The sequence below is a fragment of the Sphingobacterium sp. UBA5639 genome (genome assembly GCF_002421245.1).
GTDB lineage: Bacteria > Bacteroidota > Bacteroidia > Sphingobacteriales > Sphingobacteriaceae > Sphingobacterium > Sphingobacterium multivorum.
Window position 1 is genome coordinate 1 of sequence record NZ_DIJR01000032.1, and the last position, 57,671, is coordinate 57,671.

General features: G+C 39.4%; 48 protein-coding genes and 3 tRNA genes (1 of these 51 running past the window's edge). 20 read left to right on the forward strand and 31 right to left on the reverse strand.

Annotated features, from left to right (window positions below):
* Window positions 1-100: 100 nt before the first annotated feature.
* Window positions 101-173, reverse strand: a tRNA-Lys gene (locus B4Z90_RS20700).
* A 269-nt stretch (window positions 174-442) separates the two neighbouring features.
* Window positions 443-1,396 carry an acetyl-CoA carboxylase carboxyltransferase subunit alpha gene (locus tag B4Z90_RS20705; RefSeq protein WP_046671762.1) on the reverse strand — a complete coding sequence of 318 codons (954 nt, stop codon included), beginning with the start codon at window positions 1,394-1,396 and terminating at the stop codon, window positions 443-445.
* 160 nt (window positions 1,397-1,556) lie between these two features.
* Between B4Z90_RS20705 and B4Z90_RS20710 the strand changes: the two genes are divergently transcribed.
* The 3 genes from B4Z90_RS20710 (at window position 1,557) to chrA (ending at window position 5,890) form a co-directional block, all read left to right on the forward strand.
* Entirely contained in the window at window positions 1,557-3,743 is a 2,187-nt protein-coding gene (locus B4Z90_RS20710) for a glucoamylase family protein (RefSeq protein WP_286803224.1), read from the forward strand.
* Window positions 3,744-3,839: 96 nt separating this feature from the next.
* Entirely contained in the window at window positions 3,840-4,361 is a 522-nt protein-coding gene (locus B4Z90_RS20715) for an OmpA family protein (protein WP_046671760.1), read from the forward strand.
* A gap of 200 nt (window positions 4,362-4,561) precedes the next feature.
* Entirely contained in the window at window positions 4,562-5,890 is a 1,329-nt protein-coding gene (gene chrA, locus B4Z90_RS20720) for a chromate efflux transporter (protein WP_286770969.1), read from the forward strand.
* A gap of 137 nt (window positions 5,891-6,027) precedes the next feature.
* On the opposite strand, the gene B4Z90_RS20725 is transcribed toward chrA, so the two are convergent.
* The 3 genes from B4Z90_RS20725 to B4Z90_RS20735 form a co-directional block, all read right to left on the reverse strand.
* Window positions 6,028-6,112: transfer RNA gene (locus B4Z90_RS20725), tRNA-Leu, on the reverse strand.
* A 5-nt stretch (window positions 6,113-6,117) separates the two neighbouring features.
* Window positions 6,118-6,190: transfer RNA gene (locus B4Z90_RS20730), tRNA-Gly, on the reverse strand.
* A 112-nt stretch (window positions 6,191-6,302) separates the two neighbouring features.
* Window positions 6,303-6,791, reverse strand: a complete 489-nt coding sequence (locus B4Z90_RS20735) for a regulatory protein RecX (RefSeq protein ID WP_286753194.1) — start codon at window positions 6,789-6,791, stop codon at window positions 6,303-6,305.
* Between the two features lie 76 nt (window positions 6,792-6,867).
* On the opposite strand from B4Z90_RS20735, the gene B4Z90_RS20740 reads away from it, so the two are divergent.
* Both B4Z90_RS20740 and B4Z90_RS20745 read left to right on the forward strand, forming a co-directional pair.
* Window positions 6,868-9,309: a bifunctional UDP-N-acetylmuramoyl-tripeptide:D-alanyl-D-alanine ligase/alanine racemase gene (locus B4Z90_RS20740; protein WP_201638682.1), complete on the forward strand. Its 2,442-nt coding sequence runs from the start codon at window positions 6,868-6,870 to the stop codon at window positions 9,307-9,309.
* A 44-nt stretch (window positions 9,310-9,353) separates the two neighbouring features.
* Window positions 9,354-9,953 (forward strand): DUF502 domain-containing protein, encoded by a 600-nt coding sequence (locus B4Z90_RS20745; RefSeq protein ID WP_046671757.1) that lies wholly within the window; start codon window positions 9,354-9,356, stop codon window positions 9,951-9,953.
* A 162-nt stretch (window positions 9,954-10,115) separates the two neighbouring features.
* Here B4Z90_RS20745 and B4Z90_RS20750 read toward each other — a convergent pair whose 3' ends face one another.
* Window positions 10,116-11,015 (reverse strand): pirin family protein, encoded by a 900-nt coding sequence (locus tag B4Z90_RS20750; RefSeq protein WP_286803226.1) that lies wholly within the window; start codon window positions 11,013-11,015, stop codon window positions 10,116-10,118.
* Window positions 11,016-11,060: 45 nt separating this feature from the next.
* On the opposite strand from B4Z90_RS20750, the gene B4Z90_RS20755 reads away from it, so the two are divergent.
* Entirely contained in the window at window positions 11,061-11,660 is a 600-nt protein-coding gene (locus B4Z90_RS20755) for a hypothetical protein (RefSeq protein ID WP_201638684.1), read from the forward strand.
* Here the strand turns inward: B4Z90_RS20755 and B4Z90_RS20760 are convergent.
* On the reverse strand, window positions 11,657-12,439 hold the full coding sequence (locus B4Z90_RS20760) for a Cof-type HAD-IIB family hydrolase (protein WP_046671754.1): 783 nt from the start codon (window positions 12,437-12,439) through the stop codon (window positions 11,657-11,659). The two genes, B4Z90_RS20755 and B4Z90_RS20760, sit on opposite strands and share 4 nt — an antisense overlap.
* A 560-nt stretch (window positions 12,440-12,999) precedes the next feature.
* Here B4Z90_RS20760 and dnaE point away from each other — a divergent pair.
* Both dnaE and trxA read left to right on the forward strand, forming a co-directional pair.
* Window positions 13,000-17,418 (forward strand): DNA polymerase III subunit alpha, encoded by a 4,419-nt coding sequence (dnaE, locus tag B4Z90_RS20765; RefSeq protein WP_204990829.1) that lies wholly within the window; start codon window positions 13,000-13,002, stop codon window positions 17,416-17,418.
* Window positions 17,419-17,542: 124 nt separating this feature from the next.
* Window positions 17,543-17,863 (forward strand): thioredoxin, encoded by a 321-nt coding sequence (trxA, locus tag B4Z90_RS20770; protein WP_046671752.1) that lies wholly within the window; start codon window positions 17,543-17,545, stop codon window positions 17,861-17,863.
* 577 nt (window positions 17,864-18,440) lie between these two features.
* Here the strand turns inward: trxA and rplI are convergent.
* The 7 genes from rplI to B4Z90_RS20805 all read right to left on the reverse strand — a co-directional run bounded on the left by rplI (window position 18,441) and on the right by B4Z90_RS20805 (window position 24,634).
* Window positions 18,441-18,884 (reverse strand): 50S ribosomal protein L9, encoded by a 444-nt coding sequence (rplI, locus tag B4Z90_RS20775; protein ID WP_046671751.1) that lies wholly within the window; start codon window positions 18,882-18,884, stop codon window positions 18,441-18,443.
* Between the two features lie 15 nt (window positions 18,885-18,899).
* Entirely contained in the window at window positions 18,900-19,163 is a 264-nt protein-coding gene (gene rpsR / locus B4Z90_RS20780) for a 30S ribosomal protein S18 (protein WP_028071347.1), read from the reverse strand.
* On the reverse strand, window positions 19,163-19,531 hold the full coding sequence (rpsF, locus tag B4Z90_RS20785; RefSeq protein ID WP_046671750.1) for a 30S ribosomal protein S6: 369 nt from the start codon (window positions 19,529-19,531) through the stop codon (window positions 19,163-19,165). The genes rpsR and rpsF overlap by 1 nt, the downstream gene beginning before the upstream one ends.
* A gap of 148 nt (window positions 19,532-19,679) precedes the next feature.
* Window positions 19,680-20,558: a 4-hydroxy-tetrahydrodipicolinate synthase gene (gene dapA, locus B4Z90_RS20790; RefSeq protein WP_046671749.1), complete on the reverse strand. Its 879-nt coding sequence runs from the start codon at window positions 20,556-20,558 to the stop codon at window positions 19,680-19,682.
* 37 nt (window positions 20,559-20,595) lie between these two features.
* A complete protein-coding gene (ligA, locus tag B4Z90_RS20795) occupies window positions 20,596-22,620 on the reverse strand; it encodes an NAD-dependent DNA ligase LigA (protein WP_070566058.1) in 2,025 nt (674 codons plus the stop codon).
* A gap of 119 nt (window positions 22,621-22,739) precedes the next feature.
* Window positions 22,740-23,771 carry a glycosyltransferase family 2 protein gene (locus tag B4Z90_RS20800; RefSeq protein ID WP_070566056.1) on the reverse strand — a complete coding sequence of 344 codons (1,032 nt, stop codon included), beginning with the start codon at window positions 23,769-23,771 and terminating at the stop codon, window positions 22,740-22,742.
* The gene (locus tag B4Z90_RS20805; RefSeq protein ID WP_046671746.1) at window positions 23,768-24,634 is read right to left on the reverse strand and encodes a lysophospholipid acyltransferase family protein; all 867 of its coding nucleotides are present in this window, start codon (window positions 24,632-24,634) and stop codon (window positions 23,768-23,770) included. The genes B4Z90_RS20800 and B4Z90_RS20805 overlap by 4 nt, the downstream gene beginning before the upstream one ends.
* A gap of 87 nt (window positions 24,635-24,721) precedes the next feature.
* On the opposite strand from B4Z90_RS20805, the gene B4Z90_RS20810 reads away from it, so the two are divergent.
* Together B4Z90_RS20810 and B4Z90_RS20815 are read left to right on the forward strand one after the other, a co-directional pair.
* The gene (locus B4Z90_RS20810) at window positions 24,722-25,333 is read left to right on the forward strand and encodes a WbqC family protein (RefSeq protein WP_070566052.1); all 612 of its coding nucleotides are present in this window, start codon (window positions 24,722-24,724) and stop codon (window positions 25,331-25,333) included.
* A 63-nt stretch (window positions 25,334-25,396) separates the two neighbouring features.
* Window positions 25,397-26,083: a hypothetical protein gene (locus B4Z90_RS20815; RefSeq protein ID WP_070566050.1), complete on the forward strand. Its 687-nt coding sequence runs from the start codon at window positions 25,397-25,399 to the stop codon at window positions 26,081-26,083.
* Between the two features lie 2 nt (window positions 26,084-26,085).
* Here the strand turns inward: B4Z90_RS20815 and B4Z90_RS20820 are convergent, their stop codons facing one another.
* Both B4Z90_RS20820 and B4Z90_RS20825 read right to left on the reverse strand, forming a co-directional pair.
* Window positions 26,086-27,090, reverse strand: a complete 1,005-nt coding sequence (locus tag B4Z90_RS20820) for a YihY/virulence factor BrkB family protein (protein ID WP_070566046.1) — start codon at window positions 27,088-27,090, stop codon at window positions 26,086-26,088.
* A 35-nt stretch (window positions 27,091-27,125) separates the two neighbouring features.
* On the reverse strand, window positions 27,126-28,892 hold the full coding sequence (locus B4Z90_RS20825) for an AMP-dependent synthetase/ligase (protein WP_286803228.1): 1,767 nt from the start codon (window positions 28,890-28,892) through the stop codon (window positions 27,126-27,128).
* Between the two features lie 261 nt (window positions 28,893-29,153).
* Here B4Z90_RS20825 and B4Z90_RS20830 point away from each other — a divergent pair, with 261 nt between their 5' ends.
* Complete coding sequence (locus tag B4Z90_RS20830; RefSeq protein ID WP_070566042.1) at window positions 29,154-29,654, forward strand: hypothetical protein; 501 nt, start codon at window positions 29,154-29,156, stop codon at window positions 29,652-29,654.
* A 58-nt stretch (window positions 29,655-29,712) separates the two neighbouring features.
* Here the strand turns inward: B4Z90_RS20830 and B4Z90_RS20835 are convergent, their stop codons facing one another.
* On the reverse strand, window positions 29,713-31,458 hold the full coding sequence (locus B4Z90_RS20835; RefSeq protein ID WP_115046822.1) for a M61 family metallopeptidase: 1,746 nt from the start codon (window positions 31,456-31,458) through the stop codon (window positions 29,713-29,715).
* A 335-nt stretch (window positions 31,459-31,793) separates the two neighbouring features.
* Here B4Z90_RS20835 and B4Z90_RS20840 point away from each other — a divergent pair, with 335 nt between their 5' ends.
* Both B4Z90_RS20840 and B4Z90_RS20845 read left to right on the forward strand, forming a co-directional pair.
* On the forward strand, window positions 31,794-32,660 hold the full coding sequence (locus tag B4Z90_RS20840; RefSeq protein ID WP_070566035.1) for an N-acetylglucosamine kinase: 867 nt from the start codon (window positions 31,794-31,796) through the stop codon (window positions 32,658-32,660).
* A gap of 11 nt (window positions 32,661-32,671) precedes the next feature.
* Window positions 32,672-33,196, forward strand: a complete 525-nt coding sequence (locus B4Z90_RS20845; protein ID WP_286753198.1) for a glutathione peroxidase — start codon at window positions 32,672-32,674, stop codon at window positions 33,194-33,196.
* 164 nt (window positions 33,197-33,360) lie between these two features.
* On the opposite strand, the gene B4Z90_RS20850 is transcribed toward B4Z90_RS20845, so the two are convergent.
* Window positions 33,361-34,497 (reverse strand): serine hydrolase domain-containing protein, encoded by a 1,137-nt coding sequence (locus B4Z90_RS20850; RefSeq protein ID WP_286803229.1) that lies wholly within the window; start codon window positions 34,495-34,497, stop codon window positions 33,361-33,363.
* A gap of 224 nt (window positions 34,498-34,721) precedes the next feature.
* Here B4Z90_RS20850 and B4Z90_RS20855 point away from each other — a divergent pair, with 224 nt between their 5' ends.
* On the forward strand, window positions 34,722-37,238 hold the full coding sequence (locus B4Z90_RS20855) for a TonB-dependent receptor (RefSeq protein WP_070566029.1): 2,517 nt from the start codon (window positions 34,722-34,724) through the stop codon (window positions 37,236-37,238).
* A gap of 80 nt (window positions 37,239-37,318) precedes the next feature.
* Here the strand turns inward: B4Z90_RS20855 and B4Z90_RS20860 are convergent, their stop codons facing one another.
* Entirely contained in the window at window positions 37,319-38,230 is a 912-nt protein-coding gene (locus B4Z90_RS20860) for a LysR family transcriptional regulator (RefSeq protein ID WP_236560271.1), read from the reverse strand.
* A 135-nt stretch (window positions 38,231-38,365) separates the two neighbouring features.
* On the opposite strand from B4Z90_RS20860, the gene B4Z90_RS20865 reads away from it, so the two are divergent.
* Window positions 38,366-39,079 (forward strand): class I SAM-dependent methyltransferase, encoded by a 714-nt coding sequence (locus B4Z90_RS20865; protein ID WP_046671831.1) that lies wholly within the window; start codon window positions 38,366-38,368, stop codon window positions 39,077-39,079.
* 296 nt (window positions 39,080-39,375) lie between these two features.
* Here B4Z90_RS20865 and B4Z90_RS20870 read toward each other — a convergent pair whose 3' ends face one another.
* Genes B4Z90_RS20870 through B4Z90_RS20880 form a run of 3 tightly spaced genes read right to left on the reverse strand, consistent with a single transcriptional unit; the run spans window position 39,376 to window position 41,859 of the window.
* On the reverse strand, window positions 39,376-39,831 hold the full coding sequence (locus B4Z90_RS20870; protein WP_046671830.1) for an NUDIX domain-containing protein: 456 nt from the start codon (window positions 39,829-39,831) through the stop codon (window positions 39,376-39,378).
* A gap of 38 nt (window positions 39,832-39,869) precedes the next feature.
* Window positions 39,870-40,616 carry a hypothetical protein gene (locus tag B4Z90_RS20875; protein ID WP_070566025.1) on the reverse strand — a complete coding sequence of 249 codons (747 nt, stop codon included), beginning with the start codon at window positions 40,614-40,616 and terminating at the stop codon, window positions 39,870-39,872.
* Window positions 40,617-40,668: 52 nt separating this feature from the next.
* Window positions 40,669-41,859, reverse strand: a complete 1,191-nt coding sequence (locus tag B4Z90_RS20880; RefSeq protein ID WP_070566185.1) for a DEAD/DEAH box helicase — start codon at window positions 41,857-41,859, stop codon at window positions 40,669-40,671.
* 227 nt (window positions 41,860-42,086) lie between these two features.
* Between B4Z90_RS20880 and B4Z90_RS20885 the strand changes: the two genes are divergently transcribed.
* The gene (locus B4Z90_RS20885) at window positions 42,087-44,501 is read left to right on the forward strand and encodes an alpha-ketoacid dehydrogenase subunit alpha/beta (protein ID WP_070566023.1); all 2,415 of its coding nucleotides are present in this window, start codon (window positions 42,087-42,089) and stop codon (window positions 44,499-44,501) included.
* A gap of 57 nt (window positions 44,502-44,558) precedes the next feature.
* Here B4Z90_RS20885 and B4Z90_RS20890 read toward each other — a convergent pair whose 3' ends face one another.
* The 5 genes from B4Z90_RS20890 to B4Z90_RS20910 all read right to left on the reverse strand — a co-directional run bounded on the left by B4Z90_RS20890 (window position 44,559) and on the right by B4Z90_RS20910 (window position 49,943).
* Complete coding sequence (locus B4Z90_RS20890; RefSeq protein WP_070566021.1) at window positions 44,559-45,413, reverse strand: ROK family protein; 855 nt, start codon at window positions 45,411-45,413, stop codon at window positions 44,559-44,561.
* A complete protein-coding gene (gene aroC, locus B4Z90_RS20895; protein ID WP_070566019.1) occupies window positions 45,400-46,506 on the reverse strand; it encodes a chorismate synthase in 1,107 nt (368 codons plus the stop codon). Before aroC ends, B4Z90_RS20890 begins: the two co-directional genes overlap by 14 nt.
* Before the next feature lie 203 nt (window positions 46,507-46,709).
* Window positions 46,710-47,960 carry a 3-phosphoshikimate 1-carboxyvinyltransferase gene (gene aroA / locus B4Z90_RS20900; RefSeq protein ID WP_070566017.1) on the reverse strand — a complete coding sequence of 417 codons (1,251 nt, stop codon included), beginning with the start codon at window positions 47,958-47,960 and terminating at the stop codon, window positions 46,710-46,712.
* Window positions 47,960-49,072: a chorismate mutase gene (locus B4Z90_RS20905; RefSeq protein WP_046671824.1), complete on the reverse strand. Its 1,113-nt coding sequence runs from the start codon at window positions 49,070-49,072 to the stop codon at window positions 47,960-47,962. The genes aroA and B4Z90_RS20905 overlap by 1 nt, the downstream gene beginning before the upstream one ends.
* Window positions 49,073-49,118: 46 nt before the next feature.
* Entirely contained in the window at window positions 49,119-49,943 is an 825-nt protein-coding gene (locus B4Z90_RS20910; protein ID WP_046671823.1) for a prephenate dehydratase, read from the reverse strand.
* Window positions 49,944-50,502: 559 nt separating this feature from the next.
* Between B4Z90_RS20910 and B4Z90_RS20915 the strand changes: the two genes are divergently transcribed.
* From B4Z90_RS20915 to B4Z90_RS20930, 4 genes are read left to right on the forward strand one after another with little or no spacing between them, the layout of a single operon-like run.
* A complete protein-coding gene (locus B4Z90_RS20915; RefSeq protein ID WP_070566015.1) occupies window positions 50,503-50,979 on the forward strand; it encodes a thermonuclease family protein in 477 nt (158 codons plus the stop codon).
* Between the two features lie 14 nt (window positions 50,980-50,993).
* Window positions 50,994-51,860, forward strand: coding sequence for a transporter (locus B4Z90_RS20920; protein WP_070566013.1), 867 nt, complete (start codon window positions 50,994-50,996; stop codon window positions 51,858-51,860).
* Complete coding sequence (locus B4Z90_RS20925; protein ID WP_070566011.1) at window positions 51,857-52,474, forward strand: IMPACT family protein; 618 nt, start codon at window positions 51,857-51,859, stop codon at window positions 52,472-52,474. The genes B4Z90_RS20920 and B4Z90_RS20925 overlap by 4 nt, the downstream gene beginning before the upstream one ends.
* Window positions 52,471-53,325, forward strand: coding sequence for a nucleoside phosphorylase (locus B4Z90_RS20930; protein ID WP_070566009.1), 855 nt, complete (start codon window positions 52,471-52,473; stop codon window positions 53,323-53,325). The genes B4Z90_RS20925 and B4Z90_RS20930 overlap by 4 nt, the downstream gene beginning before the upstream one ends.
* Before the next feature lie 81 nt (window positions 53,326-53,406).
* Here the strand turns inward: B4Z90_RS20930 and rodA are convergent, their stop codons facing one another.
* The 4 genes in view from rodA to mreC are tightly spaced (at most 27 nt apart) and all read right to left on the reverse strand, a layout consistent with a single transcriptional unit that may run on beyond the window.
* Window positions 53,407-54,684 (reverse strand): rod shape-determining protein RodA, encoded by a 1,278-nt coding sequence (gene rodA / locus B4Z90_RS20935; protein ID WP_286767644.1) that lies wholly within the window; start codon window positions 54,682-54,684, stop codon window positions 53,407-53,409.
* On the reverse strand, window positions 54,677-56,659 hold the full coding sequence (gene mrdA / locus B4Z90_RS20940; protein WP_286803231.1) for a penicillin-binding protein 2: 1,983 nt from the start codon (window positions 56,657-56,659) through the stop codon (window positions 54,677-54,679). The genes rodA and mrdA overlap by 8 nt, the downstream gene beginning before the upstream one ends.
* Window positions 56,660-56,686: 27 nt before the next feature.
* On the reverse strand, window positions 56,687-57,205 hold the full coding sequence (locus B4Z90_RS20945; protein ID WP_046671817.1) for a hypothetical protein: 519 nt from the start codon (window positions 57,203-57,205) through the stop codon (window positions 56,687-56,689).
* Window positions 57,198-57,671, reverse strand: the 3' portion of a protein-coding gene (gene mreC, locus B4Z90_RS20950) for a rod shape-determining protein MreC (protein WP_070566004.1). 369 nt of this gene lie beyond the right edge of the window; 474 of the gene's 843 nt are visible here — the last part of the coding sequence; the start codon falls outside the window, past its right edge — the gene reads right to left on this strand; the stop codon is at window positions 57,198-57,200. Before mreC ends, B4Z90_RS20945 begins: the two co-directional genes overlap by 8 nt.

The following is a 57,671-nucleotide window of genomic DNA, read 5'->3' on the forward strand; positions in this document are numbered from 1 at the left end:
CCCAAGAAGTCTGCTTGGTCCCAAACCCTACCGACACTTCCTTCAAATCCTGATATTCCTAAACAAAAAAAGCTAATCTTACGATTAGCTTTTCTTTCTGTGATCCCGCTGGGATTCGAACCCAGGACCCATACATTAAAAGTGTATTGCTCTACCAGCTGAGCTACGGAATCCTTTCTGTTTTTGAAAGTGATGCAAAGGTAGAAAAATAAGTTATTTGTGCAAAATGTTTTTATCTTTTTTGTTGATAAAAATTGTAACTATTTAAAAATTACTGAATTATTTTTTGTTTAAAAGGCCTTTTAAAACACTTGGGGATAGGAAGGATTAGTATAGCGGAGGTTTTTTGGAGGAAGGAAGCGTATTTTTAAGCTAGAATGGTCATAAAAAAAGTCAGCTAATTGCTGACTTTTTTTATGCTGTAGGGGTTGTATGGATAACATTATTCAGTTACCACACCCATTTTGCTAAACTTATCAATTCTTTCAGTAACTAATGTATCGCTATCTTTAGCCGTCAGTTCGGCAAGATCTTTCAACAACTGGCTTTTTAGATTAGCCGCTGCTGCCGCAGGATCCTGGTGAGCACCACCTAGCGGTTCAGGGATAATACCATCAATCAATCCGTTGCCCAACATGTCTTCTGAAGTCAATTTTAATGCCTCAGCGGCTTTTTCTTTGTGATCCCAGCTTCTCCATAGGATGGAAGAACAAGATTCAGGTGATATGACCGAATACCAGGTATGTTCCATCATGTAAACTCTATTTCCAACACCAATACCCAAAGCTCCACCTGAAGCTCCTTCACCAATAACAACGCAGATGATCGGAACTTTCAAGACAGCCATTTCCATGAGGTTGCGCGCAATCGCTTCACCCTGTCCGCGTTCCTCAGCTTCAAGTCCTGGATAAGCACCCATCGTATCAATTAGAGTGATCACAGGTTTATTGAACTTTTCCGCCATTTTCATTAAACGTAATGCCTTTCGGTAGCCTTCAGGATTGGCCATTCCAAAATTGTGATATTGACGCTCTTTGGTGTTTTTACCTTTTTGATGACCGATGATCATAACGGCATTACCATCAATAGAAGCCATACCACCGACGATCGCTTTATCATCCTTAACGGTTCTATCACCATGCAACTCGATAAATTCGTCGCAGATAGCTTCTATATAATCATAAGTCTGAGGGCGATCCGGATGGCGCGACATTTGAACGTTCTGCCAGCCTGTTAAATTGCCGTATATTTCTTTTTCAGTAGAAGCAAGCTTTTCTTCAAGCTCACGAACGGTTGCGCTCATGTCAACTTGAGTTTTTTCGGCAACTTGAGTTACCTTTTCAATTTGCAATTGCAAGTCTGCAATTGGCTTTTCAAAATCAAACGTGGTTTTCATATATCTATTTTATGAAAATATTCAGAGGGCTAATTTAGCGCATTTTTTCTGAAATTAAAATTAGGGAGGATAATATCATTGGAATTCCTTTGTTACATTTGCGTTATAATCGTACTGGTGGCTTAGTTTTTGATTGTAGGCCTGTGAAAAATGTTGACTTATGCTGAAAAAATATTTTTACTTTCTTTTATTACTGATCTTACCTACACTTGTTCGGTCAGAAAGTTATCCTGAGGTTTTATTTGACAATAGTGTAATCAACGGGAGTTATGCGAAGAGTATCGCTCATTATACCGGTGAATCATGGATCCAAAATGTGAGCTATAGCCTTCCGGTTTCCGATAGTTTGTTTTTTACGCCAGGCAATTCGCTTTCTTTGCGGTACGTTTCTTCTCCTAATGGTAAGTGGGAGGCAAGTATTTTAAACGACAAACAGAAATTTCCCTATTTAATTGCCAAGGATGATCATCTAACTTTTAAGCTTTTTATTCAAAGCAATACTGAAAAGGGACAATTGCCAAAAGTTACCTTACAACAAAACGACACGAAGACAAATGCTGTGGATATCGCAAATTATATCGATGATTTTGCTTATGATACCTGGCTTAATGTGTCCATTCCAGTCAATAAATTTGGAGGAATTTCACTAGGGAAGTCTGTTTCGGCTTTAATTCTGGAACAAAACGGAACTGCCCTGCAGACAAATCAATTATTTATCGATCAAATTGAGTTTTTGCCCAAAAACTATCCAAAGGTAAGACTTTCATCAGCAGCTATCTTATCGAAGATCAGTTCCGTAGATAAACAAGTTGAGCTGGTTTGGCAATTGCCGCTGACACCAAGTATCCGCTATGTGAAAATCTACCGTTCGGAAGATAAACTCAATTTTCAGCCGATAGCAATTTTACCCATCTATGTACAGAAGTCGCTGGATAGGGTTAATGAATATAATAAATCTTATTATTACAAAATCGCTTGGGTAGATTATAATTATGTTGAATCTCCATTTTCTGAGGTTAGGGAGGTACAAACAAAAAAGGGGACGGATAAAGAGATGTTGAATTTTATCCGAAATGCTCATGTGAATTATTTTATAGACAACTATGATGTGAATAGTGGTATGTTTCTACCTGACCGAGGTAATAGACAAGCTATTGTATCAACAAATGAAACCGGCTATGCGATCTTGGGTTTGCTTGTGGCAGGAGAGAACAATTTGATCTCGCGACAAGCTCTTTTGGTCAGGTTAACACGGATTGTGAAATTTTTGAGCAGTGCACAACAACATCAAGGGGTCTTTACAGCGCTTTACGATGGCCGCTCAGGGGTACCTTATTATCGCGATTCAGTTCCAACGTACGATTTGCGCGGTACCTCCCATATTATGGAATCGCTTTTGATCGCCCGACAATATTTTTCTAAAGAGGATCCTGAGGAACAGGCCTTGAGGAATACTATTACGGAGCTCTGGGAGCGCATAAACTGGAACTATTTTACGGATGCACAGCATCCTGATGTACTTTGGAATAAGTGGTCTCCAGTAGACAGTACAGCTAGATCGAGGCCTTTGGGGGGATTTAACGAGAGTCTGGGGACCTACTTGCTGGCGATGTCTTCACCTACCCATCCTTTAGCGATTTCAGCTTATATCAATGGATTTGCAACCAAACATAAAGGTCACGAATTGTATTTTGGGGATGACACCAATGATTTGGCTCCTGAACTCAAAATGAAATTAGATGATTCTTTAGCGCGTTCAATAAGTGCAAACCCTTTAATTGGCGACGACGGAAATACCGGAGTTTCGATCTACTCCGACGACAAAGTTATTTTTGCCAAGAATATTGCCGGCGGCAGTTTAAATGAATCATTGATGTCTGTTTATCGTCCCTTTTTGATTATGGATCCAAAAGGAAAAGTGGATGATTTTGTCGATTACAAGAAATATTTGTCGAATTATATTCTGGCCTATAAACGGAGAGATAATGAGATGAGCATAGGGACACGATTTACAGATATTTGGGGAGTGGAAAATGTGGAGGATACCTATCAGGGGTATTTGGTGAATCCTGCGATATCTATTGCAGCTTACCCCTTTGAAAAGGAGATCGGTCTAAAAGCATTACGTAAGTTTTACGAAGAATACGCCGATGTGTTGTTTACCCAATATGGTTTCAGAAGCTGGATTGATATTAAAAACAACGATGTTTCTGAAAGCTATCGTGCGAGGAATCAGGCAACGATTGCCGTAATGATTGAGAATGCAAATTCAGGCATGATTTGGAAATTGTATGAGAATATTCCTGAGGTAAAAAAGACTTTAGAAAAAGTATATACCAAGAAATAGATTTGTTACGTTAGATATGGCGAAGAAGGGATGTCATATTGGACTTTTTTCGCTATATTTACTTGCTTAAATCGATATTAAATACGTTAGAACGACATGCTTAGAAAAATTAATTTGGGGATTTTAACCTTATGTGCAAGTTTATCGTTATTTTCCTGTAAACAACAAGCTATTGTAGTCAATCCAGGTGCTGTTGTAACAAAAGATGGAACTGATGATGGTTTGAAAAATGTGAAGAAGGATTTTAATGATGCGAAAAGAACTGATGAGGGGATTAAGTTTAGTATATCGTCTGATTTATTGTTTCCAACAAACTCTTCTTACCTATCTGAGAAGGCAAAAACTGAAGTTAGTAAATTGGCGTTGATCTTGAAAGAAAGTAATAATAAGATCAAAGTTGATGGGTATACGGATGCTACGGGTACTGTTGAGTATAATCAGTGGCTTTCCGATAAAAGAGCGGCTTCTGTTAAGAAGTTCTTAGTAGATTCAGGTGTTGCTGAATCACGCATCACAGCAAAAGGTTTCGGTCAGTCAAATCCAGTTGGTGATAATAAAACTCCGGAAGGACGTCAAAAAAATAGAAGAGTGGAAGTTACTATTTTAGATAAAAAATAGTTTATCAGACCAATTCTTAATATAAAAAAAGCGTGATATTTAAGATATCCCGCTTTTTTTATGTGGTTATATCGCGGTTTTAAACCGCGGTGTCTTTTCTCCCGAAACAAGGTATTTTAAATAGGAGACATCGAATGAGGACTGTTTTGTGGGATTGTCTTCGATAAAATCTGAGCTTAGGGGAAGTAGCGTTGAAAAAGATGAATGTAGAAGAAGAAGATCATAGACAGAAGCCAATTTTTCGGGAAGCCATGTGGTTTTGGTTTGTGTTAGGTTGGATAAGTTTTGGTGGAACAACTGGTCATGTGACCATCATGCACGATTTTTTGGTCGAAAAGAAAAGATGGGTAAGCAACAGGAAGTTTTTTCAGGCACTCAATGCCTGTATGTTGTTGCCAGGACCTGAGGCGCACCAATTGACCATCTATTTAGGATGGAAGCTGCATGGCTTAAAAGGAGGTGTGTTGGCCGGACTATTTTTTATTGTTCCTTCACTTCTCATTATATTTGGACTCAGTGCACTATATGCACACTATGGTAACTCCGCATTGCTTATTGCTTTATTTTCGGGTTTAAAACCTGCCGTTCTAGCGATCATTATATTTGCAACCTTTCGAGTGGGGCAGAAATCTCTTGTCAGCATATGGCATTATTTGGTCGCATTGGCTGCCTTTCTGCTATCGTATTTTGCTGGGGTTCCAATGCCCTGGATTATTGTGGGCGTGATCGCTTTCGGTGTACTATGCTATGCAATCTTGTCAAAAACTTCCAAAATAAATGCCCATCATGAAAAAGAAGATAAGCAGCTCGAATCAGTTTATTATATCAATACGCTCGAAAAACTACCCCCTATATCTTACCGTCGTATTTCTCTTCAGGTTCTGCTGTTTTTCTTACTATGGTTGATTCCGCTGTCCATTTTACTGTTTTTTACTATCGATACGGAATTTTGGAAGACACTTTCCTTTTTGTTTACAAAGTCTGCTTATTTGACGATTGGAGGTTCTTATACAGTCATTCCCTATGTTGCGGCCCTAGTGACAGAGAAATTGTTTTGGCTTTCCAAGAGCCAGATGATAGATGGATTTGCGCTTGCAGAGACAACCCCGGGGCCTTTAGTGGTCGTTTTGGCCTATGTTGGTTTCATGGCCGGCTTCAATCATTTCCATCAGTCCCATTCTATGGCAGCACTAGGTTTGATCGCTACAGCATATTTTACCTTTTTGCCAAACTTTGCCCTGATTTTTGTTGGGGCACCACTGATCGAACGGACCCAAAAAAATGCATGTATACAATTTATTCTGTCTTTAGTAACAGCATCGGTCGTTGGTGTAATCGTTAATTTAGCCTGTTATTTAGGGCTAGGAATTCTATTTCCAGGTGGGGTTAGTTCTTGGTATGCCATTGAGCCGATGGCTTTGGTATGGGTGCTATTTTCACTTTTTCTTTTATTCAACTATAAAATAGGCATGTTGAAACTTATACTGTTAAGTTTGGCCTATGGCTTTCTCTTATTTTTATGGCGATAAAATAAAAATGTCCATCGACTGATGAGCTTCGCGAGCAAATTTATAAAAGATTGAAGGGGGGAGTGAATTTGATAGGGTTATTCTAGGTTACAGACGCATATAAACAAGAAAAGCCCATCGTTAGATGAGCTTTCTTGTACCTAGGGCGGGAATCGAACCCGCACTCCCTTAACGGGAACAGGATTTTAAGTCCTGCGTGTCTACCAGTTCCACCACCTAGGCAGGTGAGCGAAAAACGAGATTCGAACTCGCGACCCCAACCTTGGCAAGGTTGTGCTCTACCAGCTGAGCTATTTTCGCATTGGAATTTTATTTCAATTTTCAAAAGAACCTTGCGTTCCTTTTTGGTGATGCAAATATAGAGCGAAAATTCAATATTGCAAAATATTTATTTACTTTCTTTCTGTGTTTTTTATAACTCCTTTGAATTCAGTATAGAAAAAATTAAATCACTCTCAAATCCGCGGGATAGTGCAAACTGATAAACTTTGTTTTTAACTGCATAGCGGTCCTTGCCACTAATTTCACGGAGTTTTTTGTCAATGATGTGATTTAAGATTTGTTCATATTCATCGAGATCGATTTGCTTAAATGCAATTTTTATCAATTGCTCGGATACCCGTTTTGCCTTGAGTGCCTGCTTGATTTTTACTTTGCCCCAGCCTTTCATGCGGAGCTTTCCGTTACAGTAGGCAATAGCAAAGCGTTCTTCATTTAAAAAATTATCGGCGATCAAATTGGCCAAAATATTTTCGACTTCTACTTCGTGTAGTCCCCAGCTGTAGAGCTTATCGCGTACTTCTTGCTGTGCGCGTTCTTGATAGACGCAATAGCTTTCCGCTTTCAACTGTGCCTGATGCTGCGTTAATATCTTCTTATTTCTTTTTTCCTCGTCAAACATATTGTCAAAATTTCAAAAATAATATGAAATAACTAAAAAAATGTTCAGTTTTGACACAATCAAAAATATCAGGAGAATGTACAAAATATCGGAAATCGCCCAGATTTTACATCCCAATCGCACATTTATCACGGATCCCAATTCTTTTGTCCAGCATTTATTTTACGACAGCCGTAAAATTGTCCAAGCGGACAACGGGATTTTTTTTGCACTTCAGAAGAATAGAGATGGCCACCGTTATATTAGAGAAGCTTATGATAAGGGAGTTCGTAATTTTGTGCTTCAAATCGATAGTGCACAGGAAATGGAGTTTTTGGAGGCTAACATTCTTTGGGTAGCGGATAGCTTGGTCGCTATGCAGGAACTGGCAACTTTTCATCGGCAGAAATTCGATTACCCGGTCATTGGAATCACTGGTAGCAATGGTAAAACGATAGTGAAAGAATGGCTTTTTCAGCTGATGTCTCCTGAATATAAGATCTATAGAAGTCCCAAGAGTTATAACTCTCAGCTCGGTGTGGCACTTTCGTTATGGGGACTATCCGATCAGTATAATCTTGCGCTGATCGAAGCAGGAATTTCAGAGAAAGGAGAAATGCAGCGCCTTGAGCAGATGATAAAACCAACCATAGGACTATTGACCAACATTGGTGTGGCACATAAAGCCGGTTTTAAATCGAAGGAGGAAAAGATTTATGAAAAGCTCGAGTTGTTTAAACATGTTGAAACCATGATTTTTCCGAATACTTACCTTGAAAATGTTCAATTGCCTTATCGGCCACGAAAATTTTCCTGGGGGCTTGATGAGGGGCTTTCTTTGGAGGTGTATTCCATCAAACAGGTCAACGACCGATTTACTATGGTAACCTTCTATTATACCGGGCGCACCTTTGCTGTTGAAGTACCGTTTGTGGATAAAGGAAATGTTGAGAATGCCATAAATTGTGTAGCGGTGATGCTACGTTTTGGTTATGAAAATGAAGTGATCGCATCGAGGATTAAAGAGTTGCAGCCTGTGGCGATGCGTCTTGAGTTAAAAAAAGGAAAAAAGAATAGCTCCATTATCGATGACTCGTATAGTAATGATCTGGATGCACTACAAATAGCCCTGGAGTTTTTAAATCAACAGGGCCAGCATCCGTTCAAGATGTTGATATTATCGGATATTCCCGGTGTTACTATCGAAGATGAAAAAAGCTTGTCCAAGCTGAGACGTTTGCTTAGTGAGTATCGTTTGGATAAATTGATATTGATTGGTGAAGTGTTGCCTAAATTGGCTGCACAATTTGATGTGCCTTCCATTTCATATAGCGATACTGCTGCTTTTTTGGCCGATATAAGGTCGCTTTCTTTTGAAAATGCGACGGTATTACTGAAAGGAGGACGGGAGTTTCATTTTGAACGTATCAGTCAGCTTTTGGTCGCAAAATCACATGATACAGTGCTTGAAATCAATTTGAATGCACTGGAAAACAATCTAAATGTATACCGCCAGTTGTTACCGAAGCATGTTAAGCTGATGACGATGGTCAAAGCTTTCTCTTACGGCAGTGGAAGTTTCGAGATAGCAAATCTTTTGCAATTTAATCGGGTGGATTATCTGACGGTCGCTTTTGCGGATGAGGGGGTGGATTTGCGCGGTGCAGGAATCACATTGCCTATTGTGGTAATGAGTCCGGATGAAAGTTCTTTTGAGTCCATCGTTCAGTACAACCTTGAACCGGAGATTTATAGCTTTAGAATATTGTTTTCCTTCTTGAATTTTCTGAAAACGAAACAGATAACTTCCTTTCCGATTCATATTAAGATAGATACTGGCATGCATCGGTTGGGTTTTATGCCTGACGAGGTCAATCGTTTAATAGCTGTGTTGCGTACGGAAGCGGTTTTAGAGGTTAAATCTGCCTTTTCCCATTTAGCGTCTGCAGGAAATGAAAAGGACCGGGAATTTACACAGCGACAAATTGATCTGCTGGATGACTTTACGAAACGTCTAGAAAGTGGTCTAGGATATTCCTTTCTACGTCATATTGCAGCAACCTCGGGTATTGAACTGTGGCCGAATGCGTATTTTGATATGGTACGATTGGGGATCGGTCTCTATGGTATCGATATTGAGCGGCATGATTTACCCATTAGGGAGGCGAGTACCTTGAAAACTAATGTGACGCAAATTAAATACCTCCCGGCAAGTGAGACCGTAGGTTATAATAGGCACGGTGTTCTGTATAGAGATAGTAAGATCGCCACGATTAAAATTGGTTATGCGGACGGTTACGATAGGCGTTTTGGTAATGGTGTCGGTAAAATGTTGGTTAACGGTTTTTTAGTCCCTACTATAGGTGATATCTGTATGGATATGTGTATGCTGGATGTAACGGATGTGGAAGTTGGAGAGGAAGATGAAGTGATCGTGTACCCTGATATAAAGTCAGCAGCGAAGGCTATAGGAACGATCCCTTATGAACTGCTGACCAGTATTTCCCAACGCGTAAAAAGAGTATATTTTTATGAATAATAAAGGATATTCTGCATTTTTGAATAATATTTGATTTTCAATTCATGTTTAGCAAATTAATTAGAGGCTTTATTAATTATTTGATAAGAGGTATCCTGGTGGTGGTTCCTCTAGCTGGTGCTATTTTTTTAATAGTTTGGATTGTTGCATCAGTTGATTCGGCATTGAATCTAACTGAACATTTTTTGGAAGATGATAGAGGGCATCCCTTGTATATTCCGGGAATAGGTATTCTGACCGTTATTTTGGTGTTGGTTTTGGCAGGGCTTATTTTTACAAATTTTGTTACAGATCCAATTAAAGTGTGGATTAATCATCAGATCCAGCGGATTCCACTTTTAAATACATTATATTCTTCGATTAAAGATTTTACGGAGGCCTTTGTTGGTGATGCAAAGAAATTTAATGAACCTGTCTTGGTAACGGTGAATGAGTTTGGTCTGAAGAAGATAGGTTTCTTAACGCAACATGATTTAAAAAGCATTGGGCTTGAAGAAGAGGTTATGGTGTATTTTCCATATTCATATTCTTTTGCGGGACAGGTTGTCATTATCAGTGCAGACAAGGTGAAAAAATTAGATATGTCGCCAACAGATGCCATGAAATTGGTTGTTTCCGGTGGTGTGAGCGGGATAGCCCATTAGTACTTCTTTGCAACAGTTGACTTTAAGATTTATTCAATAAAAAGGCTGGAAATTGTCCACAATTTCCAGCCTTTTTGTTTTCGTCTGTTTTGTCCTTCCAATTGTAATCCCGTACGGCAGATACGTTTGCGATTGCCAAGTTTAAATGAAGAAATAGTGCTGCTAAGCTTTTTTCTGCCCTAAAGTTGGATTTACTGGCGGGATTGGAATATAGCCGTCATCTCCAGGAACCTTTGGAAATTCATGTTTTTCCCATTTTTCGCGCGCTATTTTTAATGTTTCAATGTCCGAAGCGACGAAGTTCCAGTCGATATAGCGTTGTTCAGGAAAAGGTTCGCCACCAAAAATGTAGACCGAGGTTCCAGCCTCCATTTTGAATTCACATAGTTTCGCATCTTTGGCAACTAAAATCTGCTTTGGACCGAATTCCTGACCTTCCGCATGAACAGTCCCATGCAGGATATATAATCCACTTTCGCCATATAGATGATCACCTAGTTTAATAGTTGCATCTTTTTCCGCTTTGATTTCAATAAGGTATAATGGGCTGTATACGGGGACCTCGGAACGGTGATCTTTAATTTCTCCTGCAATTAAGCGATAGGATACGCCATCTTCGGTCCAATGTGGAAGTTGCGGTTCTTCTATGTGAACAAAATTAGGCTCCATTTTTTCGAGTTCTTTTGGTAGGGCCACCCAAATCTGCAGTCCATGGAGGTCGTGCGGCGTCGATCGCAGTTGTTCCGGGGTTCTTTCGGAGTGTGTGACACCCTTACCTGCCGTCATCCAATTGACTGCTCCAGGTTTGATCTCAACGGCATTTCCTAAGCTGTCCCGGTGCATAATGTTACCTTCGAATAGATAAGTCAATGTGGATAACCCGATATGCGGATGTGGTGCAATATCCATAAAGTGCGGTTCGGCAATGTTATCAGGTCCCATGTGGTCGATGAAGATAAAAGGGCCGACCATACGTTTCTGCCTGAAAGGAAGAAGTCGCCCAACTAAGAAATTGCCTATGTCAGCGGCTCTTTCTTCAATAACTATTGCAATATTTGACATAATGTTTCCTTATTTTTGTGTTTCTAATCTACAGCAATTTAAGAAATGTCAAGTATAATCAATCGTTTTTTGGGTAAAAAGAGTGTAAGAAATGAAGCGCTTTTGGCACTGGCAGATAGGTTGTCTTTTAGGAACAGTCAGCTGGACAGTTTTTTGATCGATCACCTAATACAAAGTAACAAAATAGATCCAGCCGACTTTTTTGCTTTCCAAGAGCAGTTGCTTAAGCTTCATGTTGACCGATTGGAGTCGATGCAGGTGGAGCTTAGCTTGTTGAACCAATATTTGCAATTGGCTGAACGTTTTCTTCCAGCAGGTTTTACAGTCAAATGGGAAAATAAGCTTCAGTCTCAGGAGGAGATGATGTTGCCGCCGCTCATTCTTTTTCCTGTGGTACAGCATGCTGTTGAGAATGGTTATAATACGATGTCTTCTCATCCTGTACGGATCCGATTATCGGGCTCATCCAAGTTGATTATGCTTGAAGTTAGCTATCGTGTGAACCATTATCTGGAAAGTCAATTTAGCAGTACACTGATACGTGATTTTAGACAGCGATTGGACTATCTTTTTCCGGAAAAACATAATTTGCTGATGAATAGCAACAGCAATACTTCTCGAATAACTTTAACTATCCAACTTTAGATGATATTGAAGTGTTTTAATGCATTCCAGATACCATTTTCATCAACACTGTCTGTTATATAATCTGCAATTTCCTTTACCTCGGGATTTGCATTACCCATAGCAATTCCAATATGGGTGTGCGCTAGCATGGTAATATCATTTCCGCCATCGCCAAATGACATAGTTTCTTCCAAGGTGAAGTTGAAATGATCTAAAAAAACATCTATTCCAATTTTTTTGCTTTGCCCCATCGGATTGACATCCGCAAAAATGGGCGTCCATCTCGAAGCAACTGAATTTGGCATCACATTTTCCATGAATTCAGCTTCTTCTTCAGGATTGATGAAAACATTGACCTGCATAACGGAGTCCAGATCAAAATCCTTTTCGTAATCCCGAATAGGTGGTGTCGGCACATTGACCTGTTCGTACATTCGTTGTACCTCAGGTGTAACCTGGTTTAAGGAAATTTCCTTTTCGGACATAAATGAAAAAGTCAGGTCCTCACGCTTTTTAGCATAATCCAATAAGGAGCGAATGTCTTTTTGAGGGATGTTATTTTTATAAATGACTTCCTGTTCCTTTGTGACGCAATACCCGCCATTGAAGGTGATATATCCATCAAAATCGAGGTAACGAATATGTCCCAGCTGATTGTAGGATCGTCCTGTTGAAACAAATACCTTGATGTTTTTTTCTTTTAATAATTGAAATGCCTGTTGAGTAGATTCGGGAACCTGATGTGTTTTGAAACTTAGCAAAGTTCCATCGATGTCAAAAAAGATCGCTTTAATCATGGATTTTTGGGTCAAAACCAAATATACTAAATACTTAGGATAGTGTAACTATTACAATATTAAATCTGAGGCGTTTTATCTCCTACAGACCATGAGAATTTTACCACACTGGTGGAAGAAAGGTGAATGTCAAATTTGTAATTAAAAGGAAATAAAACCTGAAATAAAAGGGACTTAATAGGTAGATTATAGGGCTTCATCCGAATGAGGTCCCTATGAGGTCCCTATAAAGTCCCTATTAGATACGTATTAAATGTGTTGTTAATTTGATATAAACTTGGCTCCTTCAATATATACGAAAAAAAGAGGCCGGGGGCTTTACGATTTGGTTTGATATTTACTCATGGGATACACATAAAAAAAAGAAGATTGAGGAGTTTATGATGTTATTTCTTGTTGAAGCGGAACCGGTAGGCGGTATCGTGTGGCGCTAGATTTTCTTTAGTGGATTTTCGCAAAAATCTGACATAATCTTCTCTAATAATTTCGTAAATTTCAAGTTCAAAAAAATGTAAATTGTCTTGCATTTAATGTGTTGTATTAAAGAGGGTTAGAATTTTATGTATATTATTTTCGATACGGAAACGACGGGTTTGCCTAAGCGTTGGGACGCACCAATTACCGATACGGACAATTGGCCTCGCTGTATTCAATTGGCTTGGCAGATTCATGATGAGATGGGAAATTTGGTCGAACATCACGATTTCTTGATTAAGCCAGATGGATTTGATATACCCTATGACTCTGAAAAAATACACGGCATATCGACTGCATTGGCAGAAGAGCAGGGATTGCCGCTCCAGGAGGTCTTAGAGAAATTCAATGTGGCATTGAATAAAGCCAAGTTTGTTGTTGGACAAAATATTGGTTTTGATTTGAATATCATGGGCTGTGAATTTTACCGTTATGGTGTTACGTCCAATATGGCTAATATGCCTGTATTGGATACCTGTACGGAAGTAACAGCTGAACTTCTGAAAATTCCAGGCGGTCGTGGTGGACGCTTTAAACTACCCAATTTGACTGAGTTGCATTCCTATTTATTTGGAGTGCCATTTGCTGAGGCACATAATGCAACAGCCGACGTTGAAGCGACAACACGTTGTTTTCTGGAGCTTGTGAGAAGAGAGGTATTCACTGCCGAAGAACTTCAGGTCGATACGGGCTACTTTGTCGATTTTAAAACCAACAATCCGGGGCCTATACCCACTGTTGGACTGAAACATATCAACCTAAAAGCAGCTTCTGATGAAATTAGAAAACGGTCTCAGCCAGATGAAGTCAAGGTTGTCGTTGATGCGGACGCGTTAGCAGCTTTAAAGGATGCCAAATTTGCCCATTTACATAATCACTCTCAGTTTTCGATCCTGCAGTCGACGATGTCGTACGATAAATTAGTTTCGGCAGCGGTGAAGGATAATATGCCTGCTGTTGCATTAACGGACCACGGAAATATGATGGGGGCTTTTGAGTTTGTCTCTCGTGTTATAAGTCATAATAAAGAAGTTGAAGCGCAAAATGCGGAGGCAGTTGAGAATGGAGAGGAGCCTACTGGTCAGCTTTTAAAGCCAATTGTTGGTTGTGAATTTTTTGTTTGTGAAAACCACAAAGATAAGTCGAGGAAGGATAATGGTTATCAGATTGTGTTATTGGCGAAAAATAAACGGGGGTACCATAATTTGGCTAAACTGGCTTCTTTTGCTTATACCGCGGGCTTCTATTATGTGCCGCGGATTGATAAAGATCTTATTCTTCAATACAAGGAAGATGTTATCGCTTTGTCAGGTAACCTACAAGGCGAGGTGCCGAATAAAATACTGAATATAGGTGAGAGTCAGGCCGAAGAGGCTTTGCTGTGGTGGAAAGAACAATTTGGGGATGATTTTTACCTGGAATTAATGCGTCATGGTCAGGAAGATGAGGATCGTGTGAATCAAACCTTGCTTAAATTTTCCCGCAAATATCAGGTCAAAGTTGTTGCGACCAATAATACATATTACGAGAAGAAAGGCGATGCACATGCGCATGATATTTTGCTCTGTGTGAAAGATGGTGAAAAGCTATCGACTCCAAAAGGTAGGGGACGTGGATTCCGTTTTGGTTTACCCAATCAGGAATATTATTTCAAATCTTCAGATGAAATGAAGGCCCTTTTTAAAGATTTGCCCGAAGCGATTCTAAATATTCAGGAGATTGTCGATAAGGTAGAGATATTTAAGTTAAACCGCGATGTCCTATTACCTAAATTTGATATTCCTGAGGAATTTCAGGTGGAAGCCGATCTTGAAGATGGGGGAAAACGTGGTGAAAATAAATACCTGGCGCATCTTTGTTATGTGGGGGCTGAGAAGCGTTATGAGGAAATAACAGATGATATTCGCGAACGTCTTGACTTTGAGTTGGCTACCATTGAGAAAACGGGGTATCCAGGTTACTTTTTGATTGTTCAGGATTTTATTGCGGCGGCCCGGGATATGGGAGTTTCCGTGGGGCCGGGACGGGGATCTGCTGCTGGTTCGGCAGTAGCTTATTGTTTGGGAATTACCAATATCGATCCGATTAAATATGACTTGCTTTTTGAGCGTTTCTTAAATCCCGACCGTGTGTCCATGCCTGATATTGATATCGATTTTGATGACGAGGGACGTGGACGTGTCATGCAATATGTAATCAATAAATATGGTGCTAGTCAAGTTGCCCAGATTATTACCTATGGTACAATGGCAGCAAAGTCATCCATCAAAGATACAGCGCGTGTATTGGACTTACCTTTGGGTGATGCCAATGAAATTGCCAAGCTGATTCCGAACCTTAAATTATCCAAGATTTTTACTTTAGATGATGCCGGTTTAAAGGAAAAGCTAAGGACTGAGGAAATTGAAGCCGTCAATAGATTGAAATCTATTGCGGATGGTGCTGGATTGGAAGCGGAAACGATCAGACAGGCCCGGGTTTTGGAGGGTTCTGTACGAAATACAGGTATCCATGCCTGTGGTGTTATTATTACACCAGACGATATTACTAATTTCGTTCCTGTTTCTTTGGCAAAAGACTCTGATCTTTATGTGACGCAGTTCGATAACCACGTTGTTGAAAGTGCCGGTTTGCTGAAAATGGACTTTTTGGGTTTAAAGACACTGACACTGATTAAAGATACGGTTGAAAATGTCAAATTAAGTCATGGTATTGTGCTGGATCCGGATCAGTTTCCGATCGACGATGAGCTTACGTATGAGCTCTTTCAGCGTGGAGAAACCATAGGGGTGTTCCAGTATGAATCTCCTGGAATGCAGAAATACATGCGCGACCTTAAGCCGACAGTATTTGCCGATTTGATTGCGATGAATGCACTCTATCGTCCGGGACCAATCGAATATATTCCAAGTTTTATTAAGCGTAAGCACGGTATAGACCCCATTGTTTACGATTTGGATGCTTGTGAGGAATACCTCAAGGAAACCTACGGTATTACAGTCTACCAGGAGCAGGTTATGCTCTTGTCCCAGAAGCTTGCGGGATTTTCAAAAGGTGATGCCGATGTCTTGCGTAAGGCTATGGGTAAGAAGCAAAAGGCTGTACTCGATAAGATGAAGCCGAAGTTTGTTTCGCAGGCAGAGGAGAAAGGGCATAATGCAAAAGTTCTGGAGAAGATTTGGACCGACTGGGAAGCTTTTGCGAGTTATGCATTTAATAAATCCCACTCGACCTGTTATGCTTGGGTTGCTTATCAGACCGCTTATTTAAAAGCGCATTTTCCTGCGGAATACATGGCTGCGGTACTTTCCAATAACATGAATGATATCAAGCAGGTGACATTCTTTATGGAGGAATGTAAACGAATGGGCTTGCAGGTATTGGGTCCAGATGTGAATGAATCCTATTATAAGTTTACGGTAAATGAATCTGGAGCTATTCGTTTTGGAATAGGTGCGGTGAAAGGTGTTGGGGCAGGAGCGGTAGACGCTATCGTGCAAACACGGCAATCAGGATTGTATAAATCTGTTTTTGATATGGCTAAACGAATCGATCTTCGTGCGGTCAACAAGAAAGCTTTTGAGAGTCTGGCTTATGCTGGAGGCTTTGATAGTTTTGAGAATACGCACCGTGCACAATATTTTCATTCGGATGAAAATTCAACAGGAATGGAAAAGGCGATCCGATTTGGCCAGCGCTTTAAGGAAAATGAAAGTTCGGCCCAAGCGAGCTTGTTTGGTGTAGGAGGGGCTGCAGAATTGCCTGAGCCGGTTTTGGCGCCATGTCCGCAATGGGGATTGATTGAAAAGCTTAAATATGAAAAAGATGTTATCGGTATTTATCTGACCAGTCACCCCTTGGATACCTACCGGTTTGAGATTGAACATTTTTGTCAGAATTCGGTGTCAGATTTGGCCTTGATCAATAAGGTTAAGGCGGCAGAGGTCGATGAAGAGACTTTGCTTGAGTTTAATCGGATCAAGAACAAAGAATTGGTGATTGGTGGTATTATCGCATCGGCAAACCATCGATTGACGAAGACGGGTAAGCCTTTTGCGTCATTTATCATCGAGGATTATAGTGATTCTTATGATATGGCAGTTTTCGGTGAAGAATATGTCAAGTTGAAGGGATATTTGCAAGAGGGATATTTTGTGCAATTGCGGGGTTTGGTACAGGAGCGTTTCAGACAGGTTGGAAATTGGGGCTTTGAGCTACGCAGTGTGCAGTTGCTTTCGGATCTTCGTGAGAAGATGGCGAAGAGTTTTACGATCAATATTCCTTTACCTAAGTTGAACGAAGCATTTCTTGATGGTATCAAGGATATACTGGCGCAAAATGAGATCGAGGGAGTTGTGCCAAATTGTCAATTAAAGTTTAAAATCTGGGATCCCCAAGATGAAATATCTGTCGAAATGCCAGCTAAAAGTCTGAAAATAAACCTAACAAATGAATTTTTGGACTGTATAGATAAGTTTGAAGGGATAAATTACCGATTGAATTAGTTTGGATTAGAATTTGTGTAATTAAGATTACAAATACATTGGTAGTAGTTACTATCTTTGTTTATTGATTTTAGCAATTAAATAGTATTATAGATATAACTTCGGTTTATAAAATTAAAAGATTATGGCATTAGAAATTACAGATAGCAACTTTGAAGAAGTTGTCTTAAAAGCAGACAAACCAGTATTAATCGATTTTTGGGCAGAGTGGTGTGGTCCTTGCCGTATGGTAGGTCCTGTGGTTGAAGAATTGGCTAAGGATTATGAAGGTAAAGCTGTTGTAGGAAAAGTGAATGTAGATGAAAATCCAGAGATTTCTGTTCGTTATGGCATTCGTAATATTCCAGCTTTATTGTTCTTTAAAAATGGAGAAATCGTTGATAAACAAATTGGAGCTGTTCCAAAATCAGTATTGAACGAGAAATTGGAAAAACAATTAGCATAATTTAGCTGAAAAATAAAAAAAAGCCTGAAATATTATATTTCAGGCTTTTTTTTGCTGTTAAATTTTATCTATTTGAATTTTATTTATTGTTTTTTCTGATTTTTATCTTGATTTTTATTTTTTTTATGTTGTTTTTATGTTTTCGTTTATGTTTTTACGTTGTTTTTCTGTGTTTGTTTAAAAATTTGTGGTGTTATTGTAGTTTTTAGTGATTTATTGTCCTGTTTTTATGTTTATATTTTTGGAAATTTAAAATTATTTATGATTTTTTGATAAAAAATTCAATTTAATTTGTAAAAATGAATATTTTTTCCTTCTTTTGAGTATTGAAATTGAGTTTCGAAAAGGATTTGTTTCGGTTTAACTGGTTTCGATGTTATTTTTTTGACTCGGTGGTTTTGGAGTTGTTTTTTTTAAAAAAATAGAGATTGATAAAGATTTTCCCTTTCAAATACCCTAGATTATGCCTCGCGTTGCTCTCCGTAACGCGAGTTTTTTTTGGGGGTAAAGTAGGGGTAAAACAAAAGCGGCTATCCGAAAGGATAGCCGCTTTATATTATTGACTAAATAAACTGAATTATTCAGCAATTACTTCGAAAGGAACTTGAACTTTCACTTCTTTGTGTAAGTTTAAGTTAGCGATGTATTCACCTAATTCTTTAGGTTCAACTTCGAAAGTGATACGACGACGATCTACATCAAAACCTTTTGCTTTCAACGCATCAGCAATTTGGATGCTGTTTACTTTACCAAAGATTTTACCAGATTCACCTGCTTTAGCACCAATTGAAAGTTTGATAGCTTCCAATTTACCTGCTAATTCAGTAGCGTCTTTTTTGATTTTTTCTTGTTTGAACTGAGCTTGTTTGATGTTCTCAGCTAAAACTTTCTTTGCAGATTCAGTCGCTTGGATAGCAAATCCTTGCGGGATTAAGTAGTTACGACCGAAACCTGGTTTTACATTAACGATATCGTTTTGCTCACCTAAGCCTTTGATATCTTGTTTTAAAATTACTTCCATTCTCTATCGTCCTCCTTATTTAATTGCATCAGCTAAGTAAGGTAATAAGCCGATGTGACGAGCACGTTTAACAGCTTGAGCTACTTTACGTTGAAATTTCAAAGATGTACCAGTTAAACGACGAGGTAAGATTTTACCTTGATCATTTACAAATTTCATCAAGAAGTTAGCATCTTTATAATCGATATATTTGATACCATTCTTTTTGAAACGACAGTATTTTTTACGGTTGTCCTCTACTTTAGGAGCAGTTACGTATTGGATATTTTCGTTAGCCATTAGTTTGCGCCCTCCTCAGTTTTAGTTTCAGCTTTTTTGTTGAATGCACCGCTACGTTTTTTCTCGTTGTATGCTTTGGCATGTTTGTCTAAGCTTACAGTCAAGAAACGCATAATGCGCTCATCACGTTTGTATTCAACCTCTAATTTATTGATTAATTCACCTGGAGCCTTGAATTCAGTTAAGTGATAAAATCCAGTCGTTTTTTTCTGGATTGGATACGCTAATTTTTTCAAACCCCAATTGTCTTCAGCGACAATCTCGGCTCCGCCTTCTGTTAAGATGTTTTTGAATTTTGCGATTACTTCTTTCGCAGCATCATCAGAAAGCAACGGGGTAAGAACGATTACAGATTCGTACTGTTGCATTTTGTTAATTAATTTTGTTATTTAAAATTCCACTTTTGTGGAAGTGCAAAGGTAGTTATTATATTGTTATGTTGCAATGCTTTGAAATAAAAAAGTTTAGACCCTTTCCTGGAATCTAAACTTTTTCTCAAACGAATTCGACTATATCTTAGTTCAATTTCTTTAATTCTTCTTTGATAGCTGCCTGGATTTTTTCGCTAACAGGCACTAAAGGAAGCCTTAATTGATCTTTTCCAATCCCCAATTCCTGCAGAATGTATTTTACACCAGCTGGGTTTCCTTCAATAAAACATAGATCTGTGATGTTAAGAAGTTCATTGTGGATTGATCTAGCTTCGGCATAATTGCCTTCAGCACATAACTTCGCTAATGTGGCTACCTTTTTCGGTAACGCATTTCCGATCACTGAAATGATACCAGCAGCGCCAAGCGACATCATCGGCAAGGTAACCGGATCGTCTCCGGAAATCAATAGAAATTCTGCTGGTTTATCCCGTAGAATTTCGCTGAATTGTGCAAAATTGCCGGAAGCTTCTTTGATGGCTACGATATTCGAAAAATCATTGGCCAGTCGCAATGTTGTCTGTGCTGTTATATTGCTACCCGTACGTCCAGGTACATTGTATAAAATAACCGGAAGTGGAGAGGCGCTTGCAACAGCCTTATAATGCTGGTAAATGCCTTCTTGTGTTGGTTTGTTGTAGTAAGGAGATACCGATAGAATTGCGCAAAAACCTGTTGGATCAAAGTTTTTAATTTGCTCCACAATTTCGGCTGTATTATTTCCACCAATTCCAGCAACCAAGGGTAGTCTACCGTTCACGCGCTTGACAGTAAAATCCCAGATGCGCTTTCGTTCATCATTGGTTAAAGTGGCAACTTCTCCAGTTGTACCTAAAGAAACCAAATAATCCATACCTTCGTTGATTTGCAAGTCAATTAGCTGACCTAATGCTTCGAAATCAACAGATTCATCTGAGTTAAAAGGAGTGACTAATGCTACTCCTGCGCCGTGAAGCTCGTTCATCTTGTTTTTGTATTTATATAAATTTAATTAAAAAAACTTACTTGGGATTAATGAGTTCAAATAGTTCTTGATCATTAATCATCGGGATACCCAATTTTTCAGCCTTCGCTAGTTTGGACGGTCCCATTTTATCTCCTGCCACGAGATAGCTTAGTTTGGCAGAAATGGAAGATAACATCTTTCCGCCATTGCTTTCAATTACAGCTGCCAGCTCTTCACGTGAATGTTCTGCAAATACACCGGAAATCAGAAAAGTTTTCCCTTCAAGTGAATTGCTCGCCAGGATAATCTCCTTTTCCTCAATTTCGAAATTTAAGCCATAATTCCGCAGTGCAACAATCTGTTGTTGATGAATTGGATTGTCTAAGTATTCTTTGACGCTCTCCGCGATACGGCGTCCAATATCTTGTACTCCTTCGATTTCTTCTGTTGAGGCTTGGGCTAGCGCATCAATATTTTTGAAATGCTGCGCCAATTTTTTTGCAATTGTCTCGCCGACATGACGTATTCCAAGCGAAAACAAAACTTTTTCAAAGGGTTTTTCTTTGGATTTTTCAATGCCATTGAGCATGTTATCGATTGATTTTTGACCGAAACGTTCCAGTTGTTGTAGGTCATCTTGATGGTCTTTCAGGCCATAGATGTCAACGATGTTGTGTAGCAAACCTTTCTTGAAGAAAGTATCCACGGTCTCATCTCCCATTCCTTCGATATCCATCATTTTTCGTCCGATAAAATGTTGCATTTTGCCAACAATTTGCGGCGGACATCCAGTTTCATTCGGGCAGTAGTGTACTGCTTCCCCTTCTTGCCGTATAAGTACTGTGCCACATTCCGGACAGGAAGTCGGGTAGACAAAACTTGTCGATCCCGATAACCTTTTGTCGAGGTTTACCCCAATTATTTTAGGGATAATTTCGCCCCCTTTTTCCACAAAAACAGTGTCATCTTCGTGTAGGTCGAGACGTGCGATTTCATTTGCATTGTGTAAGGAAGCGCGTTTTACGGTTGTGCCTGCCAGCTGTACAGGTTGAAGATTGGCAACAGGTGTAACAGCGCCGGTACGTCCAACTTGATAACTAATCGAGTTAAGAATGGTTTCTACACGCTCGGCTTTGAATTTATAGGATATTGCCCAACGTGGATTTTTGGCCGTAAAGCCAAGCTCTTCCTGTTGTGCGTAATCATTTACTTTAATAACGATTCCATCAATTTCATATCCTAGGTTGTGACGTTCGACATCCCAATAGTCAATAAATGCAAAAACATCGGTTAATGTGCTGCATTTTCTGCTATGCTCGCTGACGTGGAATCCCCAGTCTTTGACATGGTTTAAGCTATTCCAATGATCGTGAAATAGATTTGTTCTGTTGTCGCAGTACAAAAAGTAAAGGAAACAGTCCAATGGGCGCTTGGCAACTTCAGCAGAATCTTGGAGTTTGATGGTTCCAGAAGCGAAATTTCTTGGGTTGGCATAGGTTTGCTCCTCATTATCGGCTCGTTCCTTATTCAGGCGGAGAAAAGCTGATTTATGCATAAATATTTCACCTCGTATTTCGAATTGATCTGGATAATCTCCTTCTTTGAGTTTGATCGGGATAGAACGAATCGTTTTAACGTTGTTGGTGACAACATCGCCTTGTGTACCATCCCCGCGTGTAACGGCTTTACTTAGTAAGCCATTTTCATAAGTCAAGCTGATGGATAAACCGTCAAATTTTAATTCACAAACATACTCGAACTGATCGCCGATGATTTTGCGGATCCGCTGGTCGAAGTCAAGTAATTCCTCCTGATTGTATGTGTTGCCCAATGAAAGCATTGGCCAGCGGTGTTTTTCCGTTTGAAATCGGGAGGTAATGTCTCCACCAATACGCTGTGTAGGGGAGTTGGGGTCGGCAAAGTTGGGATATTGAGCTTCCAGCGCTTCGAGTTCCTTTAATTTGAGGTCGAAGTCGTAGTCCGAAATAACACTGTTCGCCAATACATAGTATTGATAGTTATAATGGTTGAGCTCTGCCGTTAAGTCTTTTATCTTTTTTTCAATATCCATCACCAACATTTTGCAAAATTACAAATAAAAAGTACGTTTAAATAAAATAAATAAAGAATCTTGTTGTAATGACTGCTTTATTTTTAAAATGCGGTTTTCTGCATTTTGTGTTTTGGGAAAATAATATGCTATTTAAAATCCTCTGGATTTAGCTGTGAAAATTTATGTTTGTTATTTGTGTAAAAATCAATGATAATTGATTTTCTGTAATGCCCTTTTGTATTTTCTTTCGCCTTGTATTTTTTTCGTTTTTTAGCATTTTTGAAAATATTCAAGAAGAAATACTGATGCGCACGACTGATTGCCCAAGCATCCTTAGGTTTTCTGTCGATCAGAAACTTAGCAAGGGCAGCAAAGTCAAACCAAAGCCTGATGAAAATAATCCATATGGCTTTGCCTAACGGAAGGTTTTTTTGCAGCATGACCATATTATTCCTAAAATTGAGGTAAGTCTTTTTGGGATTACTTGCATTGAGGGTTCCTCCACCAACATGATAAACAACAGATTTAGGGCAATAACCTATGCCGTAGCCCATTTTCTTTAATCGCCAACACAGGTCGATTTCCTCCATATGAGCAAAGAAATCTTCATCAAGGCCATCTGCTTCCTTCCAGGCTTTTGAGCGAATAAAAAGCGCAGCTCCAGATGCCCAAAAGATCTCAGATTCCTTATCGTACTGTCCCGCATCATCTTCTACTTCATGTAGGATTCTCCCTTTGCAGAATGGAAAGCCAAAGTAATCCAGATAGCCACCGGCGGCTCCGGCATGTTCAAACTTCTGCTTGTCATGAAATGAACGTATTTTGGGCTGTGCTGCTGCCAGGGAAGGGTTTCTTTCCAAGTATTCAATCACGGGTTCAATCCAGTTTTGGCTCACTTCGACATCCGAATTCAGGAGTACATAGTAATCAGCATCTACACGCTGCAGTATTTTGTTATAACCTCCTGCGAAGCCATAGTTTTTATCATTTTCAAGTATAGTAATCGTCGGATAGTACTGTTTCACAAATGAAATTGAATCATCATCGGAGGCATTGTCTCCAATGACAAATTCGACATTCGGATACGAACTATTATATACGGATGGCAAAAATTTTTCCAGGAAAAATCGACCATTCCAATTGAGGATAACGACAGCTACTTTGGGTAATTTACTCATTTTCTACGTTTTCTTTTCCAGCGATTATGTGACCATAACCAATATTCTGGGTTTTCACGAATAAGCTGTTCAGCAAATTGATTGTGTATATCGGTAATTTCATGCTCGCCAAAGCCACTTGGATCTTCGATTAAAGTAACGAATTTACAGAAATACTGCCCTCTTTTGGGCTTTCTTCCGATATAACAATAGACCACAGGTGCTTTACTTATTCTAGAAAGTCTTTCGGCTCCTGTATAGACCAATGTTTCCTGATTTAGCCAATTAATAAAATAATCGGAATCCGAATACAGCGGTGTTTGATCCGCAACGAGTATACTGATATTGGGCTGGCCCTTCAACTTGACGATATGACGGAGTATTTGTTTCATTGGTACCATTTCGGCGCCAAACCGTCCCCGCATGTCATTGTACACCGTGTCAATGTCTTTGTTGTTGAGTGGTTTGTATACTATCAGTGTAGGGAAGTTTGTGATTAAACTCAAACGGTGAATACCAAGCTCCCAATTGGCATAATGTGAAGTCACCCCGATTACGTTTTTGCCTGCCTCGAGGTGTCTCGTCAATTCTTCTACATCTTCCAAAGTCATCTTTTTCTTGACTTCCTCAGCCGTAATCGTTTTCAATTTGATCGATTCGACAAGGAGATCCGGGAAAAAACGGTAAAACTTTTTGGCGATAACCAGGCGTTCTTTATCCGTTTTTTCTGGAAAAGCATTCTTTAAGTTTTGAAATACAATATTCTTCCTATATCCAATCATATAGTAGAGTATGTAATAAAGCCCATCGGAGATCAAATATAGAAACCAATAGGGGAGAAGAGAGATGATATAGATTAATGCGTTTAACGCTTTTTGTTTCATGCTATAGCTAAAATTCCCAGTGTTCTTTACAAATATCCTTAATTTAAGTTATTTTTGCGTCACTTATAACAAAAATCATCAGTTTTTATGGAATCGCAGTTATTACTTCCGGCATGTTATCTTCCACCAATATCTTATTTTCATACAATACAAGAGCATAATCTTCCTTTGTTCATCGAGAAATACGAGCATTTTCAAAAGCAGAGCTATCGTACGCGGGCACGCATTGCTTCAGCAAATGGTGTGCAGGATTTGATCGTACCCATTCAACATGGCAATAAAGAACGAGTTCCCATGAAAGATATTCGGATAAGTTATGAATTTAACTGGCAACGTTTACACTGGTTAAGTATACAGACCGCTTACCGGAGTTCTGCATATTTTGAGTATTATGAGGATGATTTTATACGGTTTTACGAAGGTAAATATGACTATCTCGTCGATTTTAATGTGGCCCAGCTGGAGCTTATTCTAAAATCAATCAAACTTAAACGAACAATAGGGTTTACAGAAGCGTATGTGGCCGAGCCGTTAGAAGCGATCGATTTCCGCAACCTTATACATCCCAAAAAAGAAAGTATATGGCCTGATCCAAAAGAATATTATCAGGTTTTCTCTGATAAAAATGGATTTTACCCAGATTTGAGTATTATCGATTTGTTGTTCAACCAAGGGCCGCAATCAAAAAGTTATCTATAGTCGGACGATTTTTTGAACAAAATGCGTTTAATATTGTTGTTATTCAATATTGAACGCATTTAAATGAAACAATTCTTTTTTACTTTTCTCCTTCTTTCTTTGTGTTGGAGCTCTATACGGGCTCAGGGCGGCGTTGATACGATACATTATCGAAAAGTTTACTATTGGGGTACAACCGGAATGGGTTTTCCGATCGGGAAAACCAAAGATATACTTTCGCCAAAGTTTTCGGGTAGTATTGGTTTAGATATATCCCTGAAAAATTCAATGTTTTTTGTATCCCCCACGCTTTATACACTTTCATTTAAGTACAAACAACCCTTAATTGATCCCGATTTCGAATACCGCATAGAAGATGCCAATACGAATTTCTATACTTTTTCATTCTCGGGCGGGATTAGGAAACAGATGCGTAGACTGAATATCTACGGTTTTGCTGGGCCTGGCGTTGGTCTGGCGAGTGAGCCGAGAGCGCGTGTGCTGGCAGATCAAAAGCTCGTCAAGATGGAGAATAAAAATCATCTGAATTTTTCCAGTAAATTGGGGGCTGGCGCAGATTACAAATTTAATGGCTTCTTTTTAGGGCTCGAGCTTGGTTATCTCCATAATTTTAGGAAGATACAGGATAGGCCTGTTAATATTTTTACCGTCATGATCGGGTTAAAATCCGATATCACGCAGATTGGAGACAAAGTCATTGACGTCATCGGTATAGACGGTTCCATCAGTGGTAAAAAAGACAAAAAATAAATTTATTGTTTTAAGACCTGAATGGTGTCTCCAACATGTGCTTCGGCGTCGCTTCCTGTTTTTTTAACTTTTTCCGTCTGTTCAACCGCTACCGCAAATGTGGAAGGCACAATGCCCGCGCCAAATTTAATGGCATAAAACTTGGTGAATTCTGCCCCAAAATACAATATCGCAGCCGAATAGTAGATCCATAATAACATGACAATTATCGATCCTGCGGCTCCATAAAAGCTGGCTGTGGAAGAGAGATTCAGATAGATTGAAATGCCGTACCGGCCTAACATGAAAAGTAAACCTGTAAAAATGGCTCCCCCGAGCATGTCTCTGAATTTTACTTTGGCATCGGGAAGGAAAGAAAAGATAAAGCCAAATAAAATGACAATGACCGAGAAAGTGATGCCTGTATTTACCCACGAGATAAGCGCAATGGGAATAAAAGGAAAATAGGTCATAACTAAATTGGTCACGGCAACGATAACTCCATTGATCATGAGTGAAGCAATTAGTAAAAAGCCCAAGGCGATCACGATGGAAAAAGAAATCAATCTATTGATGATCAATTTTAACCAGCCTTTTTTGGGTTTCGGTTTTACTTTCCAGATATTGTTTATGGAGTCTTGTATATCAACGAATAAGGTCGTAGAGGAGAGAATCAATGTAACAATGCCTATCGTGATCCCCATATTAGATTTATTCTCGAAAGTTATCTTTTGAAGATAGGACTGGATCTGCGTTGTTACATCCTGTCCAAAAAGAACCATGACTTCCTCCAACACCTGATCCTGCGCCGAAGATCCACTCTGAAGATGTTCTCCGTAGAAGAAGCCGATACACCAGATCACAATCATAAGAAGTGGGCCGATGGAGAAGACAGTATAGTAAGCCAATGAAGCACTCTTCTTCATACATTTGTCATCATTGAATCCATTAAAGGCATCAACTAAGACATGCCAAATGTTTTTCCAGTAGGCGAGTGTAAATAAATCTCGTAGTGTAACGTGCTTCATAATAAGATGATCAGCCCCAATAATCGTGCAAATTGCTATTCTTGGTTTTGTTCCTGATACAATTTGTCGATTACGGCTTCGTTCTCTTTTAAAATAATTTTTCGTTTTAAACTCAATTTTGGTGTCAATTGACCGTCGTTGATTGTCCATTCCTTTGGAAGAAGAATAAATTTCTTGACAATTTCCCAATGCCCAAAGTTAGTAGATAATCGGTTAATTTCTTCCTGATATTTTTGGATTACTTCTGGATTTTTGATGATTTCTTCGTTTGAACCACTGGAAATACCTTTTTGGCTTGCCCATTTTGACAGCACATCAAATGCAGGAACAATCAAGGCTCCAGGAAATTTTCTATTTTCTCCGAAAACCATGACTTGTCCGATTAAGGTAGATTCCATGAGTTTGTTTTCAATGGATTGGGGGGCAATATATTTACCACCTGCCGTCTTAAACATTTCCTTTTTTCGATCGGTGATTTTAAGGAAACCATCGGATGTTATTTCTCCGATGTCGCCTGTTTTGAAGAATCCATGATCGTCAAAAGCCTCTTTCGTGGCTTCTTCATTTTTATAATAGCCAGTCGTGATACTAGGACCTTTGACAAGGATTTCGCCATCTGAAGCAATTTTAACTTCTAAGTTTTTGAGGGGTTTCCCTACCGTCCCAAATTTCAATCCATTGGGTAAGTACGAGTTTACCGCAATTACGGGGGAGGTTTCAGTTAACCCATAACCTTCGAGCACTTTAAGTCCAGCAGCCCAGAATACACGCGCTAAACGTTCTTGAAGGGCAGCGCCACCTGACACGATAATTTTAATATTTCCGCCAAGAGCTTCTTGCCATTTGGAAAATATGAGTTTTCTAGCAATCGCAAGTTTGAGATTGTAAAGCGGTCCATTTCGTTCAGGTTCTTGAAATTTCAGGCCGAGATCAACAGCCCAGAAGAAAATTTTCTTTTTTAATCCCGTTAAGGCTTTCCCTTTTTCAATAATCTTATCGTATACTTTTTCCAGTACACGCGGTACTGTGGTGAAGACATCCGGTTTGACATCGTTGATATCGGCAACGACATTGTCTAAGGTTTCCGAAAAATAAATCTGAATTCCTTTCGAATAGTACATATATACTACCATGCGTTCAAAGATATGGCATAGCGGAAGAAAGCTTAGCGCCGTTTTGAAATCTGATCGGATGAGATGATTGCAGGCCAAGACGTTGCTGTATACATTTTTGTGGGACAAGTATACGCCTTTAGGGCGTCCTGTGGTACCTGAAGTGTAAATTAAGGTTAGCAGATCATCTTCTGTGACTGCATCACGAAGCGGAGCTAGATCAGTTGAGTCATCTTTTGCTGTTTCGATGAATGTTTTTAGCTGGGTATAATTTTCAATGGCATCAAAAGTATACAGTTGTGGGTGTATACCGTGCTCCCTGATCGCTTGTTCAATACGGTTTGTCAATTCGCTGTTGCTGACAAAGAGTACATTGACATCCGAGTCATTCACGATAAATGAAAGATCCTGTGCAGATAATGTGGGATAGAGGGGAACAGTTGCGAGACCGATTTGATTGCAGGCAAAATCAACTAAATTCCATTCGGGACGGTTGCCGGACATGATTCCGACCCGATCACCTTTTTTGAGGCCTAGTTTCAGTAACGCCCTGCTTAAGGTGTCAATCGCGTCGGTGTACTCTTTGGTAGAATACGTTTTCCACTGGCCGTTTCCATCTCGACCTGCCACCATGATGTCCTTTGCGTATTTTTCTTTATATAAGGTTATAAAGTCAAAAATTCTGCCCATATCACTTGAGTTTATTTGGTTACTACTACATGCTGTATTGATCTAAATATACAGAAATAAAGTTGGATAATTCGGGATTATTGTCATAACAAATTAAACATTGTTTCGTTATAGCTGTAGTGGATATTTACTCTATTGAAAAGGTCCTTCATAGGGGAAGTTCTGGTAAATAGTTTTTATGTGCACTGCAATTATATTGCATATAAAAAGCAATTTATCTATGTTTGAAAAAAATGTAAAGCAAAAAAGCGTACGATTTTTATGAGAAAAATATTTTTGGCTGTCGGTGGAATGCTGATGTTTGGAGCATTATCCAATAGAGCTATGGCTCAGTTGGACAATAAGGGTGCTATTGGTGGACGTTTTGGGTCTGCTCAGGGAATTACATATCGTCATACGCTTAACTCGGACCATGCATTGGAGGCTATCATGAGCATTCAGAGCAATTCTGATTTCCGCCGTTTCCGCGTTGTTGGTTTATATGAAATCTATAAACCATTGACTGGAGGATTCAATTGGTATTATGGTTTCGGTGGTAGCGTAGGCTCTTATAAAGAGAAAGATAAAATTATAGATGGTCAACGTCATTCGTTTGACTCACAACTCAATTTAAGTATCGACGGTATTGTTGGTATTGAATATAATATTCCCCAAGCTCCATTTCAGATCTCATTGGATGTAAAACCTTATTTCGATTTTCTAAACGAATCCAGTATCAAATTATTTGATCCGATCGGTTTTTCGGTAAGATATAAATTTTAAAAAAGAATAGCGGGATCTCCCGCTATTCTTTTTTAATTTTAATACTAGTACTTTCGTGTTATGCCATCCAGATTTTACCCAGCAATTCCTGTAAAAAGGTTTGTTCTTTGAGCGGACGGATTTCATATATCTTTTTATTGCTCTTTCTGATCTGAACAGGTATTTCACGCACTAAACCATCTCGTGCCACCAGGAAGTTTAATGTTTCCCCCTCTTTAGCATGTTGAACAATGAAATCAATTTCCTTGTCTTTCACGTCGAGCCTGTTATTATTAATTGCAATCAGTTCGTCTTTTACATTCAATCCGGCGTCATACGCACCAGAGCCTTTTTCCACTGTTGCTACCGAAATTAACCCATCCACTTTGTTGGTCGTAATGCCGAATGTCAATGTGTTGTTATCAATATTGGTATCCACAATTTCGTAACCAACGAGATTAAAATAATCGTTATAATCCAGTTCTCCGTCCTGATGGGCAGCATTGAAAATGTCGTCTAACGACGTGCCTGCGATGCGTTCAGCAAGGCTTCTCAATTCATTTTCTTCAAATCCGCGATCAAGTTTTAGGTAGAACTCCTCATAAGCCTCACGGATAACATCATCCAATTTTAGTCGACCTTCTGTAGCAGCGATAATTTTAATATCCAACAATGCTGTCAGCATTGCCCCCTTGTTGTAATAGGAAATTCCTGAATTCATCGAATTTTCATCAGGCCTATAATATTTAATCCAGGTATCGAAACTTGAGGCTGCGGCAGACTGTATCGCATGACCCGGTCGGTTCAGTACAATATTGAAATCGTTAGCTAGCAAAGCGAGGTACTCTTTTTCATCATAAAATCCACAGCGTTTAATAATTAAATTATCATAATATGAAGTGAATCCTTCCATGATCCAGAGGCCTGTGGTATAGTTCTCGCCATCGTAATTAAACGGTCCTAATGCTTTTGGACGTAAGCGCTTGACATTCCATAAGTGAAAATATTCATGTGCAACGAGACTCAAATAGTTTTTGTAGCTTGTCTCATTTAAATACGCATTCCTCGACGCTCCCAATACTGTTGAATTGAGATGTTCTAGGCCTCCACCTCCAGATTGGTAATTGTGGGTAATAATGACATATCGCTCATTGGGGTTCGAACCCCAGATGCGGGTTTCCTCTTCGACGATACGTGTGATATCTTTCGTCAGACGGTCTTTATCATAACTACCACCTCCGACCATGGCGCATTCATGCTCGACACCGGCAGCTTGGAATTTCCAGACATCTTGGTTACCCGCTTCGATGGGCGTATCGTATAATACGTCAAAATTTGGTGCATAAAACTTATGTTCTTCAATTTGTTCGAGTCCTGTTGATATACTTGCCCAAGAATCTTTTAGTGCTATGCTGACTGTTGAAGGACTGTCTATACGGCCATCGATATGAAAGAAAGTTGCCGTAGGCACAATAAAAGCATGATCACTATCGAAAAAGTTGGTACGCACAGAAACTTCAAAACCGTATACAGCGTAGATTACTTCGATTTGATCCAAAGATTCTGTGGGTATTCGCCAGGTATTTTTTGAAATTTTCTGATAGGAAATCGTATTTCCTGTTTTGTCAAATGATCGAAATCGTTCTACATTTTTAGCATATTCACGAATTAAATAAGATCCAGGAGACCAAACTGGCATTTTTAGATCGACATAAGGCTGGTTGAGCTTTGTGATGCTCATTTTTACTTCGATGTAATGAGCTTGTGCTTCTGAAAATGATACCTCAAAATGTATTTCGGGTATGTTGAAAGGGTCACTGTCCATGAAAGATGATTTTAGTATGAGCTTACAAAATTACAAGTATCGTACGCTTAACCAAACAAAAAAAAAGATTGTTGGTTCTACAATTATGAATCAGCTGCTTCCTGTCATCATTCTTTTAGTAGAAAAGAATGATGACAGGAAGCAGCTGATAGTATCCTCCAATATACATAAATTTATTTAAGAAATGAGGTATAATTCGATGGCAAAATTGCTGCTTTGGATAAAACGACGGTTTTAATTGGGCTGGGGAGATGAAGCAAAAAATCTGTTTTTTATCAGAATTTTTGCTAAGTTTGATACAGTAGTTTATAGGGGGAAAATAATCAAGAATTTGTATGATCTTAGTTGTTGATAGCGGCTCTTCAAAGTCGGATTGGAAGTTGGAATTGCCAGATAGTGCGCCTATCTCATTCAGTACAAATGGACTTAATCCTTTTTTTGTGAATGAAAAGGAAATCACACGTGTTATTAAGGAAATACCCGAAATTATTCCCTATGCCGATGAAGTTACTGAGTTGTATTTTTTTGGTGCGGGATGCATTACGCCCGATCGTCGGGAAATGGTTTCAAATGCATTGACACCCTTATTCGAAAACGCTTACATCTCTGTTGAGAACGATCTTTTTGGTAGTGCCTTAGCGACCTGTGGTAATAAAAAAGGTTATGTAGCGACATTGGGGACGGGGTCTGATTTGAGTTTTTTTGACGGGGAGGAGCTTATGCCCTCACATAATGGAAATGGCTACGTATTAGGTGATGAGGGGTCGGGGGCTTATTTTGGAAAAAATCTGGTCAGGCTTTTCCTATATGGCCGTATGCCGAAAGATCTGAACGAAAAATTTGCGAACAAATACAGAATCAATAAAGAGATTGTCATCAAAAATGTTTATCAAAAAGAACGTCCAAATGCTTTCTTAGCATCTTTTGCGCCGTTCATGTCCGATAATATTACCCATCCCTATATTATAGATCTGGTAAAGAGTGGATTTGAAGAATTTGTTCAAGCTTCAATTCTGACCTATCCCGACTATAATAAATATGCATGTCACTTTGTGGGTTCTATTGCGTATAGTTTTGATTTAATCTTGCGGGAAGTCTGTGAAGCACATCAGATACAGGTAGGGACCATTTTAAAATCTCCTATCAACGAGCTTTTTGATGCGGTATTGGAAAGAGAAAGTAATTCATTGTTAAGTCTTTAAAATAATTAAATATGATTATTGCAACTATTATGGTGTATATGTCAATGTTATTTGGCAATCCCAGCTTTTATGATTTTAAGTTTACGACACTTGAAGGGCAAGAAGTGAAAATGTCCGATTTCAAGGGGAAGAAAATATTGATCGTGAATACAGCCTCGAAATGTGGTTTTACAAAACAGTACAAAGATCTGGAGGAATTGCACAAGACCTATGGCAATAAGCTCGTTATTATTGGCTTTCCGGCAAATAATTTTGGACAACAGGAACCGGGTTCAAATGCGCAGATTCAAGAGTTTTGTGAACAAAATTATGGTGTTGATTTTTTAATGGCCGAAAAGGTCGATGTAAAAGGAGATCAAATTTCACCCTTGTTTAAATATTTGACCGCTCAGGAGAACCCAGATTTTAAAGGTGATATCAAATGGAACTTTGAAAAGTTTTTGATTGATGAGAACGGCAAACTTGTCCATCGTTTCCGTTCTGCGACGAATCCGCTGGATCCTGCTATTGTAAACTGGGTGGAAAACAAGAAATAGTAAAAATAACAAAGTAAAAAAGCTGCNNGCAGCTTTTTTACTTTGTTATTGTCCAGTTGATACGAAGGCTCCTGGTTTTGCCATAAACCGGGACAAGGCTCTATTTTATGGGTTTGGCTTTCGTTTATTTATTAAACTTTTGCCTATTTGATGTAAGCCGTTGCCTATTCAATGTAAGCATCGTACAGGGCGCTAATGCAGTCTTCAAGCAAAGGGTTGAAGTCATCGCTGTCGGGAATATTGCAGCCGTTTGTAATGACAATAAAGCCATATTTCTTTGCAGGGTTGAAAAATAGTGCACTATAAAGCCCGTAAGCCGAACCCGTATGGCCTGTCAAAGTAATCCCCGGTATAATTTTAGAATTATTCATCATAGCTAATCCATAGCCCGATTCTTTATTTACAGCGGTCTGCATAATCTTCGCATACTTTTTATCGATGATGTTTTTTCCCTTGCTATGGCCGTAATTCATATGCATCATCATGTATTTAGCTAAATCTAAGGCAGATATTTTCATTCCACCTGTCGGAGAGAGCACAGGAGTGCTATAGCCCAAGATGTACTGATTGAGTTCCTCCCGACGTGGATTATAGGCACTGGGTTCTTCATGCGGTGTACCTTTAGCATCAAAGGAATATAAAGGAACAAATCTTCTTTGGTCCAAAGAGTCGATACAATAACCACCATATAGGTTGAGCGGTTTGAGGATATGGTTAACAATATAGCTGTCGACGCGTGTATTGGTCAGTTTCTCCAGAACAGCTCCTGCCATATTAAAATTGAGATTACAATATTGGTATTGTGTGCCGGGTTCATAAAGATTGTAGGAATCTTTCCAATTGGGGTTCTTGGATGGATTGATGACATCTAGGTTGAAGTAACCGTTTTTATCATTGATACTGGAGGTATGGGAAAGGATCATCCGGACGGTGATTTTTTTGCCTGGAAAATTCGGATTTCTGATTGGGAAACCTATCAAATCCCCGAAGTCGTCGTCGAGTTTGCATCGGCCATCCGCTATTAATTGCATCAATGATGTTGCGGTGAATGACTTTGAAATCGAAGCAATCCGAAAGAGGTCATTTTCTCCGAGAGGCGTTTTGGTTTCCAAGTTTTTGTAACCATAATTTTTGTGATACTCAATTTTATTGTTTTTGACGACGACCACACTGAGCCCTACGGCATTATAGCGACGCATAATTTCTGTAAGATCATGATCAACCTGTGTGTGCTGGCCAAGCAAAACTGTGGGAACGAATAGATAAATAAAGACGGCGAGTAGGAGCTTATACTTTCTCATTGGATTGATTAGTTGGGATGTTAGTTCTGGTATAAATGTAGGAAATACTGATGAATAATAGAAATAGTTACAATGAATCCGTGCAGCATATCATAGTTGCTATACAGCTCAATCATGCTTTATTAGCGTAATAAACTATTTTTATTTAAAACTATTCTAAACAATAAAATAATATCGTATGTTTGCGCCGACAAATAATTTTTACGAACTCACAATTTATTAACATGAAAAGAACTTTTCTAGGACTTGTTTTAAGTCTAGGATTAGTAGGAGCAATTCATTTGGATGCATCGGCGCAAAGTAAGGGGATACATGGCCGTGTTAAAACCAAAGATGGTGCACCAATTGAATCGGCTACAGTAACCATAGTTTCTTTAGGTAGGTCTACTTCGACTTCAGGTGATGGAAGCTTCCATTTCTCTAATCTTCCGGATGGAACCTATACTATTCGGATCAAAAGTATCGGAAATGGAGTCGAGGAGCGTACTATAGAGGTTAAAAATGGAAAGGCGATGGCCGTGAATGTTGCTTTGAATATTTCTGAATCTCAATTGGAACAAGTGGAAGTCGTGGGCTACAACTCGCACAACAGCAAAACAGTGAATGTGGGTAAAGCAGGGATTATTGACCGGGATTTGCCGCAGAGTGTACAAATTATAAACGAACAGGTAATTGCGGATCAACAGGTTAATCGCCTGAGCGACGCGCTAAAAAATGCAAACGGTGTCGCGATGGGAGCGAACCGTGGTGGGGTCAACGAAAATTTTTACGCAAGGGGCTATAGCTTAGGCGGAAATAATATATTTAAGAATGGCGCGCGAACCAATAATGGAGGTTCGATTGAGGCGAGCACCTTAGAATCTGTCGAGATTTTAAAAGGAAGTTCTGCTTTGTTGTATGGCGTTGTATCTGGTGGGGCCGTTGTAAACCTAGTGACGAAAAAGCCTAAATTTTATTATGGAGGCGAAGCGTCAATGCGTGTAGGAAGTTATGACTTTTATAAACCAACAGTAGATGTGTATGGTCCAATCTCCAATAAGGTTGCATTCCGGGTTATCGGAACTTATGAAAAAGCGGGTAGCTTTAGGGATCAGGTCACATCAAAACGTACATATGTAAATCCTTCTGTTTTATATAAAATATCCGATAAAACTGATCTCAACTTTACATTCGATTACTTAAAAAGTGATTTTACGCCGGACTTTGGAATGGGGACCGTGGATGGTAAGTTGAATAATGAAGTTGGAAGAAACACTTTTATGAATGTGCCTTTTGCTTTCAACAGAACAAATACCTCAAACGGGCAGATCAATTTGAACCATAAGTTTAATGATTCATGGAATTTAAACGCAATAGCAAGTTACCAAACCTACGATCGTGATTACTATGGATCAGATCGGATTCAAGCGAATAAAAATGGAATTGCTCCACGGAATTTAACCCGATCCAAATCAAATGAGTTTACAGCCAATCAGCAATTGAATCTAACAGGAACTGTAAAAACAGGGGCGATCAAGCATAAGATCTTGGTGGGAGCAGATGCCGATCAGTCGCATTCAAATGCGTATGCCTATAAAATTGATGCATCTAAAAATGTGGGCGGTGTATACGATTCTATTTATGTCTTTAATCCCTCGCAAACTGCGCAGCATTTGGCTTCGGGAAATGGACTTCGGACAGATATGCCACAAGCGGATTTATTGACCAAAACAACGACGGATATCTTTCGTTATGGCGTATTTTTTCAGGACCTAATAGAAGTTACTGAACAATTTAAAGTGTTGGCTGGTATTCGCTACACGTATCAGCGTACACCGAATTCGGAAAAGTATACTTATGCGACGAATCAATCGGAAGAGATTATTAATCTAGATGGTCAAAAAAATCCGATTGGAGCAAAAGTGGATAAAGCATGGTCGCCTAAATTTGGATTGATCTATCAGCCGATCCGCTCATCAAGTGTCTATGTCACTTATGCAAATAACTTTACATCGAATTCGGGATATGATGTGAATTACCAACCGATGGCTCCCTCTATCATCGATCAGTATGAGGCCGGTGTGAAAAATGACTTTTTCAACGGTAGGTTATCCGCAAATGTTGCTTGGTATAGAATTAACAACAATCGCTTTGCCCAACAGTTATTGGTGCTTCCGAATGGAACAAGCAATAGCGATGCAAATATGAAAGAATTTTCTGGAAAGACGGCTTCAAGCGGATTGGAAGTTGATGTTACTGGAACCTTACTCCCAGGACTGAATGTAATTGCAGGTTATTCCTACAATTATATGCGTTATACCGAAACCAATCCGATTTCAAGTTATACAACCATCGTTGATGGTAAGGAGAAAGTGACTGAAATTTCTGGGAACGAAGAAAATGTACGTCTGGTAGGAACCACAGCACATACGGCTAATGGGACCGTGTTTTATACCATTCAAAATGGGACAGTTAAAGGACTGAAATTAGGTTTTTCCGCATTTTATACAGGTCGACGTAATGCAGGTTGGAATAATACTAAGATCAATGTACGCGATGGCCTCAATCGTCTGATCTCTGTTAGTCCATTTACGACCATAGATTTCTCCGCTGGTTATGCTTATAAAAACTGGAGTATTTTGGGTAAATTATCCAATATTACCAACGCGTTTAATTATTATATCCATGAAAACTATAGTGTGAATCCGATTCCACCGCGTAGTTTTATGGCAACGCTAGCGTATAAATTCGAGAAGAGGTAATATTGCTCTTCGATCCAAAAAAAAGGAGTCAGCAACATGCTGACTCCTTTTTTTATGCTGGAATTTCAATAGATGCCCCTTTAGGACGCATTGAAATCAATATACTCTTTCTGGATACAGGCTATAAATTCGCCTAATGCACTGTTTTTACTTTTTATATTAGAGACCAGGATCACTTCTGTTTTGCTATCCATATCTTCAAGCTTCATGATTTTTAGGTTTAAATGCGGGTATTGTTTGATGGTGGAATAGGGGACGACTGCCAGGCCCAACCCCTGTGCTACCAACTCAAGGATGGAAGACATCGAATTGCTCTGGTGTACAATCTTAGGTTCGAAGCCCATGCGATTACAGGTGTTAATAACAAGCCGGTGATATTCGGAGGCGTATTTCTGATTGAAAGAAATGAAACTTTCATTAAAAAAGTTGATCGCATTAAATTCCACCTGTGAAGGACCTACAATCACCATAGGGTCTTCGAAAAGAGGAGTGGTCAGCAATTCATTTGAATAAATTGGAGCGCGCATGATGCCTAGATCCAATTTTCCATTTTCCAACGCCAGCTTCTGCTTCTGTGTCGAAGTTTCAAAAAGACTAACCCTTAAGTATGGAAACTTTTGTTGAATTTGCTTCAATACTGTGGCAAGCATCTTTTTTGGTGTTGAACTGATATAGCCTAGTTTGAATTCTCCGGAGATATTGTTGTGAATCTGTTTGGTGATCGTTTTGCTGTGCTCTATGTTCTGCAGAATCTCTAACACTTCCTCCAAAAAGTATTTACCTGCTTCAGTTAGCTCGACACGTTTGTTGGTCCGGAAGAAAAGAATAACACCCAATTCGTCTTCTAGATCTTTAATCTGCCGGCTTAATGGGGGCTGGGACATAAATAAGCGTTCTGCTGCTCGGCCAAAATGAAGCTCTTCGGCTACTGTTTTGAAATAAATGAGATGTCGGATTTCCATCGATACTTTTTTGGTATGAATTGATGACAAAATAAATATTTTTAATGAATTCCAGTTAGTCCTACCTTTAAATTATTAAAAATTAATGGATGAAATGCCCGATGGACTGTAAGATACAGCTGTAGGGGGAATCTATCTGAACTTTAGAGCATAAACAATTTAGAGATGAACAAAGCTACACTACAGGAGATTGAAACACGGTTTGACAATGATGTCGAACGGTTCTCAAATTTAGAAACAGGTCAAGCAACCACATTGGATGCGGTATGGAATATGGAGCTTATTACGGATGCCATTGTCAGTCTTTATCCAAACGCTCAAAATATATTGGACATTGGATGTGGGGCTGGCAATTACGACGTAAAACTATTGCAAAAATTGGAGTCTAATCCAAATGTTAGTCTGTTGGACCTGAGCCAGCCCATGTTAAATAGGGCAAAGGAACGCGTTGGAAAATTGACCAACGGAGAAATTCATTTGATTAAAGGCGACTTTCGTACTGCTGCTTTGGAAGAAGACAAATTTGATGTCATCATCGCAACATCCGTTTTACATCATCTTCGAGATGATAAAGATTGGGAAAATGCGTTTGGCAAGCTGTTCCGCTTATTGAGAACCGGGGGAAGTGTGTGGATTTTTGATTTGATTGAGCAAAATAATGAACAGCTTCAAAAATTAATTTATAGAGAAAAATATGGTGAATACTTAACTAGCCTGAAGGATGAACAGTACCGTGATCATGTTTTTGACTATATTGAACACGAGGATACACCAAGATCGCTGATTTATCAACTCAACTTATTGACACAAGTTGGCTTTAAAAATGTTGATGTTTTACATAAAAACCTTTGTTTTGCTTCTTATATGGGATTCAAATAGGCGCTGGAAAAAAGTGTAAAATAAATAAGGCGATACGGGGAGTATCGCCATAAAATCACACTAACTATTAAAAAACCTATAGGACTAGGAATTTACAAATTCAATAAACCAATGTATGTCTCATCCCACGCTCCTCTACTTTTATTCCTCGTCACATGCGAGATGTCAAATAAATAATAAAATGTAATTATTAAGGTCAATACTTTAAAAAAATCAAGTATTTCCATTGGTTTACGTAAAGATATGTCTTTATTTTTTAAATACAAATAAAAATGATGAAAATTGAAAAATTATTATTATTTGACCGTTTTTAAGAATTCTTCCCAGGCGATCTGATCTGTTTTGAAGGTCAAATCTTCCGTTAACACCGATTCAATCGGTACCCATCGAAAAGACTGAAGCTTATTATCTTCAGGTTTCTGATCAGGATCGAAGTCAAAGGCTTTGGTAGTCGTTCTGATCTGAATAGCTGAGGTATTCTTGACCTGATAGTAAATCGATATGATTTGGCTATCGTTAAAACTTGATTTCTCATAAAAGTCTGTGGTGTAAATATGTTTAACCACAGCAATGTCAAAAGCACATTCTTCCTGATACTCCCGGATCAAAGCATCCAATAAGCCTTCTCCGTATTCTAAGCCCCCACCAGGGAATTTGGTAAATGAAACATTTTCCGTTCTTTCGTCGCTGATCAATACCTCTTGATTTTCATTGATCAATATTCCGTACACTCTTACGTTAAATGGAAACATGGATTAATTATGTTTGTATATATTTTAGTTTCTGTCTTTTACAGTGGCATAAAACCATTGTCTACTGCAAATTCATCCAATCCGATATAAGAATAATGTCTCGGAAGAAACCAGCCAATTGCTTCCATGATGTTGGTGAATTCTTTTTCAGTCCTGAATTGGTTCGCAGCGATATTGAATGCCAAATCTTGTGAAGCATTTTCTTCATCTTTATAATTACGCGCAATGAGCATCACCTTTGCATTCTTTACGCCATAATAATCTAAAAATTCACGTAATTGGTTGCGGACAGCCTGTGGAAGAATGGTCTCGGCAGGTTGCCCCACTAATATTTCTTCATCTTGACCGATAATCGTTTGTTCATTTTTCTTTGAGAAAACACTATCATCTGTATAAAACTCTCCGTTTAAAAAGTAGTTAACCAAGTCGCCGTAGGTGAATACCCAGTCGGGGTTTTCATTTTGTGTATTGATAGCAATACCAAAACCTTTTGGCAACACGAAATCCTTCAGCCGATTTTTAATGACAAAGGCCTGAAAGTTCTGATCTTTCGGAACACTTTCGAGTTGAAAATAGGGGAACCCATCAGGACCAACAACCACTTCTGTTTCTGCTAATTTTAAGGTGCATTCAGCAATATTAGCCAGAAAAATATCACGCCACTCTTCATCCCGCTCTTCAAAGGGAACTTCCATCAGGCTATTTATTATAATCGTTTTTTCCAGGTCTCCCAAACGATTATCATTCGCATTGTTGCTATCGTCAAATAAATGTATTGTACTCATCTCGGATTGTGATTTTTTGATTTGCTGGTAAAAGTAAAAGAATATTTATTAATTAACGACGTTTTCTTGATTTCGAACCGCCTTTTCGTTGATTGTTTTGGCTGCTAGAACGCATTTTCTCCCAGCTCAATAAATAAGGATGTTGATCGTCAATTTTAATTTGCCGTTTTAAGGATAACTGTAATTTTATCCACTTTTCATTGTCCTCCGCATCGCAAAAGGTAAATGCTTTTCCCTCTGCTTCCGAACGACCTGTTCGACCGATTCGATGCGTATAGAGCTCGGCGGAATCCGGAATTTCGTAGTTGATGATAGCTTCTAGGTCCGGAAAATCTACCCCTCGAGCCAAAAGGTCCGTCGCAATTAATACACGTACCTCTTTTTGTCTGAATTTAGTAATAATCTCTTCTCGTTTTTGCTGCGCTATATCGCCATATAATGCCGAGCAAGAAATGCCATTTCGATCTAAATCTGTTGCGATGCGTTCGACAGCATGAACTGTTCGCGTGAAAACGATTACTTGCTGTGCAATACGGTTTTCAAGGAGATAACGCAGAAGGGTCTTTTTATCATTTTTATCAACATAGAGGACAGATTCTTCTATTTGACCCTTTTTGGCCGTTGTTTCTAGGTTAATCTCAACAGGGGTACTTAATCTTTTTCGAACAATTTTTTCGATTTCAGGGGTTTTCGTAGCTGAACTGAAAATGGTTTGTCTCTCAGCAGGCAATGTGCTGATGATTTTATTGATTTCTTTCGTGAAACCGAGATCTAACAATTGATCGAATTCATCGATCACCAGGATATCTATCGTTTTTAGATCGATAATGCCTTGTTCAATAAAATCCAGCAAACGTCCTGGAGTCGCAAGGACCATCTGGGCTTTCGGATAAACGTCGAGTTGACTTTCATAAGTTCCGCCACCATAGAAGCTGGCGATAGTCAACTCCATTCCATCGATAAGCCCCGATATGCGCTGTTTGGTCTGTATACAGAGTTCGCGTGTAGGAAGGAGTATAAGGACCGATAAATGATCTGCGGTAATCTTGGTTCGTAAACGCTGAATAATGGGGATAGCGTAAGCCTCCGTTTTTCCCGTGCCGGTTGGGGCAATCGCCAAACAGTCTCTACCTTCCAAAATGGCAGGGATAGCTATTTCTTGAATAGGTGTAAGCGAAGAAAGCTTTTGTTTTTCAAGATTAGCGACAAGGATTTTATCTAGTTTAAGTGCTGAAAAATTCAAAATGATGAATGTAAGACCCAAAAATAAAAATTAAAAAGGACAATGGTGTTTTTGCCTGCTGATTGGAATTAAAAATCTGTAAAAATTAGGATTTTTTGTCAAAAAGTACTAATTTGAGAAATTAGAATATTCTATTTCAAATCTGAATTATTGATTATCAATTTATTTGATAAACACCAATTATATAGAATAATATTTTTGTTAAATTTGTTGAAACAAAAAAGAATATGTTTGATACTGCATTTGACCAAAACAATGAATCTATTTCCACTTTGAGCTTTGACGAGTTCAAAAAGATTATTGTGAATGATTATCGAACTGCCTTAGAAAGTCGTTACGTGAGTTTATTGGGACGTAAAGAAGTGCTTACAGGTAAGGCTAAGTTTGGTATTTTTGGCGATGGAAAAGAATTGGCACAAATCGCGATGGCTAAAGTTTTCAGAAATGGGGACTGGCGGTCGGGATATTACCGTGACCAAACATTTATATTTGCTTCTGGCATCAGTGATGTCTATCATTTTTTCTCTCAATTATATGCCCATCCCGATGTTGAGGCAGATCCTTCTTCTGCAGGAAGGCAAATGAACTGCCATTTTGCCACGCGTGTTGTGGACGACCAAGGTAACTGGTTGGATCAAATGGTTCAGAAAAACTCGTTTTCAGATATTTCGACCACTGGCGGTCAGATGGCAAGATTGCTGGGCTTGGGCCTGGCTTCTAAGTTGTATAAGCAGAATAGAAATTTAGACTATCTATCTTATTTTTCAAATAAAGGAAATGAAGTTGCATTCTGCACTATCGGAAATGCTGCTACTTCTGAAGGCGTATTTTTTGAAGTCATCAACGCCGTAGGTGTTCACCAGATTCCAACAGTGATTTCTATTTGGGATGATGGGTATGGGATATCTGTGCCTAATGAAATTCAAACAACAAAAGGAGATATCTCCGAAGTCCTCAAAGGTTTTCAGAAGGAAGACCTAACAAACGGGATCGAGATATTCAAAGTGAGGGGATGGGATTATGCGGGTTTATGTGAAACCTACGAGCAGGCCGCCCAAATTGCTCGCGAAAAACATATTCCATGTCTGATTCATGTGACCGAATTGACGCAGCCTCAAGGACACTCTTCTTCAGGTTCACACGAACGGTATAAATCGCAAGAAAGATTGCAATGGGAAACTGATTTCGATTGTATCGCGAAAATGAAAGAATGGATCGTAAGTTCTGGTATTGCTACCACAGAAGAATTGGATCAATTGGATCAACATGCTAAAGACCATGTTCGTCAAGAACAAAAACGAGCTTGGGCCGATTATATTAAAACATTGAGCATCGAAGCTCGGGAAGCTATTGATTTACTTCAGGGTATTCCAAATGAGCGGGCTGATTTTGCGTCAAAGAAATTGCAATCGATGGTTGAGCCTTCTTTGAAAGAAGTTTATGGCCAGGTTCGCAAGGTGTTGCACGAGCTTAAAGGTCAGCATAGCGATGGGCGCCAGCAATTATTAAATTGGTACAAAGAGAAGCAGGAACTGAATGAGAAACGTTATAATTCAAAATTATTTACAGATGGTGTAGATTCACCTGCTCACGTGACGGTCGTACCTGCAGTCTACAGTGAAGAAGCTAAAGTGGTCGACGGACGTGAGGTCTTGAATCTATGTTTTGAAGAGAACTTCCGGCGTGACGAACGATTATTGGCGTTTGGAGAGGATGTCGGTAAGATTGGAGATGTGAATCAAGGTTTTGCAGGTTTACAAGAAAAGCTGGGTGTGCATCGTGTATTTGATACCGGTATTCGGGAGAATTCAATTATAGGAAAAGGACTAGGTTTGGCAATCCGTGGACTTCGCCCAATTGCTGAGATCCAATACCTGGATTACCTAATCTATGGTATTACAGTAGCAAGTGATGATTTGGCAAGTTTAAGTTATCGCACCTTTGCAGGTCAGAAAGCACCATTAATTATTCGTACACGTGGCCATCGATTGGAAGGTATATGGCATTCCGGATCGCCCATGTCAGTAATTTTAGGATCTTTGAGAGGTCTGCATGTATGTGTGCCGCGTAATATGACCCAGGCAGCAGGTATGTACAATACGTTGTTCCGCTCTGACGAACCTGCTATCGTTGTCGAATGTCTGAATGGGTATCGTCTAAAAGAGCGTCTACCAGAAAACGTTGGTGAATTTACTGTGCCAATCGGTTATGCCGAATGTGTTAAAGAGGGGCGGGATATCACGGTGGTATCCTATGGGTCAACTTTACGTGTTGTTGAAGAAGCGGCCGTGGAATTGGAACGTTTGGGGATATTCATCGAAATTATTGATGCACAAACATTGCAGCCTTTTGACAAAGGAAAACTTTGTGCTGAATCGCTGAAGAAAACAAATAAACTACTTATTGTGGATGAGGATGTGCCCGGTGGGGCCTCAGCTTTCATCTTGCAAGAGATATTAGAGAAACAAAATGGCTACTATCTATTGGATAGTCAGCCGAGGACACTGACTGCAAAAGCACATCGTCCGCCATATGGCTCAGATGGGGATTATTTCTCGAAGCCATCTTCTGATGATGTTGTCGAGACAGTGTATGCAATTATGCATGAAGCTAATCCAGAAAAATATCCATCTATGTTTTAATAGATGGATATCTTTTTGCTTTACTAAGCTAAATATTCCAACGGCTGGGATGATATTTTAATTGAATATACTCGCAGCGCCAATCATAGCGGCTTTTTCACCAAGTATTGCTGTATAAATTTGAAATCTTTCAAATTCACTTCGGTCACCAATGAAAATAGGTAGCGCTTTGGCGATATTGCCACCGACTATAAATATTTCAGCAGCATGTTTCTCTGCGAAGAACTGCATAAAATCAAAGAGATGTTTAGCATATTCATCTTTGATGATTTGAAATTCCTTAGTTTCCCGATGATGATCTAAAATATCTTTAAGTCCCGTAACATCTTTTCCTGCTACTTCTTTGAAACGTTTGATGAACCACCGTGTGACAAGAAATTCTTCGAAAATACAATCTTCGTAAGGGCTGTTCCATAGGGCGGCATCATAGGCTTTTTCACCTTGATTCCATACCGCAGATCCAAGTCCAGTACCCAACGTAATTCCTAATATCCGCTTGTTTGTTTGCAAGTTCTGTACGAATATTTCACCTTGTAGGAAGGCTGCTGCGTCATTGATAAAGTGGATAGACGTAGGCGGAAGTCCCAGCTCTTCAGCTAAAAGCGCTTTGACATCCATGTTGTACAGATTGTCATATTTGCTTTGTCCCTGTATCTTAGATATTCCATTTTCGTAGTCAAAGGGTCCCGGCATAGCAATGCCGATGAACTGAATAGGAGCCGGTGAGGTGGCTATGATATCGCGTATAGCTGATGCCCAGGTTTGTAAAATCGTTTTAGCATCTCCTTGAGAAAAAACGTGGTTTCTGGCCACGTTTTCTAAGTATATATTCCATTGTTTTGTGTCAATGATACAGGCAGAAATATGTGTGCCTCCAATATCAACACCTACGACATAATTATCTTGCAGCATGTTTGTAACTTTGATTTTTAAGTAGATGATCCGCGATTACAAGTGCTGCCATAGCTTCCACAATAATTACTGCTCTCGAAACAACACAAGGGTCATGTCTCCCCTTGCCACTTGCAATAGCAGGGTTGCCATGGATATCCACTGTTTCTTGATCTCTCATGATAGTGGCAACAGGCTTAAATGCTACTTTGAAAGTAATATCCATACCATTTGAAATCCCGCCCTGAATCCCTCCAGAAAAGTTGGTATGTGTGTGCACTCGATTTAAATCATGGTCATCTGCTACAAATATATCATTATGTTCGGAACCTCGCAACTCCGAACCTGCAAAACCTGAACCATATTCAAAACCATGTACCGCATTGATGCTCATCATTGCTTTAGCAAGGTCTGCATGGAGCTTATCAAAGACCGGTTCGCCTAAACCAACAGGGACATGTCTGATGACAGCCGAAATACGTCCGCCAACCGTGTCACCCGCTTTTCTGACCGAGTCGATAAACTCAACCATTTCATTTGCTGTTGCTGGATCTGCACAACGTGCAATGTTAGCTTCCCGTAATTCAAGCAAAGCTTTTAGATCTTTGGTATCGACATTTGGTGCCTCGATGGTGCCTACCCCCGAAACGTGGGCAAAGATTTCGATGCCAAATTGAGTCAGGAAGCTTTTTGCTACTGCACCTGCAGCAACACGGGCAGCGGTTTCCCTCGCTGAGGAACGTCCTCCGCCTCGATAGTCACGAATACCATATTTCATCTGATAAGTGAAATCAGCATGGGAAGGTCTGAAGATATCTTTGATATGTGTGTAATCTTTCGAACGCTGGTCTTCATTTGGAATAACAATTGCTATTGGTGTTCCCGTTGATTTCCCTTCGAATACGCCAGATAAAATCTGTGCGGTATCACTTTCTTTTCTTTGTGTCGTGATCTTAGATTGACCTGGTTTTCGTTTGTCGAGCTCAGACTGGATAAATTCCTCGTCTATTGTTATATTTGAAGGGCAACCATCAATAATTACACCTATAGCTTTGCCGTGTGATTCGCCGAAAGTGCTAATTCTGAATAAATCGCCAAATGAATTTCCTGCCATAAAAATTAAATTTCAATAAACTTAGATAAATTTGCCTTTAAATGCAATTCTAAAGCACCAGACTGAATACAAATTATGAGTCTGTAACTCGAAGATGGCCTAGTAGATTACATTACAATTTTTGTCCCAAGCTAAAAGGCTATCTGGGAGATTGTATCATAAAACAGAGATTAATATTGATGTTAATCCCTGTTTTTGATATGTTAGTCAATTATAAAAGCTTGCGCTTGTAAATGTTTCCAAAAATCAGGATATGACTTTTCTACAACTTGAGGTTCAGCAATCTTGATTTGGTCAAAAACTAAAGCCAAAGGTGCGAATGCCATCGCCATGCGGTGATCCTCGTAAGTCTCGAAGGTCACATCTTCTGGTTGATATACACCTGCAGTTTTCAGATGGTATGTGTCACCATCTTCGATCAATTCAGCACCGAACTTCGCGATTTCGGTCTGCAATGCAGCAATACGGTCGGTCTCTTTAATCTTTAAGGTTTCTAGACCTGTAAAGGAAACATCACGTTTTAAAGCAGCTGCGACAACGACTACTGTTTGCGCAAGATCAGGGCATTCTTTAAAGTCGAACAAGGTTTTGTCTGAATTGATTTCTTTTTTAGTTAAATGCAATCCATCCGATTCAAAGCTCGAATAAACCCCAAAATGTTCCATAATGCTTATGATGGCAATATCGCCCTGTAAACTATGTTGTCTTAGCCCGGGCAATACGATCGAGGCATCTGCATCAGCTAGTGCTACAATAGCATACCAATAGGATGCTGCGCTCCAATCTGGTTCGACATATATGGTTTGCTTTTCAAATGCTTGCGGTGCAATTTTAATCGCATTCTCCGTCCATTCATATTGGATCCCGACACTTTTAAGCATATCCAAAGTCATGGATACATAAGGTCTGGAAGTTAATTCGCCTTCAATCTCTAAGGTAAGTCCCTTTTTTAATGCCGGAGCAATTAATAGCAGGGCCGATATATATTGACTGCTGATATTTCCTTTAATCTTAACACGGTCTTTTCCTTGAAATAATCCGCCTTCAATCTTCAAAGGAGGGTAACCCACCTTTTTTTCATAATGGATTTCGGCACCAATTTCTTTCATGGCATCGACCAATATCCCAATTGGACGCTGTTGCATGCGCTCTGTCCCTGTCAGGATAAAATTGCCTTTAACAAGGTTGAGGTAAGCTGTAAGGAAGCGCATAGCTGTTCCTGCAGGGCCTATGTCAATTGTATTATAACCAGGTTGCGGTTCTGACGCGATTTTTAATACGCGGTTTAGAGTAACCGTATCTGCAGCCTCAGAGAGGTTGGCTATTTCAACTTGTCCTTTGCTCAGCGATTGGATAATAAGAGCACGGTTGCTCTCAGATTTTGAACCTGTGAGTTGGACCGTGCCCTGTATCTTTTTTGCAGGATGCGTCAGCGTGATGACTTGTTGATTCATTATGCTTCTGCTGTTGGTTGCTCTTGCGTATTCATGACCGCATTTTGTTTGCGGATAGATTCGTTGTGGATTAATTCCAGGAATTTCGTCGCAAATTCGCTACCCAAAGAAAGCGCTTCCGCTAATTTTGTGCGTTTTTGAACAATTTCATCCCAACGGTTAACTTGCAAAATTGTCACGTTGTTATCGCGTTTGTATTCGCCGATTTTCTCAGCAATTTTCATGCGTTCACCAATTTTTTGGATGATCAAATCATCTAATTTGTCGATGTTGCTACGCAATTCTGCTAATTTATCTTCAAATGAAGGGTTGTCCGAAGCAGCTTTACGTAACGTCAAGTGGTCGATCAACTCGGCCAATGCAGCTGGCGTTACTTGTTGTTTTGCGTCAGTCCAAGCGACAGATGGATCGATATGTGATTCGATAATCAATCCTTGCATATCCATATCCATTGCTTTTTGTGCGATGTATGGTAACAATTCGCGGTTTCCACAGATGTGACTTGGATCGTTGATGATCGGTAGGTTTGGACAAGCCGTTTTTAACTGAATCGCTAAATCCCACATTGGTTCATTACGGAATGCTGTTTTCTCGTACGATGAGAAGCCTCTATGAATAGCACCTAATTTTTTGATACCAGCACGGTTGATACGTTCCAATGCACCGATCCACAGCGATAAATCGGGGTTTACAGGGTTTTTAACAAATACTGGAATATCTACGCCTTGCAAAGCATCAGCAATTTCTTGTACAGTAAATGGATTTGCCGTTGAACGTGCACCTACCCATAGTACATCCACACCAGCAGCCAAAGCTTCTTCCACGTGTTTTGCTGTAGCAACTTCAGTAGCTGTTAATAAACCTGTTTCTTCTTTCGCTCTTTTCAACCACTCCAAACCAATTGAACCGATACCTTCAAATTCTCCCGGACGTGTACGTGGCTTCCAGATACCAGCGCGTAAAATATTTACTTTTCCGGTATTTGCCAACAAATGCGCTGTTGATACCAGCTGCTCTTCTGTTTCTGCGCTACAAGGACCTGCGATAATTAAAGGTTTGTCTCCTGTATCCAACCAAGATTTTAAAGGAGTGATGTCTAATGTATTTTTCATGTTAAGTTTGATTATCTATTTTAATATTGTCTGCGTAAATTGTTAATTATAGTTTTTCGTTTTTGACATACTCGCCCATAATATTGAAATTGACACTATGTTTGAGTACTTTACGTATAGCTGCTTCGTAGTCTGTTTGTTTTTTCCATTCTACGTCGACGAAAAAATCATATTCATTGCGTTTTCCGATTACCGGCATTGACTGAATCTTGCTCAAGTTGATATTCTGTTCAGCAAAACATTGTAAAATAGTCGCCAGAGATCCCACTGTATTTCCTGTTTGGAATGATAATGACGCTTTATTGGCATTTTTATGTTCGACAACCTCATTCGATAGTACGAGGAAACGCGTTGCGTTCTTTTTATTGGTTTCGATTCTCTTTTCTAATATTTCAAGACCATATATTTCAGCGGCCAATGTCCCTGCAATTGCCGCAGTATCCGTCAATTTTCGCTCGGCAATCATTTTTGCAGTTGCAGCCGTATCAGATCCCTCGGTTATACGTACACCTTCAAGTTCAGAAAGAAATTCTTCACATTGGCGAATGGCAATCGGATGCGATTCGATGTGTTTGATGTCCTTTAATTTTACGCCCGGCAATACCATGAGATTCTGTTGGATGTTTAGGTAAACCTCCCCAGTGATATGGAACTTGTAATCTCTCAATAAATTATAATTCGGCAATAAGCTTCCCGCAATTGAATTTTCGATGGCCATAACGATATAGTCGACTTTTCTTTGCTTCAGCAATTCACAAGTTTTTTTAAATGAATCACATTCTACAATCTCAACTTCTCTTCCGAAAAATTTAAATGCGGCCTCTTCATGAAATGAAGCCTTTGCTCCCTGTATTGCAATTTTTAAACTCATTGTTTTTTGTTCGCTATGTTGTCTCCAAAAAAAAGAGTCCCGATCATTTGAACCGGGACTCTTCTTGTTTGTATTTTTTATGATTTATACACAATCTAATCCCGGCTCTTATTTTTAAAATAAAAGAAGTTAAAATAGAAATATGTATATGTTCTGTTCATCCTGTTGTTGTTTGACATTTCAAATGTACGAATGTTTTTGAAATATCAAAGAAAAAAATAATTTTTTATTAAAAATATCTGATTTATTTAATGGTTTTTTGACGCATTTTTAATGTGTTTTTCTAGCTTAATTTTATTGGTTTATTGTTATTTTTTTTTGAATATTTATTTTGTTATAATGTTGTAAATAAGTTATTTGTATTTTTTTTACAACAATTTTATTCTCTAATAAGCTTTAGTTTTTAGCTATTTTATGCACCAAAATTGATTAGTTTTTTGTGTGTTTTTTAGCTATATTTTTATATTAAATTTATGTGTTTTTAATGTTAATATAATCGCTTTTTTTAGCTGTTTTGTTAAAGAAGTATTTTACTACCTTTGGGCAAACGCTGGATTTTATGCTAAAACGAATTAATTTTTATGTGTGTGGCAGTGTGATCTGTTTGTTGTTGACAGGTTTCACTTTTAAAGGAGAGGAAAAGGACGCGAAAGTAAAGCGTGTTATTGATGGCGATACCTTTGTCATTGAAAATGGAACCCCAAAAGGGGAGAAAGTTAGGTTAATAGGGGTAGATGCTCCGGAAACGAGACGTACTGCGCGGAAGGAAATCGGGTACTATGGTCAAGAAGCGAAACAGTACTTAACGGCGATGTTGAACGGGAAAAGTGTGAAGTTGGTCTTTGACGTCGGAAAACGGGATCGGTATGGAAGACTTCTTGCCTATGTGTATGTTGGAAAGAAATTTATCAATCGGGATTTGGTTGAACAAGGGTATGCAGTATCCTATACGCTGGCACCAAATGTACAATATGCAGAATTATTTGTAAAATTGGAACGTCAGGCTCGTCAGGAGAAGCGTGGTCTTTGGCGATAAATGAAATTTGAATCATGATTTTTGTTTTATTAAGTGTCATCTGCAGCGTTACCGTCGCTGTTTTATTAAAATTGGCAAAACAAAATGGAGTCGAAACCAAACAGGTTATCGTTTGGAATTACCCCATGGCAGTTGCACTGACCTATTTTGTCTTACAACCAGATCTAAAATCGTTCGTATGGGATGCAATGCCGATGACGTTGTATACGAGTTTGGCGGTATTACTTCCGGGAATGTTTGTTTTTATTGCTTTGTCCATTCGCTATAGCGGTCTGGTCAAGACAGAGATCGCACAGCGCCTATCGTTGTTCATTCCCTTGCTTGCATCATTTTTCTTTTTTCATGAAAAAATGGAAGGACACAAGATGCTGGGAATAGCCCTTGGTTTATTGGCCATCCTGTGTTCTATTGGTTGGCAAAAGAATCAGCATGTTAGCTCGGCAGACAGCCGTTATAAAGCGCTTTACCCGTTATTGGTATTTATCGGTATGGGCATAATTGATATCCTCTTCAAACAGGTTGCCTTGCATGTCAATATACCTTATATCAGTTCCCTATTTATTATCTTTGTGATGGCGATGTGTATTGCAATGGTGCTATTGCTGTATTTCCTTTTTGTGGAAAAGCAACATTTTTCAAAGCAAGCTATGGGCTATGGATTGGTTTTGGGTGTATTTAACTTCTTTAACATCCTTTTCTATATGAAAGCGCATCGTGCGCTACCAGAAAATCCATCAGTTGTATTTACGGGGATGAACATTGGTGTGATTTCATTGGGTGCATTAATCGGCGTCTTATTTTTTAAGGAAAGGTTATCGTTGTTGAATTATTTAGGCATAGCGCTTTCTATTGTTTCAGTTTTAATCATAGCATATCTATGAGTTTATTTGAAGATACTTACCGGACTATTGAAGCAAAATATGAGGGAATTTTTAGGGATAAAGGCAGTAAGTTTATTGCATATGCTTTTCCTTTTAAATCCGAAGATCAACTAAAAGATCTGATTTTGGAAGTGAAAGCGATTCATCCGAAAGCGAGGCATCATTGTTGGGCTTATCGCCTCACACCAGATCGTGCGGTCTTTCGTGTGAATGATGATGGAGAACCTTCGGGAACTGCAGGACGGCCTATTTTAAACGTTCTGCTGTCTATGGATGTCACCAACGTTATCGTAATTGTCGTTCGTTATTTCGGCGGTACCTTGTTGGGGGTTCCAGGCTTGATCAATGCCTACAAATCAGCAACCCAAGATGCTTTGACCCATGCCGAAATTATCGAGCGTACAGTGAATGACCATTATAGTATTACCTTTGATTACCTGCATATGAATGATATTATGCGGATCATAAAGGAAGAGGGCGTGGAAATTGAAAAGCAGGAATTTGATAATCGGTGTTATTTGGAGTTTGAAGTCCGAAAAATGCAGGTCAATCGAATTGTGGATCGGTTTTCCAAAATAGAAGGCTGTCAGTTAACCTATTTGTATACAATATGATCAACGAATCGGAATTGATTTTAAACGCAGATGGAAGTATATATCATCTGAATTTGCTGCCGGAAGATCTGGCAAGTACAGTAATTACTGTTGGCGATCCAGACCGTGTAGCCAAAGTATCGAAGTACTTTGACCGGATTGAACTCAAAAAAGGGAAGCGTGAGTTTATTACGCATACCGGCTATCTGGGAAATAAACGGTTGACGGTAATCTCAACAGGTATAGGTACTGATAATATTGACATTGTGTTGAATGAACTGGATGCACTAGCAAATATTGATTTTGCCAATAGAACAGTAAAGTCGACGCTCAGCTCATTGCATATTGTACGCATTGGAACATCTGGAGCAGTACAACAAGATGTCGAGATGGGAACTATTTTAGCTTCTGCTTATGGAGTAGGTCTTGATGCCTTGATGAACTATTATCGGGGATCTTACGACGGCGAGGAGCAGGCGCTTCAGGTAGAACTAGCCAAATATTTCTCTGCATTAAACCTAAACCCCTACGTTGCGAAAGCTGGTGCAGGCCTTTTGGATCGAATTGCCTTTGATTTACCGAAGGGAGTTACGTTAACTGCGCCCGGATTTTATGCTCCGCAGGGAAGGACTGTCCGCTCCACGAATACGATTCCTAATTTTATAGATTTGATCAACTCCTTTCAATATAAAGGTCAGCGCTTCACCAACCTGGAAATGGAAACAGCTGGTATTTATGCGTTGGCTAATATGTTTGGACATCAAGCTTTATCCATCAATGCGATCTTGGCAAGTCGGGTAGATGGCCGGTTTTCTTCCGCACCTGAAGAAGTTGTTGATAAGGCCATACAGCTCGTTTTGGAACGCATTTAACAATTTTTCTGCGTCATGCAGAGGCGATGATAGTTTTTCTCAATGATGCGGTAAAAGAGTTGAAAAGAATTAAATATTGATTCAAATAGAAAAGGAGTNNACTCCTTTTCTATTTGAATCAAATTTAAGCATGATGAACAGTAAAATGGTGAAACTCCATAAGGATGAACCACCATAACTGATAAAAGGCAGCGGAATACCGATAACTGGAACAATACCGATGGTCATACCGATATTGATGAATAAGTGAAAAAAGAGAATGGACGCTACACCGTATGCATATATCCTGGCGAAGGCTGAACGCTGTCGTTCGGCTATATGAATAATGCGAAGCAGTAGGGTGAGATAGATAAGTAATAAGGTAACCGATCCAACAAATCCCCATTCTTCTCCAACGGTGCAAAAAATAAAGTCCGTGCTCTGCTCAGGTACAAAGTTGTATTTTGTTTGCGTTCCCTGCAGGTAACCCTTGCCTAGGAGCTGTCCTGATCCAATTGCAATCTTCGATTGATTCAAATTATATCCTTTTCCTTTAGGGTCTTCCATTTTACCCAGGATAATGTCAATACGGTCACGTTGATGAGGTTGTAGCACATGCTCATACACCAGGTCCACACAGAGAATAAATACAGCGCATGCAGCAAAAAGTATACTGAGATTGATAATGTATTTTCTTCTCTTGCGGTAGTTCCACATGACAAGGCCAATAAGCAATGCTAAAATCAAGATAAGTATCCAAGGATTGACCAATAAAGAAAGAACAAAAAGTAAAATGCAGAGCCCGCCAAATATAAGCAGTTCATTATTTACATAGCCTTCACGATAGAATACAAAAATCAACGAAAAGAACGCAAGGGCAGATCCCGTATCGGGCTGCAGCATAACTAAAAATACAGGAAATAAGACAATACCGGCTCCCATGGCCAGTGTCTGCATGGTCGGTGCTTTATTGCTCTGAGCGCTCAAAAAGTTAGCTAAGAGCAGACAGGTCGAAAGTTTGGCAAACTCAGAAGGTTGTAAGCGGAAAAAACCTAGGTCAATCCACGCTTGGTTTCCGCCGACATTTCGCCCTACCACGAGCACGATGACAAGCAATACAGCTGTTATACCATAAAATATCGGTGAGGCGGAACTGAAAAATTTCGCGTCTATGATGAGAATGGATACCCCTAGAATAATTGCGGAAACAAGATATAAAGACTGTTTTCCATAATTGGTTCCTAAGGTAAAGAAATTGGGCATTTCAGGATTAAACACCGCTGCACGGATATTGAATAAGCCGATTAAGCATAGCGCAAGCCAAAGCGTGATGGTTAGCCAGTCTATCTTTCCAAAAAAACTTGTTTTTTGATTATTCATATCTTCTCTTTATCTCGCTATGGTGAACAATTGTTTCCTTTGGTTTTGTTAAAGCTGCCAGCTGGCGTTTTGATTTTAACGTGTCAGTTTTCGATTTGACTGAGTCTGTCTTTTTTACATCTTTAGTCTTTGGATCCACAACTTTTTTGGGTGCAGGAAGAAAATTTGCTTTATAAATGCGGTCCTGAATATATTTTGGCGCAGTTATCGTGTCTTTGAGGTATTTCTCAACCATCATACTTGCGATAGGTCCTGCCCAGGTTCCACCGTAACCCGCGTTTTCAACAAAGACAGCAATAGCAATTTTAGGGTTTTCTCGTGGGGCAAAAGCAAAGAAAACGGCATGGTTTTCACCATGTGGGTTTTGCGCTGTACCTGTTTTTCCGCACATTTCGATGCCCGTGATACGATTGGCCCAAGCGGTACCTTCGGGTGTATTAACAGCATCACTCATCCCTTGGATAACAACAGGATAGTACCGCTCATCCACTCCGGCACTGACTTTTTCGGTAAATTCCTTCTTGGCAATTTTCTGTGCACCAATACCTTTAATCAAATGGGGCCTGTAATAAAAGCCTTTGTTGGCAACGATAGCCATAATGTTGGCCATTTGCAACGGTGTTATTCCCATTTCCCCTTGTCCGATTGATAAGGAGATATTGAAACTTGAACGCCATTTATCGTTACCGTATCTTTTGGTATAAAAATCTGATGTCGGCAGTAAACCCGGCTTTTCACCCGGTAGATCAATGCCTAGTTTATGGCCAATTCCAAACTGTGTCACGGCATTGCGCCATAGATCGTAGGCCTTAGGTCCCGAAAGCCCACGTCCGTCGATCATCTTAGCATAGGTAAAACCATAATAGGTATTACATGATACGGCTACAGAGCGCTGTAATGTGGTTGATCCATGATAGTGCGTACAGCCCATCCAGCCGCGTCCACCACCATAGCTGTATCCATGTGGGCAGAAAAATACGGTATTACGATCAATAACACCAGCCTGCTGCGCAGTCAATGCTGAAACAACTTTAAATACAGAGCCTGGAGGGTAGGAGGCTTGAATAGGGCGGTTAAAAAGTGGTTTGGTTTCGTCTTTCAATAATTTCATATAATTATTGCCAGACTGCCTGCCGACCATCATGTTGGGGTTGTAACTCGGGCTACTGACATAGGCCAAGATTTCACCCGTTGCAGGCTCAATGGCGACAATGGATCCCAATTTATTTTTCATGAGGTTCTCCCCAAGAATCTGAAGGTCTTTATCCAACGAGGAAACCAGTCCTTCCCCTGCAACAGCAAGTGTGTCGTATTTCCCTTCCATAAATACCCCTTTCGGACGGTTCAGCGCATCAACCATTAAGTTGTTGACACCGCGTTTTCCACGAATAAGGTCTTCATAAGAGCGTTCTACTCCACTGCGACCAATGTAGTCACCACTACGATAAAACCCATTGGAGCGTTCAATATCTTTATCATTTACCTCACTTACATATCCTAAAAATTGAGCTGCTATGCTGTCGGGGTAACTTCGGATTGTTCTTTTTTGAACATAGAAACCACGAAATTGATATTGGTATTCCTGATATTGAGCCCATGTCCGTACAGACAGCTGTTTTTCAAAAATAGATGCACGGTAAGGCGAGTGCACTCTTGCCTTTTCCATCCGTTTGATAAAGCCTTCCTTGTCAATGTCTATCAATTTGCAAAACAAAGCGGTGTCGATTTCTTTCACCTCACGTGGAGTAACCATAAGATCATATACCGGTTCGTTCTGAACCAATACCTTTCCCTTTCGGTCCAAAATAACCCCTCTGGCGGGGTACACAATGACCTTGCGCATGACATTGCTGTTTGCGGAATGTATATAGGAATCGTCTATGATCTGTAAATAGAATAAGCGGGCCACCAAGGTCAATGTGATGGCAATAAAGATTCCTGAAACGACGTACTTACGCGCAAAAAAACTGTTCATAGAAATGAATTTCTATCCATCGATTTACTACAACCGATCTTTCTTTTTGTAGAATAATATGCTAAATAATAGCATGATAATTACTGTAAATATACAACTTAAAACGATACTCAATAAGGTGTATTGGATGTGCTGGAAGGAAAAAGATTCCAAGAGATACAAAAATGTATGATGAATCAATGTTCCGAAAAAGATGTAGGAAAAGAACCAGCGAATATTCATGAAGCCCAACATCGGGGTAAAGAAAGATTCGCGTTCTTCAACTTCAAGCGTAATTTTCATGAAGAAAATACGGAAGGCTGCCAATGCAACACAGGCTGCGGTATTGACCCCAAGGGTATCATAAAACGAATCTACGGTAAGTCCCGTGAGAAATGCGATCAAATACACCAGGAAATTAGGTGTTCCTGTAGGAAGTAAAAAAATAAATAAGATATAAGGAAATGCAGCGACCAGATTGTAATAACCGATATTTTGAAATAGGAAAACTTGCATCCCTATCAAAACGATAAATCGAATAATATTAAATATTAAAATCCTAGCCATTGTCCTTTGTCGATTCTTCTAGTGTCTTTAATTCTTTATTTAACAAGTCTTTTACAACGTAGACATGTTGCAAGTTGGAGAAATTGGTACTCAACAATAGTCTAAGATCCAAAAAAGCGTCTCCTGAAGAGATCCCCGTCTGAATGACCGTTCCAACAAAAATTCCTTTTGGAAAATGTCCTGAATATCCTGAGGTGTACACTTTATCTCCTTTGTTGACTTTGATATGGTTTGGAATTTCCTTGACCATTGCCGCGCGGTAATCCATGCTATTGCCCCATACCAACGAGCCGAAAACCTCGGTGTGGCCTAATGTTACGGATATACGCGTATCGGGATGCAATAGGGATTGCACTGTCGAGAAGTTTTGGGAAACATTCAATACGATACCAACTACTCCGTTGGGAGCGATAACACCCATACCTCGCTCTATACCGTCTTTACTGCCTTTATCGAGTGTGATCGT

Excerpts from the sequence above, each read along its gene's own strand:
- B4Z90_RS20705 (WP_046671762.1), bottom strand. The coding sequence starts at position 1,396 with ATGAAAACCACGTTTGATTTTGAAAAGCCAATTGCAGACTTGCAATTG.
- B4Z90_RS20710 (WP_286803224.1), top strand. The coding sequence starts at position 1,557 with ATGCTGAAAAAATATTTTTACTTTCTTTTATTACTGATCTTACCTACA.
- B4Z90_RS20715 (WP_046671760.1), top strand. The coding sequence starts at position 3,840 with ATGCTTAGAAAAATTAATTTGGGGATTTTAACCTTATGTGCAAGTTTA.
- chrA (WP_286770969.1), top strand. The coding sequence starts at position 4,562 with ATGAATGTAGAAGAAGAAGATCATAGACAGAAGCCAATTTTTCGGGAA.
- B4Z90_RS20735 (WP_286753194.1), bottom strand. The coding sequence starts at position 6,791 with ATGTTTGACGAGGAAAAAAGAAATAAGAAGATATTAACGCAGCATCAG.
- B4Z90_RS20740 (WP_201638682.1), top strand. The coding sequence starts at position 6,868 with ATGTACAAAATATCGGAAATCGCCCAGATTTTACATCCCAATCGCACA.
- B4Z90_RS20745 (WP_046671757.1), top strand. The coding sequence starts at position 9,354 with ATGTTTAGCAAATTAATTAGAGGCTTTATTAATTATTTGATAAGAGGT.
- B4Z90_RS20750 (WP_286803226.1), bottom strand. The coding sequence starts at position 11,015 with ATGTCAAATATTGCAATAGTTATTGAAGAAAGAGCCGCTGACATAGGC.
- B4Z90_RS20755 (WP_201638684.1), top strand. The coding sequence starts at position 11,061 with ATGTCAAGTATAATCAATCGTTTTTTGGGTAAAAAGAGTGTAAGAAAT.
- B4Z90_RS20760 (WP_046671754.1), bottom strand. The coding sequence starts at position 12,439 with ATGATTAAAGCGATCTTTTTTGACATCGATGGAACTTTGCTAAGTTTC.
- dnaE (WP_204990829.1), top strand. The coding sequence starts at position 13,000 with ATGTATATTATTTTCGATACGGAAACGACGGGTTTGCCTAAGCGTTGG.
- trxA (WP_046671752.1), top strand. The coding sequence starts at position 17,543 with ATGGCATTAGAAATTACAGATAGCAACTTTGAAGAAGTTGTCTTAAAA.
- rplI (WP_046671751.1), bottom strand. The coding sequence starts at position 18,884 with ATGGAAGTAATTTTAAAACAAGATATCAAAGGCTTAGGTGAGCAAAAC.
- rpsR (WP_028071347.1), bottom strand. The coding sequence starts at position 19,163 with ATGGCTAACGAAAATATCCAATACGTAACTGCTCCTAAAGTAGAGGAC.
- rpsF (WP_046671750.1), bottom strand. The coding sequence starts at position 19,531 with ATGCAACAGTACGAATCTGTAATCGTTCTTACCCCGTTGCTTTCTGAT.
- dapA (WP_046671749.1), bottom strand. The coding sequence starts at position 20,558 with ATGAACGAGCTTCACGGCGCAGGAGTAGCATTAGTCACTCCTTTTAAC.
- ligA (WP_070566058.1), bottom strand. The coding sequence starts at position 22,620 with ATGTTGGTGATGGATATTGAAAAAAAGATAAAAGACTTAACGGCAGAG.
- B4Z90_RS20800 (WP_070566056.1), bottom strand. The coding sequence starts at position 23,771 with ATGAGTAAATTACCCAAAGTAGCTGTCGTTATCCTCAATTGGAATGGT.
- B4Z90_RS20805 (WP_046671746.1), bottom strand. The coding sequence starts at position 24,634 with ATGAAACAAAAAGCGTTAAACGCATTAATCTATATCATCTCTCTTCTC.
- B4Z90_RS20810 (WP_070566052.1), top strand. The coding sequence starts at position 24,722 with ATGGAATCGCAGTTATTACTTCCGGCATGTTATCTTCCACCAATATCT.
- B4Z90_RS20815 (WP_070566050.1), top strand. The coding sequence starts at position 25,397 with ATGAAACAATTCTTTTTTACTTTTCTCCTTCTTTCTTTGTGTTGGAGC.
- B4Z90_RS20820 (WP_070566046.1), bottom strand. The coding sequence starts at position 27,090 with ATGAAGCACGTTACACTACGAGATTTATTTACACTCGCCTACTGGAAA.
- B4Z90_RS20825 (WP_286803228.1), bottom strand. The coding sequence starts at position 28,892 with ATGGGCAGAATTTTTGACTTTATAACCTTATATAAAGAAAAATACGCA.
- B4Z90_RS20830 (WP_070566042.1), top strand. The coding sequence starts at position 29,154 with ATGAGAAAAATATTTTTGGCTGTCGGTGGAATGCTGATGTTTGGAGCA.
- B4Z90_RS20835 (WP_115046822.1), bottom strand. The coding sequence starts at position 31,458 with ATGGACAGTGACCCTTTCAACATACCCGAAATACATTTTGAGGTATCA.
- B4Z90_RS20840 (WP_070566035.1), top strand. The coding sequence starts at position 31,794 with ATGATCTTAGTTGTTGATAGCGGCTCTTCAAAGTCGGATTGGAAGTTG.
- B4Z90_RS20845 (WP_286753198.1), top strand. The coding sequence starts at position 32,672 with ATGATTATTGCAACTATTATGGTGTATATGTCAATGTTATTTGGCAAT.
- B4Z90_RS20850 (WP_286803229.1), bottom strand. The coding sequence starts at position 34,497 with ATGAGAAAGTATAAGCTCCTACTCGCCGTCTTTATTTATCTATTCGTT.
- B4Z90_RS20855 (WP_070566029.1), top strand. The coding sequence starts at position 34,722 with ATGAAAAGAACTTTTCTAGGACTTGTTTTAAGTCTAGGATTAGTAGGA.
- B4Z90_RS20865 (WP_046671831.1), top strand. The coding sequence starts at position 38,366 with ATGAACAAAGCTACACTACAGGAGATTGAAACACGGTTTGACAATGAT.
- B4Z90_RS20870 (WP_046671830.1), bottom strand. The coding sequence starts at position 39,831 with ATGTTTCCATTTAACGTAAGAGTGTACGGAATATTGATCAATGAAAAT.
- B4Z90_RS20875 (WP_070566025.1), bottom strand. The coding sequence starts at position 40,616 with ATGAGTACAATACATTTATTTGACGATAGCAACAATGCGAATGATAAT.
- B4Z90_RS20885 (WP_070566023.1), top strand. The coding sequence starts at position 42,087 with ATGTTTGATACTGCATTTGACCAAAACAATGAATCTATTTCCACTTTG.
- B4Z90_RS20890 (WP_070566021.1), bottom strand. The coding sequence starts at position 45,413 with ATGCTGCAAGATAATTATGTCGTAGGTGTTGATATTGGAGGCACACAT.
- aroC (WP_070566019.1), bottom strand. The coding sequence starts at position 46,506 with ATGGCAGGAAATTCATTTGGCGATTTATTCAGAATTAGCACTTTCGGC.
- aroA (WP_070566017.1), bottom strand. The coding sequence starts at position 47,960 with ATGAATCAACAAGTCATCACGCTGACGCATCCTGCAAAAAAGATACAG.
- B4Z90_RS20905 (WP_046671824.1), bottom strand. The coding sequence starts at position 49,072 with ATGAAAAATACATTAGACATCACTCCTTTAAAATCTTGGTTGGATACA.
- B4Z90_RS20910 (WP_046671823.1), bottom strand. The coding sequence starts at position 49,943 with ATGAGTTTAAAAATTGCAATACAGGGAGCAAAGGCTTCATTTCATGAA.
- B4Z90_RS20915 (WP_070566015.1), top strand. The coding sequence starts at position 50,503 with ATGCTAAAACGAATTAATTTTTATGTGTGTGGCAGTGTGATCTGTTTG.
- B4Z90_RS20920 (WP_070566013.1), top strand. The coding sequence starts at position 50,994 with ATGATTTTTGTTTTATTAAGTGTCATCTGCAGCGTTACCGTCGCTGTT.
- B4Z90_RS20925 (WP_070566011.1), top strand. The coding sequence starts at position 51,857 with ATGAGTTTATTTGAAGATACTTACCGGACTATTGAAGCAAAATATGAG.
- B4Z90_RS20930 (WP_070566009.1), top strand. The coding sequence starts at position 52,471 with ATGATCAACGAATCGGAATTGATTTTAAACGCAGATGGAAGTATATAT.
- mrdA (WP_286803231.1), bottom strand. The coding sequence starts at position 56,659 with ATGAACAGTTTTTTTGCGCGTAAGTACGTCGTTTCAGGAATCTTTATT.
- B4Z90_RS20945 (WP_046671817.1), bottom strand. The coding sequence starts at position 57,205 with ATGGCTAGGATTTTAATATTTAATATTATTCGATTTATCGTTTTGATA.